Here is a 57,506-nt window from a genome sequence, read left to right as displayed (position 1 = left end):
GCTCCAGTCAATCGGTCCGGGAGCGCAAGCTCCCGTCAATGGGTCCGAGGGGGGCTCTGGAGTGCCCTCCCGGATGCCTCCATTCGACCGCCCGCTCCCCCGGATCTCCTAGACCAATCCACGCAGACCCTTGCACGATCCGATCAAATCTGATCGGAATATGAGTTCCCGGTGTAAGTGTGTCCGTGGTTCAGTGACGGTATGGACTCCCTGAACGAGCTGCGCCGCCGTATCGCGCGACTGGCGCACGGCACCCAGGGCCCGTCATGGACCGAAGGCATCGTCGCGCTCTCCGCAGACGGGCCCACCATCGAGCTCGGCACGGTCACCGAACCCGTCTTCGCCCTCGTCGCCCAGGGCACGAAACATTCCGTACTCGGCGACCGCGTCTTCGACTACCGGGCCGGCCAGTACCTGGTCGTGACCATCGACCTGCCCCTGATCTCACAGATCACCCAGGCCAGCCCCGACGAACCCTTCCTTGCCTTCGGACTCCCCCTCAACCCCCACACCATCGCCGAACTCCTCCTCGAAGCAAGCCCCCCGCCAAAACGACCGGAAGCCGACGTAGCCATCGCCACCAGCGACGCCGACACCGACCTGATCGACGCCGTCGTCCGACTGCTGCGTCTACTGGAAAAGCCCGACGACTTCCGAGTCCTTGCGCCAGCGGTCATGCGGGAAATCCACTGGCGGCTGCTGACCGGCCTCCAGGGCGGCCTCGTCCGCCAGGCCGGGCTCGCCGACAGCCGGCTCACCACGGTGGCGCGCGCGGCCCGGTGGCTGCAGACGCACTACGACCAGGCCATCCGTATGGACGACCTGGCCAGCCACGTCGGGCTCAGCGTGCCCTCCTTGAACCGCCACTTCCGCGCCGTAACAGCACTGAGCCCCCTGCAGTACCAAAAGCAGATCCGGCTCCAAAAGGCGCGCATGCTCCTGATGGCCGCACCCCACGACGTGGCCGCGGCCGGACACGCCGTCGGCTACGACAGCCCCTCCCAATTCAGCCGCGAATACCGGCGCATGTTCGGAACCCCACCAAGCCAGGACGCGGAACACCTGCAGACCACGGCCACCATCAAAGCCTAGAAGAAGAACCCCACACACATCGAATGTGGATCGCAGTTCATTCCGCCGTTCCCCATCAACCGCATAACCCGCCCACACGGAAGGCCCTCGAACCCGTCGTCTTACGGGCTCGAGGGCCTTCCTCATGTCAGCACAGCGCCTGACCGCGTCTCCCCAGCGCGCCGATGCGGGATCGGGGCGCGTCAGTCGGCGTCGGTGCCGTTGCGATTGACGAGCTGCAGCAGCAGCGCCCTCAGCTCGTCCTGCCCCTTCTTGAGCTCCTCCTGGCCCTTCTCCAGCCGGTCCAACGACGCGGTGTGGTTGGCCAACGCGATCGTGTGCTCGGTCTGCCTGTCGATCACCCGCTGCAGCTTCTCATTGAGGATGCGGGCCATCTCCTGGCTGATCGGGTCTTCAGGCATCCGAGGTTCCTCGCTCGCGTCTCGTTCCGGATCATGTGTCTGCGGATAGCTCCGGCCTTGATTATCTCAGGGGAGGCAAGGTGGCCGGTACACCCTGCCGCCCCTCACATTGCCGCCCGCGGCCTGGCCACCGAGCGGAGCCCAGCCCTTCGCACCCGTCGGGGCCCGGCAGCGTCTCGGTTTCTCCCCGCGCGGTCCAGGTCCTCATCTCATGGCGACGACCGTCGACTTCCTCGATCATGCGGATGACCACGGTCGGGCTGCCACCGTACAGCCCGACCCACGCCCGGTAGGTACGCAGGGCGGTAACACCAGAAGCCCAATCCCCGGTGACGGCCGGGCCGTCTGCCTCGAACTGGAGCATGACGCGGTACGTCACTGCGCGCTGCCCGAGTCCTGGGCCCGAGCCGCCGAGCCTTGGCCGGTTGAGGTCAGGCGGAAAACGATCATACGTTCGATTATAGGCGAGCTCGTGCAGCAGCTGATCCCGGTTTCACGGGTGTTCGACGCCGCAAAGGTCGGCGAGACACTCATGGACATCAGGCCGGGGCTGCCCGGGACGGACAACTTCCAGCACTGGCCGCCGTGGCGGCCGCTCGTCGTCGAGACCGCCCGCCGCGTACTCGACTACACCGGCGGCACTCTGGTGATCCCCATGACTGTCCTGGTCGAGCAGTACTGGCGCGAGATCAGCACGGGCCTCGCCCGACATGCCATCCCGGTTCGGCACTTCGTTCTCCATGCCGACCAAGACACCCTGCGTGGGCGCATCGAGGGGGACACTGTTCTTGGCCCCTCCCCTTTCCGCCTCAAATACCTCAAGCCATACGCCGAGGCGGCCCGCACGTGGCTACACGCCGAGGCCGAGGTCGTCGACACCACACACCTCACGCCCACCCAGGCCGCCCTACAGATCGCAGAGGCCGTCAAGAGTTGAGGTCCGCCCGCCAGCGAAAACTGCCGCAGGTGGCAACAGGGAGTGACCTTCGGCCAGGTAGAGCGCGCGACTCTCGCAGATCGTCGAGCTGCGCAGCCCGCCCGGACTGGGGTGAACCTGGCACCAACAGACGTGATCACGCACCTTCGCAATGACGTCGAAGCCGCAGTGGTTTCCCGATGGAGAAATCAAGCTCCGCGGCGTCTTCATCTGGGCGCGCAGAGGCTGGAGGGGGCAGAACTAGATCTGGTCGGCCGTCATGGCACGGCGGACGCTCTCCCGGAGCAGGGTTCGACGCTGCTCGTGCAGTTCGGGAGGCTCCTGGGCGGTCGCCGCGTAGACATTGCTGACCGGTGACCACGCCATGGACATGGCGATCACCATGGCCATCACGTCGAAGGGGTCCCCTTGGCGCACCAGACCGGCGGCCTGGGCCTTGGCGATGGCGCGCAGCTTGCGGTCGTCAAGGCGATCGGGGTCGTCGACCAGGTGGCCGGCCGGGCGTCGCTCCAGACGTGCCCAGGTGGCCAGTCGGATGAGGTCGGGGCGGCGGAGGTACTCGTCGTAGAGGCGTACGGCCCAGTCCGCGAGGTCGGTGGCGTCGATCGGGACGACGTTCACGATCCGCTCCAGCGAGCCGAAGAAGATGGCGTCGAAGAGCCCTTCCTTGCTGCCGAAGTAGGCGTAGAGCTGCGCCTTGTTCGTGCGTGCCGCGGCCACGATCCGCTCGACGCGCGCACCGGCGATCCCATGCTCGGCGAACTCCTGGGTCGCCACATCGAGGATGCGTTGGTACGTCGCGGCTCCGCGCGAGGTCAGGGGCTGATCAGCCATGCTCCGACGCTACCAGACAGAACAGTTGGTTTGCCTACACGGGCTGGATGTGCTTACGGTAAATAGACCGAACAGTCTGTCTACGAGGAGGCGCCATGAGGAACACCATCGGCTGGCAGGTGGAAGGCTCGTCGTCGACACTGCGGCGGATGCCATTGCAACGGCGCGACCTGCGCCCCGACGACATCGCGGTCCGGGTCGACTACTGCGGGGTCTGCCACACCGATGTCCACGCCGTCAGCGCCCGGAGTGGCGAAGGAGACCGGCCCCTGGTGCCGGGGCACGAGTTCACTGGCGTGGTGACCGAGGCCGGACCTGCGGTCACCCGCTTCACCGTCGGCGACCCGGTCGCGGTGGGTAACATCGTCGATTCGTGCGACGAGTGCGCCATGTGCCGGGCCGGCCAGGAGAACTTCTGCCACGCCTTCCCGACCCTGACCTACGACGGCATCGACCGGCATGACGGCTCGACCACCCTGGGCGGCTACTCCCGCGAGTACGTCGTCCGTGACCGCTTCGCCTACCCCCTTCCCGCCGGTCTGGATCCGGCCGCCGCCGCTCCGCTGCTCTGTGCCGGGATCACGGTCTGGGAACCGCTGCACGCCCTCGGTGTGGGGCCGGGGACCCGCGTCGCGGTGGCGGGACTGGGCGGTCTGGGCCATCTCGCGGTCAAGATCGCCGTGGCGCTCGGCGCCGACACCTCGGTGGTCAGCCGCTCACCGGACAAGGCCACCGACGCCCGCCGTCTCGGCGCCCACGGTCTCATCGTCTCCACGGACCCGGAACAGATGGCTGACGCCCGCGACCGGTTCGACGTTGTCATCGACACCATCTCCGCCCCGCACGACCTCGGCCCTTACCTGCGCCTGGTCGCCATGGACGGAACGCTCAGCCACCTCGGGCACCTCGGAGCCATCACCGTGGAGACCACCGACCTGCTCGTGGGACGCAAGAAACTCAGCTCCGCAGGCAGCGGCGGCAGGCTTGCGACCGCCGCCATGCTCGACTTTTGCGCCAAACACGGCATCACCGCCGACATCGAGCTGCTCCCTTCGACGCATGTGAACGAGGCCCTCGACCGTCTCCGGCGCAACGAGGTCCGCTACCGCTTCGTACTCGACATGTCCGACCTGGAGTGAACGGCGAGGGCTACGAAACGCGGCCCGTCCGGGGTCTCCATCCACCCCTGACGCACACCGTCGCGCGGCCATCCGCAACGGCCAGCGCGACAGGCGGGTCGCCAAGGCCCAGAACCTAGCCGGTGAGCCGGAGCGGGACGACTTCGTAAGAGCCTCTTGCTTCTCGCTGGCTTCGGCGACCGCGAGCTGCCAAGAGGCCCTTCCTTCAGGTAAGGACCGCCGCAGGCTCACCCGATCCAGGAACCTGTTCGATCAAGAACGACCGCGTGATCGGAAGGTCGGCTGCTTGTCAGCTCGAACGAGCGACGACCTGTCCGACAACGGAGAAACGCCTTTCGCACTGTGGGCAGGTTGCCTCGCCGAAGGCATAGGTCAGGGTGTGCGCCACCGGGCGGGTGTCGGCATCGTCACAGAGGGCGTCGTACTCCGACGCGCTGAAGAAGCCCCGCTCACCGATGATCACCATACCGCCGCACAGCCGTCTGCATCAGGGCACTCGAGCTCGTACTCCTCGCTGACGATGCCCCAGATCAGATCCTCTGCCCAGTGAATGTCGCCCTCCAGGTTCAGGACCGCCTCGAGTAGATGGCAATAGTCGTTCCGGCCGGCGGTGGCCTGCCGCCATCGGTTCGAAGCGGCCAGCAAGCGTCCGAGTTCGGGCGCGCGCCGGTGGCGTGGTTTCCGGGTCTCGTATCGCTGATCGGCCCGGACAAGGAGGGCGCCGGCCAGGTGGAGGGCCGCAGCCGCCGTGCAGACTCCGGAGCCCCTGCCTTCATCCCCGCCACGGCCGGAAACCCCCCGACCGGGTCCCCGCACTCGAACCGATGCTCACCGTGATCAGTAGAGCAACGGCGTCTGAACTACGACGCGGCTTCAGGTCCCTGGCCGTGCGACAGTGGCAGAAAGCCATCAGTTGGGGACACTGCGAGGGCTCGGCCCATCATCTGCCGGTGCGTCGCTGCAGTGCGCCGAGCAGTGTGCGCCCGGACAGTGCGCGATCGGCGGCCAGCAGGTAGGCCACCGGTGAATCACCCACCTGTTGGCGTCGAGCCTCGACCCTGCTGGCGATGTACGGCACCAGCGTCACGGCAACTGCGGCGCCGGCCACCGCGAGTTGTCCGCCTGCCGCGGCGACACTGCCCAGAAGGGTCCCGGCAGCGGCGTTGAGGTTTACCTTCTGGACCAATGTTCCCGCTGACGACTCGATGCCCTGTGCTCGCAACGCTTTGCGCAGTTCGTTGAGCTGCGGTCTTGTCTGGCTCTCATACAACGACTTGAGGTGGGCCGACGCCACCGCCAAGTTCTCCACTTCGGCGATGGCCTGCAGATCTGCGGTGAGACCAGCGACGTGCTCGTGGAAGGCAGCCAATTCATCCCTGTGGGCTTCGCGGAATCTGATGAGCTTGGCTACGGGCACCTCGGCCAACTTGTCTGGCTCGATCACAGTCCGCAGGGCCACGTGCATGTACGCGCTCTCGGCATGCTCAATCGCCGGGACACGGGCGTGATCCTCGAAAAGCAGGTTGGTCAGCTGGCTGAGTGCGCCTACGGCTTTATGCATGCGCAGGTCATCGGTGGTCGGGGAGAGCATCTCGCCGCGTGCCATGACGTCGGTGAGCACGGCAAGGTAGATCGAGCCCAGTTTGGGGTGCATTCCCACCCACGGGCCACCAGACGGTTCCGCAAGGCCCATACCGACGAGCTTTTCGCTCAGGCCGGTCCCCATCTTCGAGTCGCTGGCGCCGGTGTGCATCCGCAGCATGTAGGAGCTGCGTACCATGTCCCACGTTCCCTGCGGGACGGGAGGTTCGTAGCCAAGCCAATCGGTTGATTGCCGCAGGTCATGCGGGCTCGGATGAAACTCTTCGCGAAAAGAATGCCTCAGTCCGTATCGCTCGACGATACGATGCGGGTCGGCATCGATGATCTCGGAGAAGGTCTCCGCAACCGTCCTCAACACTGTCGGGCTCGGCGCCGCCTCCACAATGAAGTCAGTCTCGGCACGGAGCTGTCGGACGAGGTCTCGATCCCGGTCTTCCACCATCTCTGGCCGCATCCGGACGATTCGGTCCCAGGTCAATAAGGCGAGCTTCAACCAGTTGTCGTTCTGAAAGTGCATCCACGGGTAGTACAGGGCGATCGATGGCATCGTCCCTCCCTCTGGGTGAGGCAAACAGTGTGTCAGGGGAGGGCGTCGACCTTCTACCGGCGGTCCAGGAACTCACTCCACCGAATGCGCGGACGGATGCGGATGCCTCGTATGCCCCCTGCCCGCTGCCCCCTGCCCCTTGCCCCTTGCCCTCGCGGGGCATATCGCCAGTGACCGGCAGTAAAGGAAGCGGCAGTAGCTGGGACCACCCTGGCCCTGTGCGAGGGGAGCTCAAGGCCATGCACCGCCCGACTCCGGTGGACCGACATCCAACGTGGCGACATCAAGCATCAATTCGCCGACGTCAGAGACGTCAGTACAGCTGGGCGGGTGAGGACGATGTGCGGCGGGTCGGCGTCCGCGTACATACGCCGCCCCCTCGGCGTCCTCGGCCACCTGCCGAACCCGCTCCACGAACGTCGCCGAGCGGAACCCTCTTGTAGCTCCGGCGGGTACCACGGCAGGTGCACCGAAGCTGCGCCGAGTCGCTGACCTGCGCATTCGCGATTCCATCCACGCCGCGACACCACCAGTGACACAAGTGGCGCCATATCTGGCTCGCGATGGCGCCATTCATGTGCCATTATGGCAACGCGGGCGGCGCACCCCTCGGCCTCGCAGGCCGAGGGGTGCGCGTTTCACGCAGTGAGCCATCAAAGGGGTCGGATCATGGAGACAGCACAGAGCCAGGAGCAGGCGTCGCCCGGGGCCTTCACTGCCTTCGCCCGCTTCGTGGTCTGCGGCGGCGGGGTGGGGATCGCCTCCAGCTTCGCCGTGGCGGCCCTCGCCTCCTGGATTCCCTGGGTCCTGGCCAACGCCCTCATCACCGCGGTTTCCACGCTCCTCGCCACCGAGTTGCACGCCCGCTTCACCTTTGGCGCGGGTGGGCGCGCGACTCGGCGCCAGCATGCCCAGTCGGCCGGATCCGCAGCGGCCGCATACGGGGTGACCTGCATGGCGATGCTTGCCCTGCAGCAACTGGTGGCGGCACCTGGTGCGATACTCGAGCAGATCGTCTACCTGTCCGCCTCCGCACTCACCGGTGCCGCACGGTTCGCGGTACTGCGCCTCCTCGTCTTCACACGGAACCGCTCGCAGGCCACGGCCACCATCCGCGCCGCCCGCCCCGTGCACGCGACCGTGGCCCACGCCCAGGCACTGGCCGACCCGGCAATGCTCCGTTACGCCGCCTGACCGAACCACCGGCGCCTGTCCTCGATCCCTGAAGCAAGAGTCGTGCGGTCTATGTCGAGGTCACACTCCGATGCACCAATGTGCGCGGCGCTCCGCCGGTGAACAGGGGCGTCCCGGCGCCCAGCACGACGGGCGCGAGGTGCAGCGTCAGCGCGTCGAGCACCGAGCACCGAGCACCGAGCACCGAGCACCGAGCACCGAGCACCGAGCACCGAGCACCGAGCACCGAGCACCGAGCCGATCGTGGCGCCGCCGCCCATCAGGACGACATCGGGGTCCTTGCCGCTGTCCGACGACGCTGCCTCGGCGCGCTCGCGCGCGGCAGCGACGGCTCGGGTAGACCGGTGGTGACGAACGTCCAGTCGAGGTCGGTGAGCCGCACCGTCAGACTCGCGACGAGTTGATCAGCAGGGGCACGCGGCCGACGTCTCCGAACTCGCCGCACGCTGGCATTTCGCCGACTCGGGCCACTTCATCAGGCATTTCAGATCGTTGTACGGAACCAGTCGGGCTGCTTTACCTGAAGAATCATGACGGCGCCGGGGAAAATGCGCTAGCGCCGCCGTGAGCAGGGAGCGGCTCCGAGCGGGGTAAGTACCTGACGATGCCATGCAGCAGGACCAGCTGCGGGCACGCTGCGGAGCGGCCCCACTGCATGCTCTGTGCCGATGGAGCCGCTGCGCCGAAAGCCTCATCGCTACGTGTACTGCTCCGGTCACCCGCGTCCCGTCTCGGGTACAGACGGCGGGCGTACGCTCGATCCCAGTCCGGAAAATCGATACGCGAGGCACGCGTGCTTCACCGACCCCTCGAAAAGCGCTCGGCTTGACCGGAATCGATTCAGGGCTACGCTGATCAAGTGCCTCACGCCGGCTCTCCGCTTTCCGTGCCGGAGGCTCCCGCCCGGATTCACGTCGGCGACCGGATACAGCAATCACGGCGGCTATGGCCGGCGTCTTCCGCACGATCCTCACTGTCCTCAGCCGCCAAAAGGACGAGTTCAGCTTGTACGCCGAGGAAGTGGAAGCACATGACTGTCTCTGGGATCTTGACATCAGGCAAGGGCGGACTGGCCCTGGGAGTGGCGGTGCTCTCCGCTCTGACCGTGGTGCCGGCTCATGCCGCAGACGATCTCGGTAGGGCTCCGGGAAGCCAGAAGCCGACCGTGGTGCTCGTACACGGAGCATTCGCCGACGGGTCCAGCTGGAACGCAGTGGTGCAGCGCCTGCAGCGGGACGGCTACAAGGTCTTCGCCCCTCCCAACACACTGCGCGGCATCCCTCAGGATTCGACGTACCTGAACAGCTTTCTGAAGACCATCAAGGGGCCGATTGTCCTCGTCGGACACTCCTACGGCGGCGAGGTGATCTCGCAGGCGGCCGCCGGCGTCGACAACGTCAAGGCGCTGGTGTACGTCAATGCGATCATGCCGGACAAGGGTGAGTCATCCGCGAGCCTCTCCGGCAAGTTTCCGCCAGCCCCGCTTACCAAAGCGTTCAAGAAGGTGCCGTTCCGCAACGGCGACGGCAGCACGGGCACCGACCTGTACATCCAGACCGCCAAGCTCCACGCGACCTTCGCCCAGGACCTCTCACAGCAGCAGGCGTCCGTCATGGCATCGACGCAGCGTCCGATCGCGCAATCGGCGTTCACCGACAAGCTCACCCAAGCGGCCTGGCGGGACAAGCCCGTCTACGTGCTCGTCGGCAGGCAGGACCGGGCCATAGACCCCAGCCTCGAACGTTACGAGGCCAAGCGCGCACATGCGCGCAAGACAGTGGAGATCAACTCCTCGCACGTGTCCCTGGTCTCCCACCCCCAAGCGGTCACGGATCTCATCGTGAGCGCGGCTCGCGACTCCGGTCACCGGTAGGCGAAAATCACACGCCCAGCGGTGCGGGGCTCACCGGAGGTGCGGGTCTCAACTGACCCGCGTGCTTCACCTCGCCGAGGTCGCCGCGAGCGGCACGTCGGCCTGGGGACCATGTGTGCCGCTCACGAACGGTGCGGATGTCAGTCGAAGACGGTGACGCGGCGCCCGACCATGTCGCTGCGGGCCAGCGCGTCCAGATCATCGCGGGCATCGCCATGGATGCCTCCCAAGAGGCCGTACGAGCCGAACCGGCTCCCTGGCTTCGTTCACTTTTAACGGCTCTGGCTCAACTTCCGTGATGCCGTCACTGTCTGTGGTCATGCAATTCGAGTCTGACGCTGATCTTGTGAGGCGGTTCTCAATGATCGCTGGCGTTCAAGGAGGCGGTATTGGTATTGGCTGTGGGGGCGGACCCGGTAGATTAGCGATCTTCGGGTGGCTGCAGTCTCCTGGAGTCCCAAAAGGCAAACGCCATGACGAACCGCGACCGGACACCCGCACGACTTCGCCTCGACAGCGCGCTGGACGGCCTGAGCGCTGTCTTTCGCGGGATGACCGCCCACCCCGATGAAGACAACTGTGAATGTCACTGGGGAAGCGCGGAAGACCTCGCGCTGCTGAAGACGCCGGATACGGAGCTTGACCCCGACCTTCTGCGTCGCACCTGGCAAGCAACCGACTGGACCTACAAGGCTTCCGTGCTGCGTCGGATCCTGCCCCAGTTCGCCACGGCTCTCACCCGCGGCCTGATCGCGCCTCTTTTCGGTATGGAGGAAGTTGGACGCACCTTCCACCGCGCCAATTGGCAGCAGTGGCCCACCGAGCAGGCCGCAGCAGTGGAAGAATTCCTGCAAGCATGGTGGGCCCATGCCCTCACCGATCCCGACCCCGCCGTGCCGCCGTACGAAGTCCTCGCCCTGAACGCCGAGGCCTCCGCCACGCTCAGTCCGTGGCTCCACACCTGGGAATCCCAGACTCACTCCACGGCCGACCAGCACCTGGCGGAAGCGGTGAACCACTGGGAGTACAAACTTCTGGGGGACTACCTCCCCTGGGACACCTGGCACGACGAGGACGACATGCGCGCCGGGCTGACAGCCTGGCTGACGCTCCATGCCCCCGCCCGGCTGCGGGCCCACGACGCCTCTGAGGAGCTGCTCCACCAGATACGGCTGCTTGGCCTCACCGGCCTCGACCGCTGGGAGGACCCACACTGGCCGGGGTACCGCTACTGAACCCCCAGCCGTGTGCCGCCGCAAGCCCAAGCAACGGGGATGTCCGCCTGAACAGATCGCGTTGCAAAAGCAGCGAGAGGCCCGAATTATGCGACAGTCCACACTTACGAAAGCAGGACTCGCTTCCGAAGGAGTCGGAAGCCGGCCCGGCCGAACATTTGGCGCTTGAGCATCTTGATCCGGTTTACGTGCCCCTCGACCACGCCTGAGTTCCAGGACAGGGTCAGACCGGCGATCACAGCGTCACGGTCGCGGTCGATGCCCGTAGCGAGGGTGTGGAGGCTTGGCAGGTCGTCCTGACGGACGGCGTCGAGCCAGTCGGCAGACGCTCGCCCTGGCGGCCGGTGAGCATGGCCGCGAAGGACCGGACGTGGCAGGTGAGCGCGTCGACTTCAGGGCAGTGCGTCCGGATGGCCTTGAGTTGGAGCTGCTCGGATTCGGTGAGGGTGTCCGGGTGCCGGAGGATCCATCCGGCGACGGCCCGGGGCGAGGGTGGCCGGGCGGTCACCGGTCGTGGCGAGGTGCGTTTGTCGTGCAGGTAGGCGCGAACGCGCTGGTAGCTGCCCTTGTAGCCCAGCGGCACGATCTCTTCCCAGAGTTTCCACGCATTGGTGCAGCCCTCGTTCCAACGGTCGTCCAGGTAGGACTTGTAGTCGTCGAGGACCGACGACCGGTTCTGCCATTGGCCGGTGAACAGTTCCTCCGGTTTCGCGGCGTCGGCGAACCGTTTGACGGTGTGCCAGCTCACCCCGAGCTGCCGCTGGACCGAGCGCAGGCTGTGTCCTGCCTCCAGCAAGGCATGGACGGCTGCGTGCCGGGCCCGAGTCCGGTCGGCAAAACGGTGGCCTGTCGGCCATGGCGACGCGGACGGGTCTGGGGCCGCAACGGTCTCGGGTTCAGGTTCGGGCTGAGATGCTGCGGGCGTCAGGACACTCAGGCAGCGGCGGTGCTGAGCGACACTCCGCTCGGCGGCTTCGCTCAGGTTGTTGGGTCGGACCGGGGCGCCCTGCCGAGATTGCTCCCGGTGGGTTTCCCCGGCCCGCCCGCCGAACCCGGCGTGCCCGTCTCCGGGCACCGGGCTCTCCACGAGATCATGCCGTCGAGATCGGGCCAGTCAGGGTGTCCGGCCAAGGGCTGGGAATGCTGTTCCCACGGTAGCGATACCGAGTGATCGGCACCTTGCCGAGGTGGAACAGTGTGATCCCGTCCAGCTCGATGTCTTTCCATCGTCCTTGCGGAGTTCGGAGCCATCGCCGGACGGCCTTCCACTTCATGCGGTGCCGGTGCATCACCCAGTGGATCACCCGCCACCAGACGAAGGTGTGCAGGCGGGCCATGGTGTGTTTGGCGACCGCGTGTTTGAAGTAGTTGGCCCAGCCGCGCAGAATCCGGTTGATCCGGATCAGCGCGATCTTGTAGTCGAGATGCGACAACCTCTGGGTCAGTGCTTTGATCTTCCGTTTCAACGCCTGGACTGGCTTGTCGGCGATGAACGTGTAGACGTGCCACTTGTCTGTTCCCCGCTTGCGCATCCAGACGATGCGAAAACCGAGGAAGTCGAACCCGTCCGCACGATGGACGATCCGGGTCTTGGCCGGGGAGTGTCGGCGGTCATGGAATTCCCCACCTCACGTGGGTGCGGCGTCAGGTAATTCCCCACCCTCGCGGTCACGTTTCCCCATGGGAGCGGCGGTCGCGAGCGACGGCTTGGGTCGCTCTGAAGCCGATCTACGTTTGCGGTTTGCCGGTTGCTTGAAGCCCTCGGGCCAGGCGCGCGAGCGTCTCAGGGATTCTGCGCACGGTCATGCTCTGTTGCAGGAGTTCGAGGTCGGCGCCGTTGGCGCCGAGGTGGGCCAGGAGCGGCTGGTAGCGGTCGGGGCGATCGCGGAGGAACTCGGTGGTCAGCCGGAGCTCCAGCCGCACGCATTCGATGCGGTGCCCGCCGCAGTCCACGGTGACGTGGTGCCGCCAGGGGCCGGGGCCCTGGCACTCCCATCCATCCTCGTCGCACGGTACTTCCACGGTGCTGACGCCGAAGCCGACGCCGTCGAGGCTGTACTCGGCGAAGTACTGCGGGGCTGATGCGAGCCATTGCGGAGCGGTCACGCACGGCCAGTCCGCCAGTGCTTCGGCAACGGCGTCGACGTCCTGGCGGCGCTCGACGAGGATGTCGACGTCGCCCACGGGCAGGTCGACGCCCTGCAGGCAGGCCGCTGCCGTGCCGACGAGCCGGTACCGCAGTCCCGGAGCGACAGCTCTGATCAGGTCAAAGCCGGTGCGCAGCACAGCGCCCAGTTCGTGGCGGTCGCGCGGCGGCCGAGTTTCGATTCCATCCATGGTCGACAGGATGCCCGCCGGGTCTGACAGTGCCCGCTCCTGTCGACGGGGCAGGCGGCCGGTTCCAGGCGCATCATGTGATCGTCCAGCACTGTCGACGATCAAGTTTCCCCATCCCGGGCGGTTTGAGTGATATGTGATCTCTAGTCAGAATCCTCCTGATTGGCCATGGGTAGCGCGGAGTCCGGGATCGAGGGACCTGGTCGTCGCGGAGCTGCTCATGTTCCTCGTCCTGCGGTTCGCAAGGCCGATGGGCAGCCTGGATGGCGAGGAGAACGTTCGTCGTGGTCGACATTACCGAGATCTACATTCACTGGTACGCGGGCCGCTCGAAGAGCGCGCTGGCCGCGTCGCTGGGGGTGGACCGCAAGACGGTCAGGAAGTACCTGGCCCCGGCGGAGGCATCCGGGATCACCCCGGGCGGGCCACCGATGAGCGAGGCCGACTGGTCGAAACTGATCAAGGAGTGGTTCCCGGGGCTGGCCGACAGACGGCTGCGGCAGGTGACCTGGCCGGAGATCGACAAGCACCGCGACTACATCAAGAACCTGCTGGGGACAGTCACCGTCTCGACCATCCACCAGCGGCTGCGCGACGAGCACAAGCTCCAGGTGTCGATCTCCTCCTTCCGCCGCTGGGTGCACGCCACGCTGCCGGACGAGGCGGCAAGGTCGCAGGTCACCGTCCTGCGGGACGAGGTCGAGCCAGGTTCGGAGGCCCAAATCGACTACGGCTTCCTCGGGCAGTGGATCAACCCGCGCACCGGCAGGCGGCACCGGGTCTGGGCATTCGTGATGGTGCTGCCCTGCTCGCGGCACATGTTCGTGCGTCCGGTGCTGCATCTGGACCAGCAGGCCTGGACGGAAGCACACGTCGCCGCCTTCCGCTTCTTCGGCGGTGTCCCGCGCCGGCTGGTGCCGGACAACCTCAAGACCGGGGTGGACAAGCCCGACCTCTACGACCCGAAAATCAACAAGGCGTATGCCGAACTAGCCACCCACTACGGCGCGTTGGTGGATCCCGCACGGGCCTCGAAGCCGAAGGACAAGCCCCGGGTGGAGCGGCCCATGCCCTATGTCCGCGACTCGTTCTGGCGGGGACGGGAGTTCACCTCGATCGAGCACATGCAGGCCGAGGCGGTGACCTGGAGCCAGCAGGTCGCCGGGCGCCGGCAGTGCCGGCCTCTGGACGGGGCCGCCCCACTGGCGGTGTTCGAGGCGCTGGAGGCGGCCGAGCTGCTGCCGCTGCCGCCTACCCCGTTCGTGCTGGCCCGCTGGTCGACGGCCACGGTCGGCCCGGACATCCACATCAAGGTGGGTCGCACCCTCTACTCGGTGCCCTGGAAGCTGATCGGCCGCAAGGTCGACGTCCGCTCCACCGCCACCATGGTGCAAGTCTTCCTCGACGGCGAACTCGTCAAGACTCACGCGGCACTTGAGCAGGGCAAACGCACCGACCGCCACGACTACCCGCCCGAGAAGATCGCCTTCCAGATGCGCACCCCGGTCTGGTGCCGCAGCCAGGCATCCGAGATCGGCGACGCCTGCCGCGAGGTCATCGACCAGCTCCTCGAAGTCAACGCCCTCTACCGACTCCGCGCCGCCCAAGGGGTTCTCGGTCTGCGGAAGAAGTACGGCGAGACGCGGCTGGAAGCCGCCTGCGCCAGGGCCCTCGCGGCCGGCGATCCCTCCTACCGCACCGTCAAAGGCATCCTCCTCGCAGGCACCGAGACCGATCCCGAGCCCGAGACCAGCGGAGACGCCGGGGCCGCAGCCTTCCTCCACGGACCGGCCCAGCTCTTCGCCCCGACCGTCACGACCCCCGACACGGCGAACGACGCCCACGACGACCAGGTGCACGACGAAGCCGAGGTGGAAGCCCGATGACCGTGATGGACACTGCCCTGCGCGAGTCACTCAAAGCCCTCCGGCTGTCCGGCATGCTGGAGACCCTCGACGCCCGCCTGGCCCAGGCCCACGGTGGCGAGCTCGGGCACCTCGACTTCCTCCAGGTCCTCTGCCAGGACGAGATCACCCGCCGCGAGACCGTCGCCTTCCAACGGCGCCTTCAGCGGGCGAAGTTCGAGCAGCAGGTCACCCTGGAGGAATTCGACTTCACTGCCTCCTCGAAACTGCCCGCGGCCCAGATCCGTGACCTGGGCGCCCTGCGCTGGCTGCACGCCGGCGAGTCCGTGATCCTCTTCGGCCCGGTCGGGGTCGGCAAAACCCACATCGCCCAGGCCCTCGGCCACCTCGCCGTCCGCCAGGGCGCCCACGTCCGCTTCGCCAAGACCAGCCGGATCCTGGCGGACCTCGCGGGCGGCCACGCGGACCGCACCTGGGAGAAACGGATCCGCGAACTGGTACGGCCCGACGTCCTCATCCTTGACGACTTCGCCATGCGCCAGCTCAACGCAAGCCAGGCCGACGACCTCTACGAACTCGTCTCCGAGCGGCAGGGCCGGTCCCTGATCATCACCAGCAACCGGGCGCCCAGCGACTGGTATCCCCTCTTCCCCAACCCCGTCGTCGCCGAGTCCCTCCTCGACCGGCTCATCAACACCAGCCACCAAGTCATCATGAACGGCCCCAGCTACCGGCCGAACAAACGCCCCAAGAACCGCACCGACAAGCCGAACAGCCCCAAGATCAAGTAACCGCCGCCTGCTCCGGGGCTGGGGAATTACGTGAACTCAGCCCCGGGGAATTACGCGATCGTTCACAGGGAGAGCATCAGGCCCATCCCGGCCAGGACCTCGCCCACCTGTCCGCGAAGATCTTCGACGTGTTCCCGGGTGCCGTGGACCATGATGACAAAGTCGTCCGCATAGCGGACCAGTCGCCAGGTCGGCAGGCCCCGGTGCCGTCGTCGTTCGCGGTCCCGCCGACTCGACATTACGGCTGCCCATTCCTCGGCGGCGAAGCCATCGAGCACGGACAGGGCGATGTTGGCCAGCAGGGGCGAGAGGATCCCTCCTTGCGGTGTTCCGGAGGTGGTCTCGTCCCGTTCGCCGAGCTCGGTCATGATCCCGGCTTTCAGGAACGCCTTCACCAGCGTCAGCACCCGCTTGTCCTTCACCCGCGCTCTCACACGGCCCATCAGGGCCGCGTGATCGATGCGGTCGAAACACGCCTCGATATCCGCGTCCAGCACCCAGCGGTAGCCCTGGGAACCGAACAGATGGATCTCGGCGATGGCGTCGTGCGCACGCCGGTTGGGCCTGAACCCGTACGAGCACGGACGGAAGTCCGACTCGAAGATCGGTTCCAGGACCAGCTTCAGCGCGGCCTGCACCACCCGGTCCGCGATGGTCGGGATCCCCAGCCGGCGCAGTTTCCCGCCCGTCTTGGGGATCATCCGCTCACGCACCGGCATTGGCCGAAAGGCCCCTGCCCTCAGCTGAGAGCGGATGTGGTCCAGGTACGCTTCCGCCCCGGCCGCACGCACGTGGTCGGCGCGAACGCCGTCCACGCCCGCCGTCCGGGCTCCGGTGTTTCCTGCGACCCGCTTGAAAGCCATCACTAAGGTGGCCGGGTCACAGACGAAGTTGAACACATCGTCGAACCGGAAGCCGTGATCGGCTGCCGCCCAACGGTGCAGTTTGATCTGCATCCTCCGTACCCGCAGCTCAGCGACATCGGCCACTGGCCACACGACCGGGGCATCCACCCCGGATTCTCCGGACATTGCAGTACCTCCCTTGCGATCTCGCTGCCGCCCTTCCCCATGTGCGGGGCTCTCCCCGGCTCGGAGTACTACGGCGGCTCCGCCCCTCCCACAGCCTGATCGGCAGACGGTGTGCCCGGCCCGGCCCGCCCGCGCTGGAGGCGCGGGCGAGGGGCGAGGCTGGGGAGGTTCCCGTGTTCACTGATTGATCGCTCGTCGGAGTAGGCACCCGGCTATACCCCCGCGGCATCGCCACGGCTACCCCGCAGCACTTCACCGTGGCCTCCCGAACCGTCTGGAACATCCGCCCGGGAGTTGCCCGCCATGGCACAAGGCGAGCATGCACCGCTACCAGCCCAGATCCGCCAGGTTCGAGCTGATGGCACCTTAGGAGGCTTCAAACACCGGTTCCTCTCGTATACCTCTCCGTCTCGCTCGCCGGACCCGCACCATCTGGCAGTGCTGATACGTCCCGGCTTCGTCGGGGCCGCTTGCCACCCTCCCCGGCACCTCCCGGGTCGGGCTGCCCCCGGCTTCACCGCCCTGCTGCGACAGGACGGCGGCGAAGGTCTCTCACCTCCACACGATCAATCAGCGCTTCACGGCGCACGCGCCAGAGATGCCACCGATCCGCGACCTGCACCGCCTGCGGTGCTCCGGCAGCGGCGCCTTCAGCGAAGAACGGCGCGCGGTCCCGACATACGACCTCGACACCGGGGCGCTGTCCGAGCCAGGCGGCCAGGCTGGATGCCTCTCGGTCCGGGAGCAGATCGATCGGACGACGGGTTTCGACGTCCACCAGCACCGTGCCGTAGTGGCGGCCCTTGCGGGTGGCGTACTCGTCGACGCCGACCACCCGCGGCGCTGGCACCTCCGGCTCAGGAAGAGCGTCGACCAAGCGCAAGACCGTGCTCCGGCTGACGGACACGCCGAGGACGGAAGCCAGCCGGGCCCCAGCCCGTCCGGCCAGGGCAAGGCCGACTGCGGCCAGAGCGGAGCGCAGCCGCTCAGTACGCTGGCCGTACCTGCGAGTGAGGCCGGGTATCTGTTCCACGAAGGTCCGGCGGGCGCACATGGTGTTGCGGCATCGGAACCGCCGAACTCGTAACTGGCGCACAACTCTTCGTCCGGCGCTCGGTGCGTCAGCGGGAAACCGCAGGTAGGAGCTATGCACCCGGGTCGACCAGGCGCCGCACCCCGGGCAGGCGGCTCCGACCGTCGTGCACTGCGCGTCAACACGCACTATCTCGATATTCACGTCTACCGACAGCACCGCAAAGTCCGCGATCGACGGGAACAACAGCTCCTTCAGCCGGAGCGCGACCTCTTCCACGGCCCGGACTTTCAGCCCAACCACTGCGGCAACGGCTGATTTTCGGGCGACTTCCGAAGCTGTCCCGAGACGTTCAGCTGTCACTCACAGTGGCCGCTGCACGGAAGCTGTGCCAGAGCCACGACTCGTGAAGAAAGCCAGGCTCCCCCTGTACCACGCCTTGTGATGGTGGCGGACGACAACCCGAGTTCAAACTCAGTAATATCCGAACAGTGCGCAGGCAGGCGCATGACTGGTACACCAACGACTTTTGCCACGCCTGTCATCGGATTCATCGGACGGGTGGCCCTGCCGGACCGTGGTCGGATCGTGCGTCGGCGGGGTGTGTAGCACCATGGCATTGAGATCGGGGCACAGTCTCAATTTGATCGAGTTCAGCGGTCGGGTCCGCAGCCGTGAAGGGAACATATTTCCGTGAGGACAGCGCGTCGGCGCGCCTCGGCCGGCGAATCGTGCGCTGAAGAAAGTGCTCATCACGGGAGCCGCAACCGGATTCGGGTACGAGGCTGCGATGCGTTTGGCGGAAGGGGCTTTGGCGTGATCGCCGCGGTGGAGATCTACGCTCAGGTCCAGACGCGGAAGCGGCAAGCGGCCGAGCAAGGGGTGAGCCTGCAGGTCGAGAAGCGTGATGTCACCAACGATGGTGATCGCCGCAAGGCTCTCAACTGGGGTGTGGAAATCCTGGTGAACAACGCAGGAGTCGGCGAAGGCGGCTCAACAGTCGACATTCCCGCATCGAATATCCGGCACCAGTTCGAAGTCAACGTCACCGGACCGTTGCTCCTCACTTCCCCCGAGGGCCTGAACGTCAACCCCTTCACTGGTATCTACTCCGCTTCCAAACATGCGATCGAGGCGATCGCCGAAACCATGGCCTACGAGCTGCAGGAGTACAACGTCGAGGTCGCCACGATCAACCCGGGACCTTTCTTGACCGGCTTCAACGACCGCATGTTCCAGACCTGGGAGAGCTGGGAGGACGACCCGTCTCCTCGAGCACAGTTCGCCCCTGAAGCGGTCTATACGGCGTTGACCGCTGTCGCTGCCCGAGAGGTCGACAGTTTCCGCAATCTGGAGCCCGCGTCGATGCTCGTAGAGACCAAGCAACTCCAGCAGGTTCTCTGGGAGCGCAAGGTCACGGATGGCCTCGGGGCCCTGCATCAAGCCATTCAGCACTCCTACGAGATGCAGCCTGACACTCCCGTCTCGGGCTGAACGCATGTCAGGGAGGGGTGTCCTGGGCCCCGCCTGGAAGGTTGCGGTACACGCGCTGGAGATGAGGTCTTCGCGTGGAGGTTCCGGCATCCCCGACGGACCCGGGCCGGGGTGAGCTCGACCTCGCGCAGTTGGACGGCGGTTACGGCTGCGTGGTCGGCCGCGGGCTGGAGACGGATCGCATCCTGGGCGGCCGCGGCCCAGGAGGTGCGACCCGGCCTCCGACGCGGCCTACGCTGGACCAAGTACGGCCAGCCCAGGCCCGTCCGTGCGCAGTGGGGCGTCGGTGAGCTCGAACAGTTCGTCAGCCCGTCCATTCAGGCAGTCGCAGATTTCGCCCCCGAACGCTCCCCCGCAAGGACTGGTTGCGCTGCGAGACGTCGTTCACCGTCGCTGAGGCCGTCTGTGTTCGCTCCGGCCGCGTCCGCCGATGCGCACTGCCCCCTCAAACCGATCTTCTAGACTCGCCGCGTCGGGAGGGAGCGTCGATGAAGCCATTGGCGGCGGACCAGGTCACCGGAGTGTGAGGAACGCTCCTACTCCCCGTCGAGGGGCGAGGCGACATCATCTGGGACCGGCTGGCGGGCCAACTCGACGTGCTGCTGACCAGCGGCATCGACGGCATCTACGCTCACGGCACCGCAGGCGAGTTCCACACCCTCGACGAAGCCGAGTTCGACCGGGTGAACGCGGTGCTGGCACAGCGGTACGAGGCGGCGGGGCTGCCGTACCAGATCGGTGCCTCGCATCCGGCCACGCCGACGATGCTCGATCGCATCGGGCGCGCGGCCGCGCTCCGGCCGGGCGCCATCCAGGTGATCCTCCCGGACTGGGTCCCGCTGAGCGACGCCGAGGCCGTGCGATTCCTGGTCGGTGCAGCCGAGACCGCCGGCGACGTGCCGCTGGTGCTCTACAACCCGCCGCACGCCAAGACCCAGGTGCCGCCGCCGCTTCTCAAACGGGTGACTTCCCAGGTCCCCCAACTCGTCGGGGTCAAGATGGCCGGGGGCGGCGACGCCTGGCACGCGGCCATGGCGGAGGCCGTGCCCCAGCTGTCGATCTTCGTGCCAGGCCACCTGCTGGCGTCCGGGCTGGCCCGTGGCGCGCACGGCAGCTACTCCAACATCGCAGCCATGACGCCTCGCGGCGCGGTCGCGTGGTATCGGCTGATGATGACGGATCCTGCCGCGGCGGCTGACGTGGAGCGGCGCATCGGCGAGTTCTTCGTCCGGCACCTCGCGCCGTTGCAGGCCCGCGGGCTGTCCAACCCGGCCCTGGACAAGTTCCTGGCCACCGTCGGTGGCTGGGCAGACATCGGCGTAACGCTGCGCTGGCCGGCGTCGTCGGCGCCCGTCGACGCTGTCGCACCGGCCCGCGCCGACGCCCACCGACTGCTGCCCGACCTCTTCCCGGCGTAGCGTCCGCCTGCTTGTCACTGGTCGCTCCTCGGTGCGGGCGATGCCGTTCTGGCCCGGTCGATGCTCTCTCCGGGGGTGCTGCCGGCGCTGTACGACGGCACGGAGGTCATCCTCAAACCGGTGTTCCGCACCTTCGCCGACCGCGCCGGAGCCCGAGCGGTCCTGCTGGGTGGGCTGGTCGCCCTTCCGCCGCCTCCTGCTGCCCGCAGCGCGACACGAGGCGGTGAGGCGGCGACGAGCGATCGTGGTCGCCGCCGGTTACTCGACCACTGCTTCGTGGCGAAGCAGTGGCGTGCGTTCTTCGTCAGCCGAAGGGGATGGGGCGTGGCATTGATGGGCGGCGACGCCGCCTTGGTCGACAAGGTCCTCGTACACCCCGACCTTGAACCTGATCAGGTCCAGGGACTGAGTGAGCCTGCCGATCTGGGCGGTGACGTGCTCATGGTGCTCGCGCATGAGCGTGAGCCGTTCTTCCTCGTTACCGGCGCCCTCTCTGACGAGGTCGGCATATCGGCGTAGCGCGGGCAGGGGCATGCCTGAAGCGCGGAGAATGATGCAGACGGTCAGCCAGTCCACGTCATCCTCGCTGTAGACGCGGCGTCCGCCAGGTCCGCGTCGCACATCGTTGACGAAGAGGCCCTCGCGCTCGTAGAAGCGCAGCGCGTGAACGCTCAAACCGGTGCGTTCGGCGACCTGTCCGATGCTCAGACTTGTCGTGATCTCTGCCATGGCGGTCAGAGTAACGGGGTTGATCTAGAGCCGAGTCTAGTTCCTAGGGTGACTCGTGCGTTCGACGCTTCTGTCGCTCTGCGTGATCGGTTGAACTGAACAGGGAGCATCACCATGCGCTATCGCACCCTCGGCGGAACCGGTATCGAGGTCAGTGTCCACTGCCTCGGGACCATGATGTTCCAGGATGGCTGCAACCCCGACCACGACGATTGTGTCCGCATCATCCACGCCGCCCTCGACCAGGGGATCAACTTTGTCGACACCGCCGACATGTACGGACAGGGTGAGTCCGAGGAGATCGTGGGAAAGGCGCTCCGGGGGCGCCGTGACGACGTCGTACTCGCCACAAAGGTCCACTTTCAGATGGGCGAGGGCCGCAACCGCAGTGGCAACTCGCGGCGTTGGATCCTCAAGGCGGTCGAGGACAGCCTCAGGCGCCTGAACACTGACTGGATCGACCTCTACCAGATCCATTTCCCCGACCACTCCACGGACATCGAGGAGACGCTCTCGGCGCTCAGCGACCTCGTGCGCCAGGGAAAGATCCGCGCCTTCGGTTGCTCGAACTTCCCGGCCGAGGAGATCGTCGAGGCACACCACGTCTCCGAGCGCCGCAGCCTCGGACGTTTCCGCACCGCCCAGCCGCCCTACTCGATTCTGGCCCGCGGGATCGAGGCCTCGCTCCTGCCCGTCTGCGAGCGCTACGGAATGGGGGTACTGGTCTGGAGCCCCCTCGCCTTCGGATTCCTCACTGGCAAGCACCGCAAGGACCAGCCCATCGACCTGGCAGCCGGCCGCGCCGCGCTCCGCCCGGCGTTCTTCGATCCCGCGATCGCCGAAAACGCCGCCAAGCTCGATGCCGTCGAGCAGCTCATCGAACTCGCGACAAGCATCGGCTGCACCCTCCCGCAGCTCGCCGTAGCCTTCACCGTGGCCCACCCCGCCGTCACCTCGGCGATCATCGGACCGCGGACCATGCAACAGCTGGAGGATCTACTCAAGGGCGCCGCGCTCACCCTGGATGATGCGGCCCTCGACCGGATCGACGAGATCGTGCCGCCCGGGGTGAACCGGTACAACCCCAGCGCCTCCTTCCCTCCGCGATCGCTGACCGACACCGCCTTGCGGCGCCGCTCACTCGCCGAACGCGCCGCGGCCTGAGGCTGCCTGGTCCGGCGGTCCCCGTGGGGGCGGCCGGGCTCAGCCGACCCCCGCCACATTGAGGCGACCCGAGTGGTATGAGGTGCTGTCAGCTGATGCTGACCCGCTCTCGTCCTACCGGGCTTGGAGGAACTCTCGCGCTCCACGCAGCCGTGTGCGCACGCGTCCCTGGGTGGCGCTGCTGTCGAGGCGGACGTCCAGGGCTCCGGGCGTGGGGATATCGGCTCGGCGCCCGGCAGGCAGCCGGGTTGCGTCGAGTCCGTCGCGTCGGGCGATGAGAACGCCGAGTTCGTGACGGCTGAGGGCGTCCGCTCCGGCCAGGTGGAACATCCCGGCCTGGTCGGACATGGCGAGTTCCCGCAAAGCGGAGGCGAGGTCTTCGACGTGCACCGGGCAGCGGATGTCGTCAGTGAACAGGACGCCGTCGCGGGTGCCGGCAACCAGGGCGTGGACCATGCGCTCGTGAACGGATCCGCCGTTCCCGATGATCAACGAGGTGCGTGCGACCGCAGCGGCCGGCGCCAGCAGCCGCGCAGCGGTCTCGGCGGCCGCCTTTGCCGCACCATAAGGGGTGAGAGGATCTGGCAGGCAGGCCTCGTCGTAGTGAATCCGGGAACCGGAGAACACGGCATCGCTGGAGACGTGGACCAGGCGGCAACCGCGCTTCGCCGCGGCTACCGCCACGCGGATCGAGCCGTCGGCGGTGACCGCCCAGTCGCTCCCTCCGCTCGTCGCGTTGATGACGGCACTGGGAGCCACCGCCGCCAGTACCTCATCGACCTGCTCGGGGGCACGAAGGTCGAGCTGGTACCACGAGGCTCCGGGCACGCTGCCCGGGCGGGAACAGTACGTCGCGGCCGTCTCCCAGCCTGCAGCAGTCGCCTGACGCACAAGCTCCGTCCCCAGAAACCCACTGCCGCCGATGATCAAGACCCTCATGGCGCCCCACGATAGGGCAGCCCCGCTACGCCCAGGCAGGTCGCCCGAGCCTCGGCAAACGTGTCACCGGCCTGACCGCCACACCCCGTGAACGTTCCTGGACACACCCTAGCCAGCGCTGTCTGCGGCGGTGTGTTCGAGGATTGCGGGGACGATCGTCGCCCAGTCGGCTCGCTCGACCCCATGGCCGGCGTCCTCCAGAACCAACAGCCTTCCCTCGGAGATCTGTTCCGCCAGTGCCTCACCGTGCCGGAGCGGGAACATCGGATCGGCGGTCCCGTGGATGACCAGCGTGGGCACCGCGATCGAGGACAGGGGCGCCTGTGAGAGCTCGCCGTCCGGAAGTGAGTCGTGGTTGCGGGCCGCGGTGAAATCATGCGCACGCTCGACATCACGACGGACAAGACTGCGGGCGGTGGTCTCATCGAACGGGCGCCGACCCCCCGCGAGCATGCGCGCGTAAGCCACCTTGTGCTCGATCACCGAGTCGGCATCCGACCCATCGACGCGCGCGGCCGAGACGTAGACGAACCGCATGAACTCCTCGGCCGGCGGAGGAAGCTCGCAGTCGGCTGGCATCGCAGAGGATCACGGCCAGGGCGACGGCATAGCGGGGGCCTCCGGAGGCACGGACGAGGGCACGGGGCTGGATCTTGGTGGTGGTTGCCATGGCGTCAAACGGTGCGGTCGGCCGCCGGGCTGGACACGTCGGTTGACGGACACCGTCAACCGACGCCGTAGTCGGCCATCCGATCAGTGATGATGAGGGGTGACATTGAGGATCGACATCAGCGGCCTGCCGTCCGAGCGACTGCGGTTCGCCGCCTCCCCGCTCGCCGAGCTGACCGCGATGCTGCACGTACTGGCCGAACCCGGGCACCATCCGCAGCTCGCCGGCTGGGCCGGGGATGTCTGGGCCGGGCTGCGGCCGGAGCTGGCCGAGCGGTTGCGGGAGGCGGAGTTCCTCTGGCGTTCCTCACAAGCCGACTTTCTGATCCCCGCCCGGCCTCGGCCCACCCTCGCCGAGGAGTTGGACGACGTGGATCGGATCGACGACGAAACGTATGTGACCGCCGCGCTCGTCACCACGTACGGCGGCAACCGGACCCACTTCGCCGCGCCGTCGCCGCTCACCGACGCCGCTGCGCGCGAGCGGGCCCTGGACCTGGCCCAGGCCCGCGGCGCGCGGCAAGATGCCTTCGCGGAACGGCTGCTCGCCGACCCGGCCGCTGTGCGGGCGCGGGTGCGCCACACCTTCGAACAGTGCGCCGAGGCCTTCTTCGACGCCGCCTGGACGGGCGTCGCCGTGCGGCTCGCCACCGACCTGCGCCTGAAGAATGACCTACTGAAGCGCCAGGGCATCGGAGCGGCACTCGCATCGGTCCGCGGTCACCCTGGCACCGGACGGCGACTGCATCATCGTGGACAAGCTGCAGGACAAGGCGACCGCCGCCCACGGCACCGGGGTCACCTTCGTCCCCAGTGTCTTCGGCAGCCCACGCCTGGTGGTGGTCCATGCGCCCGGGTGGCAGCCGGTGGTGCAGTACCCCGTGGCCGAGCCGAGTCCATCAGAGCCGGTATCGCTGGAAACGGTCACACTACGGCTGGAGGCACTCGCACATCCGGTACGGCTGCGACTGCTGCGTACCCTGGCCCGAGGCCCGCACACCAGCGCTGAGCTGGCCCACGTCTGGGAACTTTCACCCCCGGAGGTTTCCCGCCACCTCGCTGTCCTGCGCCGCGCCGGCCTGCTCACGTCCCAGCGGCACGGTCGTTACGTCCGCTACACCCTCAATCTGCCCGATCTGACGGCGCTGGGTACCGACCTGCTGGCGGCCGTACTGCGCTGAGTAGCTTCGGCCTGCCAGAACGCGGGCGACCGCAGGCAGGAATCTGTCCCGCCCGAGCAGGCCAGTCATGACGGTCTCCGGCTTCGTCAGGCGCTCTTGATCGCACGGATCGAGTACATCAATGGGATACGTGGGTGGCCGGCTGGGAAGCGGTACTCCCCGTTCCTGGAGCGCTCCAGCATCGGGTAGCGCTGGAAGAGTGTGGTGGCGTGCTCGTGCAGGAACTCGATCCGGAGCCCGGCCTGCGCCAGTGCGGTCACCACCTCTCCGAGTGGATGCTGCCACTGGACCGAGACCGTCTTGGTGAGCGGAGGGCCGTCGGTGTAGGTGTGCGGGAAGTCGTAGGTCTCCGCCTGGATCTGGAAGTAGTCGTGTTCCAGACTCTTACCGTTCTCGCCCAACAGCTCGGTGAGCGGGTGGAATTCGGCGAGGTAGACGGTTCCGCCGTCCTTCAGCATGGAGGACACCACGTTGGCCCAGCGGAGTAGGTCCGGTAGCCAGACCAGGGCTCCGAGGCCGGTGTAGACGATGTCGAAGCGCTCCCCGTCCAGCGCTGCGGGCGCTTCGTAGACGTCTGAGACGACGAACCGTGCGCGGTCCGTCATGCCGATGTCCTCGGCCAGCGTGCGTGCAATGCGGATGGCGGCACGGGAGAAGTCCAGGCCGGTGACCTCCGCGCCACGGCGTGCCCATGACAGAGTGTCCTGGCCCATGTGGCACTGCAGGTGCACAAGGCGCTTGCCGGACACATCGCCGACCTCGTCAAGTTCGAACGAACGCAGCGTGGACCCGCCGGCTCGGAATCCGGGCAGGTCGTAGAAGTTGCTGACCGCGTGAATACGGACCCTGTCGTCCCAGTTCTCACGGTTGAGCTGGAGCCAGTCCGTCTCCGTGTTGGTCATGCCCGCGACCGTACTGGTCGGCCGAGGTGCGCCGCATGTGAATTGTCACGTCCCGGGAGTTCCACTTGCAGGAAGCGGTGCTCACCATGTCGTAGACACTGTGGCGGCCGACCCCAGTGTGGCCGGGCCAGCCGCCGTCGGTCGCTCGGTGCCAAAGGACGTCTTCTCTGCGCGGATCACCCGCGCAGGCCAGGTCCTGTCTCGCTGTGTTCTCCGGACAACTTGTTCGCGTGACTCAGCCACTCGGTGGCAGGGTGCAGTGATGAATCAAGCAGAGGTGCTGCTCATCGGGGGGCGCGCAGGCGTCGGCAAGACGACGGTGGGGTGGCAGGTTTCAGCACGGCTGCGCGTCGCGATGATTCCTCACTGCGTCATCGAGGGCGACTTCATGGGGCAGGCGCATCCTGCTCCGGAAGGGGACCCCAGTCGCAAAAAGATCGCCGAGCGCAATCTCACGGCAGTGTGGTCGAATTACGCTGAGCTGGGTTACCGCCGACTGATCTACACGAACACCGTGAGCGTGTTGACTGACAGCGAGGGCATGTTTCAACGCGCCATGGGTGCAGGTGTGAGGATCGTGCGAGTACTGCTCACCGCCTCCGATGCCACCGCCCATGAGCGGCTGACATGTCGGGAACTCGGCTCCGAGTTGGAGCACGAGCTCAAGAGCAGCGCCCGTAAGGCGCGGATGCTGAACGAGCAGGCGCCTGCGGACACGGTGCGAGTGGCGACCGATGGGCGTTCTGTTGTCGAGATAGCAAGCGATGTGGTGGGCGCTACCGGCTGGCTGACGGGGGCCGGTGGTTCGGCGCATCGCTGGTCAGCGTCGGGTCCAGATGAGGATGGCGGCGAGATGTAGAGCGGCCCGGTAGGCAATGGCCAGTTTGTCTGTTCGCATGGTCCGTCCACGCCACTGCTTGAGCCGGTTGACGCATCGCTCGACCGCGCTGCGCTGCTTGTATGGGCGGCCTCCGGGCGAGTTCTCGGTCTCCCACGTCGGCTCCGCGGAACACGAAGGCTTGCCATCACGGCCTCAAAGGCCGGTGCGTCTCCCGCCTGGCCGGCAGTGATGATGAAGGACAGAGGCCGCGCATGGCTGGCGCTGGCCAGATGGATTTTCGTGCTGAGGCCGCCGCGGGAGCGGCCGAGGCCGTGATCGCCTGGTTCACAGCGATCCGAAGCCCCCTTTCCCTGGCTCCGGCGGCGTGTTGATGGATGCGGCAGACGGTTGAGTCCACCGACACGGTCGAGCCGATGTCGTCACCGGCGTCGGCCGCTGCCGGGAACGCAGTGAGAATACGCTCCCAGGTGCCATCCACGGCCCACCTGACCAGCCGTTTGTGAGCGGTCTGGAACGAGCCGAGTTCGTCCGGAAGATCGCGCCAGGGCGAGCAGGTGCGGTACTTCCACCCGATGGCCTCCAGAGTGCGGCGGTGGTCAGCCCACCGCCGACCACGGAAATGTCGCCCGGCCAGGCCAAAAACCAGAGGTCAGGCGGCGGTGTGGTCATTACGATCCGGATCATGCGTACTCACCATGTCGGCCCTACGTTCGTGCTGGTCCACGGCTCTGGCTCCAGTTCGTTCATGTGGGCGCCCGTCCAGCGGGAACTTGCGTTGCTCGGCCATCGCAGCTTCGCCGTCGATCTACCGGGCCATGGCTTTGACGCGCAGTACCCGGTGGCCTATCAAACCCCGCAGGACCTGGACGCCTGGGCGGTCGAGCCTTCGAATCGTCGACAACCTGTTGGCCCCGCTGGCCGCGTTGAACGTGGGCGACCCGGCCGGACTCGGCGTCGGGCGGGCGAACTACCGCACGGCCGATCCCGACCTGCTGGCCGCGCTCAAGGCAGCGGTCATGGCGGATGCCACCGACGAGCAGTTCCGTGCCTTTATCAACATTCTGCAGCCTGATGAGTCGCTTGCCGTGATGACAGCGGATGCTCGCGGTCAGGCTGACACCTGGGGAACGATCGCCCGTACGTACATTCGACTCACCGGCGACCGCTCACTTCCGGTGGCGATGCAGGATCGTCTGATCGCCGAGGCCGACGCGCTGACGCCCGATAACCCGTATGACGTGCACACCCTTGACACAAGTCATGTCGGCTTCCTCCTGCGCCCGGCGGAGGTGGCGGGAATTCTGGATCGGCTGACCGCCTGGAAGCGGTCAGTCCGGCCCCGGGCACTCATCTCCGATGGAGCCAAAATCCGATCACAGCGACGGTGACAGTGCCGTGAAAGACAGGCGCGCTCGTCGAAGCCTCGGAATCATCGGCAGAGCCGTGTGTCGGCACCGGGTCTCCGGCTCAGATCACTGGGTGGAGACCTTGTGGACGATGGTGTCGTCGGGGTCAAGCCGTCGCCCGTCCGCAGACAGCACTTCCAGTGCGCGGAGGCGATGCCCCTGTCGGCGGTCGACCAACTCCGAGTGCGGTTCGCCCGAGGCGAAGAAGTGCTGTTCGCCCCACTGCCGCAGCGCCACGATGACGGGGAAGAGCGCCTTACCCTTCGGAGTCAGTACGTACTCGCGGTAGGCGCTGCCGTCCGCGGCGGGGACGGATTCGAGGACACCGCCGGCGGCCAGGGTGCGCAGACGCGCGCTGAGGATGTTCTTCGCCACGCCGAGGCTGCGCTGGAACTCCCCGAAGCGCCGACTGCCGTCGAAGGCGTCCCGCACGATCAGCAGGGACCACCAGTCGCCGATCGCGTCCACCGACCGGGCGACGGGACATTCGCTGTCGTCGAAGCGCGTCCTGGTCACCATGGCATCCCTCACTCTCACGACGGTTGCAACATGCTACCAAGAAAGTTACCGTCGCCATTGGTAGCAAGATAAAACCAGATACGCGGAGGAGCGCCGATGCCCGGCAGCGGTGAGGCTGTGACACGACAGACCGAGGCCCGAAGCGGAGAAGGTTCCGCGTTCGTCCTGTCCCGGGGTGTCGTCATACTGTTCGCCGTCGCCTGCGGGGCAGCGGTGGCCAACGTCTACTTCTCCCAGCCACTCCTGGTGACCATGGGCCACGACCTCGCCATGAGCCCGGCACTTGTCGGCAGCGTGGTCACCGTCACACATGTCGGATACGGGCTGGGACTCTTCTTCCTCGTGCCGCTGGGCGATGTGGCCGACCGCAGACGGCTCATCGTGACCCAGCTGCTGCTCCTGGTGGTGGCGCTGGCCGTGACAGCCACCGCCCACACGGCGGCGATCCTGCTCGCGGGCATGGCCGCGACGGGGCTTCTCGCGGTCGTGACGCAGACGCTGGTGGCCTTCGCGGCATCACTGGCCCCTCCCGCCGGGCGCGGGCGGGTCGTCGGTCTGGTCACCAGCGGGGTGGTCATCGGAATCCTGCTCGCTCGCACCGCATCCGGCCTCATGGCCGATCTCGCGGGTTGGCGCTCCGTATACGTCGCCTCGGCGTCGCTCACCGCCCTGCTCGCCCTGGTCCTGTACCGAGTGCTGCCGCGCCACAGTGACGCTCCGCCGACACCCCTGCGCTACGGACAGCTCCTGCGCTCCACGGTCACCCTGTTCGCACGGGAACGGCTGCTGCGGCTCCGAGCCCTGTTCGGTCTGCTGATCTTCGCCGCCTTCAGCACCCTGTGGAGCAGCGTCGCGCTGCCGCTCAGCGAGGCCCCGTACTTCCTGCCCCACAGCGCGATCGGGGCGCTGGGGCTGATCGGCGTCGCCGGCGCCCTGGCCGCGACCGTGGCGGGCCGCCTGAACGACCGCGGACTCTCCCGGCGGACCACCGGCATCGCCCTGGCACTGCTCGCCGCCTCGTGGTTGCCCCTGGCCTTCACTCGCAACTCGCTCTGGGCCCTGGTCGTCGGGGTGATCCTTCTCGACCTCGCCGTGCAGGCGGTCCATGTCACCAACCAGACCCTGATCTACGCGCTGCACCCGGACGCGGGCAGCCGGCTGATCGGCGGATACATGGTCTTTTACTCGATCGGCAGCGCCACCGGTGCCATCGCCGCGACCTCCCTCTACACGGTGGCCGGCTGGGGCGCCGTATGCGCACTGGGTGCCGCGTTCAGCTGCCTCGGGCTCGTGCTGTGGGCGTTCACGGCCAAGTAAGCGGCGCGGTCGGTCTCGTGCAGGTGTGCCGGGCAAGCCGTGTGACCGTGGCCCGGCCGTCGCGCGGGTGGGTGCCGGGTTCCACGGCCCCGGTCATGGTGGTGTTGCTCGCTGCTCTCAGGCGGCGTGGCGGACCCGGTCACGATGGCTGCGGATGATCTCCGCGTAGCGGTGGCCGGTTCCCTTGATGGTGCGGGCCTGGGTGCGGTAGTCGACGTGGACGAGCCCGAAGCGCTTGTCGTATCCGTAGGCCCACTCGAAGTTGTCGAGCAGCGACCAGGCGAAGTAGCCGGCCAGCGGGGCGCCCTTGCGGGCTGCCGAGGCGCAGGCCGCGAGGTGTTGGATGAGGTAGTCCTGGCGCTCGGGGTCGTCGACGGTGCCGTCCGGGCGTATGGCGTCGGGGTAGGAGGAGCCGTTCTCGGTGACGTACAGCTTGCGGGCGCCGTATTCGTCGGTCAGGCGCAGCAGCAGGGTTTCGATGCCGGTGGGGTCGATCTCCCAGTCCATACCCGTGCGGGGCACGTCCGGGCGGCGGACGGAGTGGGCGTGGGGGGCCGGGGCGGTGGGGGCGTCGGTGATGGTGACCGGGAAGTAGTAGTTCAGGCCCAGCCAGTCCAGAGGCGCGGCGATGGTTTCCAGGTCGCCGGGGTGCTCCGGCAGTTCGACTTCGTATACCTCGCGCATGTCCGCGGGGAATCCGCGGCCGTGGACGGGGTCCAGCCACCAGCGGTTGGTGTGGCCGTCCATGCGCCGCGCGGCCGCCAGGTCCCCGGGCCGGTCGGTGGCGGCGTGGACGGTGGAGAGGTTGTTGACGATGCCGACCTCGGCGCCCGGTGCTGCGGCCCGGATCGCCTGGGTGGCGAGGCCGTGGCCGAGCAGCAGATGGTACGAGGCGCGGACGGCCGCGGTCAGATCCGTGAGGCCGGGCGCCATCACGCCCTCGAGGTGGCCGATCCAGGCGGAGCACAGCGGCTCGTTGAGGGTGGTCCAGTGGTGGACCCGGTCGCCGAGGCGGTCGGCCGTCACCGAGGCGTACGCGGCGAAGTGCTCCGCGGTGTCGCGCACGGGCCAGCCGCCCCGGTCCTGGAGCGCCTGGGGAAGGTCCCAGTGGTACAGGGTGACGGAGGGGATGATGCCCGCTTCCAGCAGACCGTCGATCAGCTCGTCGTAGAAGGCCAGGCCCTTGGCGTTGACCGGCCCGTCACCGCCCGGCATCACCCGTGGCCAGGCGATGGACAGCCGGTAGGCGTTGGTGCCCAGCCGCTTCATCAGGCCGATGTCCTCGCGCCAGCGGTGGTAGTGGTCGCAGGCCACGTCGCCGTGGTCGTCGCCCGCGATCTTGCCGGGGGTGTGCGAGAAGGTGTCCCAGATCGAGGGCGACCGTCCGTCCTCGGCGACGGCTCCCTCGATCTGGTAGGCCGAGGTGGCCGTGCCCCAGAGGAAGTCGTGCGGGAGGGCTGTGAGATCCAGGAGTTCGGACACGTACGTCCTTTCGGAGAGGGGATGGCCGGTCACTTGACGGCTCCGGCGGTGAGTCCGGCGACGAGATAGCGCTGCAGCAGGAGGAATCCGGCGACCACGGGGACGCTCACCACGAGGGAGGCGGCCATGATCTGGTTCCAGTAGACGTCGTTCTGGCTGGCGTAGCCCTGGAGGCCGATGGCGAGGGTGCGGGTGGTGTCGTTCGTCATCACGGATGCGAAGAGCACCTCGCCCCAGGCGGTCATGAAGGCGTAGACGGCCACGGCGACGATGCCGGGGGTCGCGGCCGGGACGACGACCCGCAGCAGCGCGCCGAGCGGGCCGCATCCGTCCACCAGCGCCGCCTCGTCCAGGTCGCGCGGGACCGAGTCGAAGTACCCGATGAGCATCCAGATCGAGAACGGCAGCGAGAAGGTGAGATAGGTGAGGATGAGGCCGCCGCGGGAGCCGAAGAGGGCGATGCCGGTGGTGTTGCCGATTTGTACGTAGATGAGGAACAGGGGCAGCAGGAAGAGGATGCCGGGGAGCATCTGGGTGGAGAGCACGGTGACGGTGAACACGCGCCTGCCCCGGAAGCGGTAGCGGCTGACCGCGTAGGCGGCGAAGACCGCGATCACCACCGAGCAGACCGTGGCCGCGCTCGCCACGATGGCCGAGTTCACGAAGTAGTCGGCAAGCGGGACGGTCGACCAGATGTCGATGTAGGGGCGGATGGTCAGCCCGCTGGGCAGCCAGCGGAAGCTCCCCGACACGTCCTGCAGCGGCTTCAGAGAACTGGAGATCATCACGTACACCGGCACCAGGACGAAGCCGGTGAGCAGGGTGAGGAAGATCCGGCGGGCCCAGAGGAAGGACCTCGAGGCGGCCATCGGTGAGCGGGGCTTGGATGTGCCGCTAGACATCGGCTGTCTTCCTTCGTCGGGAGGTCAGCAGGAGGTAGACGCCCGTCACCACGAGGAGGAAGAGCAGCAGGAGGACGGACATGGCGGAGCCGGTGCCGAAGTTCCAGGTGACGAACGACGACTGGTAGATGTGGATCGAGATGAGGTCCGCGGCCTCCGGCGCCGCCTTGCCGAACAGCGCGAACGGCGTGTTGAAGTCGTTGAACGTCCACAGGAACAGGACCAGCACCAACACCTGGTTGACCGGGCGCAGCGAGGGCAGGGTGACGTGGCGGATCTGCTGCCACATACCCGAACCGTCGAGGGCTGCCGCCTCGTAGAGCTCCCGGGGGATGTTCTGCAGGCCGGCCATGACGATGAGAAACGCGAACGGCCAGCCCTTCCACACCGACACGGTGAGCAGCGCGATGAAGCTGTTGTCGCCGATGAGCCAGAAGGAGGGCTTGTCGGTGAGGCCGAGCTGGTCGTGCAGGACGTGGTTCACCAGGCCGTTGTCGTGCTGGAACATGAACGCCCAGGTGATGACGGCGGTGTACACGGGGAGCGCGTACGGGATGAGGAACAGGGTGCGCAGCAGGCCGCGGCCGCGGAAGGTGTCCTGCAGGAAGATGGCGGTCGCGGTGCCGAGCAGCCAGCACAGGCCGACCGACAGCAGGGTGAATCCGCAGGTGACCAGGAAGGAGTGGAGCAGCGCCTCGCCGACCGGCGCGTCGAAGTCCACCGAGAGCTCGTAGTTGTCGAAGCCGGACCAGGGGGCGGTGGTCCAGTCGCGGATGAAGAACTGGGTGAGCTCCTTGAAGCTCATCAGGATGCCGATCGCCATCGGCACCAGATGGACCAGGAGTTCCAGCAGCAGGGCCGGCAGGAGCAGCAGGTACGGCAGTGCGATGCGGCGGATCCGCCCGGTGCGGCGCGGGCCTCGCGCCGCACCGGGGGATTTCCCCGGCGCCGCCTGCTTGTCGACCTGTGCGGTGGCGGTCGTGGTGGTCATGGGACTGTCCGCGGTCACTTCGCCGGCATCTGCTGCTGGGCCTTGTGGAGCCGGGCTTTCACCGACTCCGTGGTCACGGCGCGTCCGGCGGCGGCGTCGGCGAACAGTTCCTTGACGGCTGTGCCCACCGCCGTCTCGAACTGGGACTCCTGGGGGACCTGCGGCAGCGCCTCCGCGCTCTTGGCGAGGGTGTTGCGCAGAACGGCCGTGGCCTGGCTGTTGAACGCGGGGTCGGACTGGGCGGCCTTGACGGGCGGGATGGAGCCGTACGCCGTGTTGAGGATCTTCTGCTCGGCGTCGCTGGTCATGAACTTCACAAACTTCAGGGCGCCGTCGTGGTTGTCGGTGTTCTTGAAGACGGCCATGTTGATGCCGGCGACCATCGAGTTGACGGAGGTGCCGGTGCCGGGGGTGCCGGAGGGGGTGGGCGCCGGGGCCACGCCCCACTCGTCGTCCTTCATGCCCAGCGACTTGAAGGTGGCGGAGGCCGTCTGCCACAGCACCATCGCGGTCTTGCCCTTGGCGAAGTCGCTGAGGGACTGGTTCTGGGCGTATTCGGCGTTGCCCGGCGGGATGGCCTTGTCCTTGGCCATCAGGTCGACGTACTGCTTGACCGCGGCGACCGCGCCGTCGGAGGTGAAGTCCGGCTTGCCGTCGGCGGTGAAGAAGTCCGCGCCGTGCTGCTTGGCGAAGACGAAGGCGTGGTGGATGTTCTCCGACAGGTTCGACCCCTCGGCGCCCAGCGCCGCCGCGCCGTGCTGCTTGATCTTCTTGGCGTCCGCGACCAGTTCGTCCCAGGTGGCGGGCGGCTCGGCGATGCCCGCGTCGGCGAAGATCTTCTTGTTGTAGTAGAGCGCGTACGCCATCGAGTACAGCGGTACGGCGGCCGGGTCCTTGCCCTGCGCTCCCGTTGAGCCGAGGGCAGAGTCCACGAAGCGGTCCTTGCCACCGATCGTGCGGAAGTTCTCGGCGTCCCACGGCAGCAGGGCCCCGGATGCCTGCAGCGAGGCGCTCCAGGTGTTGCCGATGTTCAGCACGTCGGGGCCCTGGCCGGAGGTGGTCGCGGTGAGGATCCGGTTCAGCAGCTCCGACCAGGGCACCACCTCCAGCTTGACCGTGATCCCGGTCTGGTCTTTGAACTTGTCGAGTTCGGGCTGAAGGACCTTCTTGTCCACGTTGATGCTCGCGCCCTGGTTGGAGGCCCAGTACGTGAGCGTCTTGGGCGAGTCGTTGGACCCGTTTCCGGCCGTGGACGAACCACCTCCGCAGGCGGTGGCGGCAAAGGCGAGTGACAAGGTGACGGCGCCGATGGCCGCGGCTCGGATGCTGCGCATGGCTCCAGGTGTCCCTTTCCGGGAGTCGAGTACGCCGAAGAGGGTCCGGGCACGTCGATGTGCGTTCAACTCCCGAAGCCTCTCAGGGCTTAATTTACGACGTGAGTTAAACCTCAAGAGAAAGGCGCGTCAAGAGATCCGGCAGTAGGTATCTTGTTACGCGGAGCCGGGACTTGAGGAGGTCAGGTGGCTGCACACAACAGCCGCACGGTGCGTGACCTGCGGCGGGAGAACCGCACCGCCGTGCTGCGCCGGTTGTTCTTCGACGGGCCGATGAGCCGCTTCTCGCTTGCCCCCGCGACCGGGCTGAGTTCAGGCTCCATCAGCAATGTGGTCACCGAACTGCTCGCGGAGGGGCTGGTGGAGGAGGCCGGAAGCGTCGACTCCGACGGCGGCCGCCCTCGCACGCTGCTGCGCATCGCCCCGCGCAGCGGCCACATGATCGGGGTGGACGTCGGCGAGACCCGGGTCCGCGTCGAGCTGTTCGATCTGTCGCTGGCCGAGCAGGGCCGCGCGGAGCGGCCACTGCCCACGCGCGGGACCGCCCGCCCGGACCGGTACGACAGCGAACTGATCGCGGGCCACATCCGAGACGGCATCGCCGAGGTCGTGGAGGTGGCCGGGCTCAGCCCCGCCCAGATCCTCGGCGTCGGCATCGGCACCCCCGGGATCATCGAACACTCCGAGGAGGACGGTGCGGTGGTGCACTGCACCCCGATCGGCTGGGAGGCGGTCCCGCTGGAACGGATGCTGCGTCGGCCGGGCCATCTCCCCCAGCAGGTGCCCTACTTCATCGAGAACGGCGCCAAGACGCTGGGTCAGGCCGAGATGTGGTTCGGCGCCGGGCGCGGTGCCCGCAGCGCGGTGGTCGTACTCTTCGGCTCGGGCGTCGGCGCCTGCGTCGTCACCGATGACGTGGAGCACGGCCGGGCGGTGGAGTGGGGCCATCTCACCGTACGGGTGCGGGGCCGCCGGTGCCGCTGCGGGGCGCTGGGCTGTCTGGAAGCCTACGCGGGCGCGGAAGCACTGCTGGAACGCTGGCAGGAGGCGGGCGGGCAGCCGCCGCCCGACACCGACGAGGAGACCGCCCTGACGGCGATGCTGGCCGGCGCCTACCCCCCGGACGCCGCCAATCCCACGGACCGCGCCAATCCCACGGCCGGAGCTGACGGTGGCGCCCCGGACCCGGTGGCGGCCGCCGTCCTCGCCGAGACCGCGGAGTACCTGGGCGCGGGGCTGTCCGACCTGATCAATCTCTTCCAGCCCGAGCGCATCCTCGTAGGCGGCTGGGCCGGCCTCCAGCTCGGCTCGCGCTTCCTGGAGTCGGTGCGCCGCCACGCGCTGTCCTACGCGCTGCCGTACCCCTCCGGACGTGTCGGCATCGACCTGGGCGCGCTGGGGCCTGACGCGGTGACCGTGGGCGCCGCGACCCTGCCGCTCGCCGACTTCTTCGCACGCGGCGGGCGCCGCCTGCCCACGCCCCCCGCGCCGGAGCCGTCCCCCGGGTGGCGCACCAGCCTTGGCACGCGACTGGTGTAAGGGCTACGCCGACTCCCGTACCACCAGCTCCGGTTCGAAGAGGACTGAGGTCGGCTCGGTGCGCATGCCCCGGACGTGTTCGTCGAGCAGCCGGGCCATCGTCGCCGCCATGTCCTCCACCGGCTGGCGCACCGAGGTCAGCGGCGGCCGGCAGGTGGTGGCCACGATGGAGTCGTCGAAGCCGACGACCGCGACGTCGTCCGGCACCCGTCGGCCGCGTTCCCTCAGCACCTGGCAGACTCCCTGGGCCATCAGGTCATTGGCCGCGAACACCCCTTCCACATCGGGATGTTCGGCGAGCAGCGCCGTCATCGCCGTCACCCCGCTGTCCAGGGTGAAGCCCCCCTCGGCCACCGGAACATACGGATGGCCCCCGCGGCCCATGGTGTCGCGGAATCCGGCGAGCCGCTCCTGACTGGCGGACACCGTCGACGGCCCCGACACGGTGGCCACTCTCCGGCACCCCCGGGCCAGCAGACGCTCGGCCGCGAGGCGGCCGCCATCCCAGTGCGCCAGATCGACATGGCTGAGTGCGACCGGCCGCACGGGCCGGGCGAACAGCACGGCGGGCAGTCCGGCGTCGGCCAGCAGCGTGGGCAGCGGATCGCCGGAATGGGTGGACACCACGAGGGCGCCGTCCGCGTTCCCCTGCCGCAGATACCTCAGCACCTCCTGCCTGGCCTCGGAGGACTCGGCGAACATCAGCACCGGGTGCATCGAACGAGGCCGCAGGAATCCGACCACCCCACCGACGACCCGGCCGAAGAACGGGTCGGTGAACACCCGCGCGGCGAAGGCGTTCCGCTCCTCCTCCGAGGACTCACCGACCCCGGAGACCACGAGCGCAACGGTCCCGGTACGCCGGGTCACCAGCGATCTGGCCGCCCGGTTGGGCGTGTAGCCGGTCCTCTCGATCGCGAGGCGCACCAGGTCCTGGATGGCCGGATCGACATTGCGGACGCCATTGACGACCCGGGAGACGGTCGCCCGGGAGACACCGGCCTCCCGGGCGACATCCTCCAGGGTCGGGGCCTGTCGGTTCATGCCCCGCACCCTAATGGCAGCGCGCCCCGGCGTCATAGAGCGCTCTCCCACCCCGCCACGGGTCAGCGGTAGACGCCGAACTCGTAGAGCGAGTAGCCATAGCCGGTGCCGCGAGCCGTGCCATGGACACGGACGTAGCGGCCAGTGCCCGCGATGTCGAAGTCGTCCACGCCACCGTTGCCGTCGGTCACCTCACGGACGGTGCGCCAACTCTGCGCGTCGTCGGAGGTCTGGATGGTGTACGTCCTGGCGTAGGCGGCCTCCCAGGCCAACTGGACGTGGGTGAAGGCGGTGGACGCCCCGAGGTCCACCTGGACCCACTGCGGATCGCTCCAGTCGCCGGCCCAGCGGGTGTCCGTCTTGCCGTCCACGGCGTTGGCGGCGGTGCAGGGGCAGTCGCCGCCGCCCGTCTGGTAAGAGGAGGCGGTGGCCGACTTGCCGAGGGCCACATTGGTGCCGTTCACGGCGGGTGGGACGACCCGTACGGAACGGGTCTCGATCCCGACGTTGCCCTTGCCGTCGGTGGCCTTGACGTAGACCTTCCACACGCCGAGCCGGTCCGGCGCGGTGACCCTCAGCCGACCGCCGCCGAGGTCGGTGGTGGGCAGCGGGGTGAGCTTCTTGTCCTTGTCGATGTACATGGTGCTGCCCAGCACCTGGTAGGAGATGGCGTCGCCATCGGGGTCGGTGGCCTTGACCGTAAGCGTCAGGGGGCGGCCCACCTCCACCTTGGTGGCATCGCCGTCCACGGCCAGTCCGGAGACGACCGGTGGTGTGTTGTCGCGCGAAATGTCCGCGCCGTACGCCTTCTTCACCGCGTAGTACGACAGCCGCTTCTGGCCGGCGGGCAGCAGATTGAACCAGACGCCGCCGAAGTCGTCCTCGGTGCCGTAGTGGAACATCGTGGCGCCGAGCGCGACGCCCTTGTGACCGGTGACGCAGTTCCACGCCTTGGTGTAGCCCTCGGCCTTGGCCTGGTCGGCGGGCTCCTGTGGTACGCCGTTGGGGTCGTCGGGGACCTCCCACTCCCCCGCGGGGCCGGTCTCGGTCACGATGTAGGGCTTGGTGTAGCCGCCCTGTTCCCAGGTGGCCTTGATGTCGCAGACGGCGTCGTAGGAGTTGACGGCGTACAGGTCGAGGTCGGGGGCGTTCTTCTGGTAGTACGGCCAGGCGCCGGTCCACGCGTCGGTGGAGGTGACCGGGTGGTCGGGGTCGACGCCATGGATCTTCTTGGCGATGTCGTTGACGAACGTGGTGTAGGCGTCACGCTGTCGTTCCAGCTCATCGCCGCCGTAGCAGTTCTGCAGACCGAGTACCGACTCGTTGCCGACGTTCCACATCAGCACGCCCGGGTGGTCCTTGTAGGCGGAGACCCACTTGGGGAACTCGCCGAGCATCTGGTCCTTGTAGGCGGTGTCCGTCCGGTAGTTCACACAGCCGCCGCTGCCCGGCCCGCCGCCGGGCTGCAGCCAGAAGCCGGCGATCACCTTGATGCCGTGGGCGGCCGCGGAGTCGAAAAGGGGTTTGCTGGTGGCGTCGGTGCCCCAGGTGCGGATGGTGTTGACGCCCATCGACCGCAGGTCGGGCAGGTAACGGTCGGCGTCCGCTATGGCGGGGCCCCAGGTCAGGCCCTTGATCTGATACGGCTGGCCGTCCACGGTCAGCCGCCAGTCGCCGGGGGCGCCGGCGACCTTGACGACGCTTCCGGCGGCGTGTGCCTGCTGGCCGGGCAGCGCGAGGGCGCCGGCGGTCAGCAGGCCGGCGGTGAGGGGCGCCGCGATGCGGCGTGGAACGGTACGGTTCCGGGTCATGGTGGGGTGTCTTTCGGAGTGGGGGAAGCGGAAAGCGGCCCGGCCGCGCCGGTGTTCACCCGGGCGGCCGGACCACGGTTCAGGGCAGTTCGTAGTGGTCGTCGAGGGCCGCTCCGGCCTCGGGGTGGGTCTGGTCGTACCCGCGGGCGTCGCACTGCAGCGCCCCGACGACGCAGTGGTCGACGAGCGCCTTGAGCGTGGGCGCGTCCCAGGCGTTGAAGAAGTCGTAGTGGAACGACCAGCTCGGGCCGGAGGCCAGCCTCACCTGGGAGAGGTCACCGTTGACCGGGAAGGCCATTTTGAACTCGATCATCGGCAGCGCGACCGGGTGGTCGGCCGGGCACACATTGTTGTTCGTCCCGGGGTTGACCACGGGGTAGGCCATATGGCTGCGGTGGTCGGGCGTGTCCAGGTACTTGCCGTCCCAGCAACTGGGCGCCTGAAAGCGAATGTTGACCTGGACTTCCGGCCGGCTCGGGCAGTCCTTGGGGAACTCGACGTTGAAGAAGCTGTCGCCGCACTCCCAGCCCTCGACGAAGCCGGGGTGGCGGCGGAACTCCTCGGCGCTCTGCATCGGGTTGCCCACCACGAAGCGCAGCCCCTTCGGGAACGGCCGCACGCTGGTGTAGTCGGTCACGCCCGCCTTGTAGTAGATGGTCTGCGGGCCGACCGGCAGCACCGGCCGGTCGCCCTGGAAGAGCGTGGGCATCCAATAGCCCGACTTGTCCCCCGGCGCCTTGCACGTGGTGCGGCCGGCAGCGAGGGAGGCCGTGGTGCTGGCCGCGTCGGTGGTGGTGTTGCCCATGAAGGTGTGGTCATGCGACGCGCCCGGCTGCTGCGGATACACGATGGGGTCGTCCGCCTTGGTGTGGCTCACCGAGCAGTTGGCCTGGAACTCGTGGAAGTAGCGGTGGGGCGGCTCCTTCGTGGACGGGGTGACGCCGGTGACCGGCGGGTCCGCGGGAATGTAACCGTCGCCGTCCGGGTCCTCGGGCGAGGAGGCGGACGGCGCCGCCATGACATGCCCCGCGTGGGCGGCCGTGACGCCGCCCACGGGCTGCGCCGGGGGCGCTTCGGCGCTCATCGCGATACCACCGAGCCCGAGCGAGGTCAGCAGCATCGCGCCTGCGATCAGGGTTCCTGAGACGATCTTCGATCTCCGTGCCATGGAGACTCCTGCCACATGGAGAGAAGGCGAAAGTGGTCAGGCGGCCGGGCACGGCGAGGTTCCGCGGCGCCGTGGGTGCGGGCCGGGCCGCCCGTATGACGGGCCGTCACAGGCCCGCGACAACGAGTGGGAGAGCGCTCTCCGAGATGCGAGTGTCACGGCGGTGACGCGAAAGTGTCAAGGCGTCCAGCGGAGAGGATCACCGCCAGCCTCTATTACTTCTTGAAGATAGCGACCGCAGACGCCGACGGCTGCATCCCACCCAAGCGCTCCCAAACTGTCCCAATTACCAGGCGAGTTTGGGATCGAAAAGCAACAACGGGTAAGGAGTGCGGTCACAACTCTTGACGTCTCGTTCACATGGATGAAGCATGCGACGGCAAGAGAGCGCTCCCTCACCCCCCATCTCGTTCATTTACTGAACCAGGAGAGTCGCCCCCATGACGCCTTCCCCCAGGCACTCCTCTCCCGACCGCCCCGCCGACCGCCCCGCCGTCGGCCGTAGAGCGGTCCTCGGCGCCGCGGCCGCCGCCGCATCGGCCCCCGCCCTCCTCGGCCTGTCCGCTCCCGCCTCCGCCGCCCCCGCGGGCCGGAGCAGGAGCCCGCGCGCCCTGCCGGGTGGCGGCGACCTCGGTCCCAACGTCATCGTCTTCGACCCGTCCACGCCCGGCATCCAGGCCAAACTGGACGAGGTGTTCAAGAAGCAGGAGTCGGCACAGTTCGGCACCGGGCGCTACGCCCTGCTGTTCAAACCCGGCACCTACCACGGGCTCAACGCCCAGCTCGGCTTCTACACCTCGATCGCCGGGCTGGGGCTGTCTCCCGACGACACGACCATCAACGGCGATGTCACGGTCGACGCCGGGTGGTTCAACGGCAATGCCACGCAAAACTTCTGGCGCTCCGCGGAGAACCTCGCGCTCATACCGGTCAACGGCACCAACCGCTGGGCCGTGGCGCAGGCGGCGCCCTTCCGGCGTATGCATGTCCGCGGCGGCCTCAACCTCTCCCCCGACGGCTACGGCTGGGCGAGCGGCGGTTACATCGCGGACAGCCGCATCGACGGCCAGGTGGGGCCGTACTCCCAGCAGCAGTGGTACACCCGCGACAGCGCCGTCGGCGGCTGGCTCAACGCCGTGTGGAACATGGTGTTCTCCGGTGTGGAGGGCGCGCCCGGGCAGAGCTTCCCCAATCCGCCGTACACCACGATCGACACCACCCCCATCTCCCGGGAGAAGCCCTTCCTCTACCTCAATGGCAGCGAGTACCGGGTCTTCCTGCCCGAGAAGCGGACCAACGCCCGCGGGGTCACCTGGGGCAACGGCACCCCCAGAGGCACCTCGCTGCCCCTGTCGCAGTTCTATGTGGCCAAGCCCGGCGTCACCGCGGCCACCCTGAACGAAGCACTCGCCCAGGGGCTCCAGCTGCTGCTCACCCCGGGGATCTACCACCTCGACCAGCCGATCCAGGTGAACCGGGCGAACACTGTCGTCCTCGGGCTCGGCTACGCCACCCTCATTCCCGACAACGGCGTCACCGCGCTGAAGGTCGCCGATGTCGATGGGGTCCGGCTGGCCGGTTTCCTCATCGACGCCGGACCGGTCAACTCCGCCACCCTGCTGGAAGTCGGCCCGCAAGGGGCCTCGGCCGACCACTCGGCCAACCCCACCACCGTGCAGGACGTGTTCATACGCATCGGCGGCGCGGGCCCCGGCAAGGCCACCACCAGCATGGTGATCAACAGCCGTCACACCATCGTCGACCATACCTGGGTCTGGCGCGCCGACCACGGAGACGGCGTCGGCTGGGAGACCAATCGGGCCGACTACGGAGTCCGGGTCAACGGTGACGACGTCCTCGCCACGGGGCTGTTCGTGGAGCACTTCAACAAGTACGACGTGCAGTGGTTCGGTCAGCGGGGCCGCACCATCTTCTTCCAGAACGAGAAGGCATACGACGCCCCGAACCAGGCGGCCGTCCAGAACGGCTCCATCAAGGGCTACGCGGCCTACAAGGTGGCCGACTCGGTGACCACGCACGAAGGATGGGGGCTCGGCAGCTACTGCTACTACAACGTGGACCCGAGCATCGTGCAGCACCACGGCTTCGCCGCCCCGAACGCGCCGGGGGTGAAGTTCCACAACCTGCTGGTCGTCTCTCTCGGCGGCAACGGCCAGTACGAACGCGTCATCAATGACACCGGATCCCCCACCTCGGGCACCTCCACCGTGCCCTCCACCGTGGTGTCATATCCCTGATCCGCGATTCCTCACGAGCCGGTGCCCTGACGGACCGCCTCGCAGGTGGTCATGGGGTCCGGGTGGACCGTCTGGCCGAACGAGGCATGGCATCCGCCCGGCCCCCAGCGACGACGGTGCGGGTTCAGCCCAGCAGCAGGGACCTTGGCTGCGCGGACAGTGCCCGGTCGAGGACGAGGGACGCCGCCCCCACCGCGGCCACATTCTCACCCAGGGTGGTGGAAAGGACCGTCGTCGGGTGGGTCGCCCTGACGAACGGGGACCGAGCGACCATCGGTTCGATGGTCGTGAGCAGACGGTTCGCGAGCAGTTGCCAGGTGGGTCCGCCGAAGACGATGGTGCCGACGTCAAGGAGCGTCGCCGCCGCACACACACCTCGGCCGATGCGGATGCCCAGGCGCTCGATGATGCCGTCCGCCTGCTCCTCCCCTTCCCCGGCGAGCTCCGCGAGCCGCTTCAGACCGCGCTGGGCATCGGCCGGGTCGAGGACCGTGAACTCGGCTCCGAGCGCGCCCAGGGCGATGGCCTCGTCGACGAGCGTCCGGGTCGAAAAGGCCGCGCCGAGTCCGCCGACCTCGCCGGCGTTCGCTGACGCGCCGCGCAGCACGGTGTCCTCCACCACGAGCCCCATTCCGGAACCGGTGCCGAGGTAGAAGAAGAGCAGGTTGCGGCTGTCGGTGGCCGCCCCGGCCCAACGCTCCGCGACGACGGCGGCCGTGACGTCCTTGTCGAGCAGGGCCGGGAATCCGGTTGCCGCACTGAGCCGGTCACGCAGCGGATAGCGGCCCCAGCCACGCAGTTCCGGCGGATCGACGACCCATCCGGCAGCCGCGTCGATCGGCCCCGGCGCCGCGATGCCCAGCCCCAGGATCGCTGCCGTTTCCACTCCCGCTTCCGCCACGAGCCCACCTACCGAGGCAGCCATGTCAGCCACGGTCCCGTCGGTGTCACCGCCGCTCGGGGTCCGCCGGCTGCGCTGGGCCACGACCGTGCCGAGCAGGTCCACCAGGACGCAGTTGATGACGGCCGGGTCGAGGTGGACTCCCACGGCATAGCGGGACGTGGGGACGATTTCGAGAAGCGTGCGAGGTTTTCCGCTGCCTGTGTTGTGCTTGCCCGATTCGCGGGCCACGCCTTGGTCGAGCAGCCGCCGCGTGATGTTCGAGACGGTCTGCGCGGACAGGCCGGTGGCCTGAGCGAGTTCCACGCGGCTCAGGCCGGTGGGGTGGCGGCGGATGGCGTCGAGAATCACGGATTCGTTGAAGTCGCCCATGCGCGGCAGGTTGGTGCCGCGCCGAATGGTGGCCTTCTCGCTTCTCGCCGTCCCGGTCATCGATGCGCCTCCCCGGCCACGGCAGGGCGCAGGCGCAGGGTACGGATCTGGAAGGGCCGGAACCGGAGATCGACGTCCCGCTCGTCGTCGGGGCGAGCCGTCAGCCGCTGAGCCGGCACTTCCAGCAGGTCGCAGTCGAACGCCGCGGCGAGCGGGAAGCCCACGCGCAGGCGCGCGGCGACCACTCCACCGCACGCCTCGTACAGGCGGACCACGACGTCCCCACTGCGATCGTCCGCGAGCTTCACCGACTCCACCACGACGTCCATGGTGTCGAGTCCGACCAGGGAACGGGCAGAGGCCGGGGCCGGACGCAGCGGCAGATTCAGCGCGTAGCCCCCGGCGATCGCCCCCTCGATCCCGGTGCCCGCGAGGAGGGCGTAGCTGAAGCTGTGCCGCCCGCGATCGGCCTGCGGGTCGGGGCTGTGCGGGGAACGCAGCAGCGAGAGCCGGACCGTGGTGGTGGTTCCGCCGTCCTCGCGGGTGTCGCGGCCCACGTCGTGGCCGTATGTCGAGTCGCCCAGCAGGGCCGCGCCCCAGTGCCGTTCGCCGACGTGCACCCAACGGTGCGCCCACAGTTCGAAGCGGGCCGCGTCCCAACTGGTGTTCTCGTGTGTGGGGCGCTGCACATGGCCGAACTGGATCTCGGCGCTCTCCCGGTCCGCGTGCACATCCAGCGGCCAGGCCGCCTTGAGGACGGTGTCCCGCTCCTGCCAGTCGACGTGGTTGCGGACGATCACCTGGCGGGACTCGGCGGCGACCTCGATGTGCTGGACGAACCGGGAGGCTCCGTGGGCGCGCTCGACCCGGACCGACGCGAGCAGCGGTCCCTCGTCCACGAGGGTCACCGACTCGGCCTCGTCCAGGTCGCGCACGGTGTCGCGGTAGTACGGGTCGATGTTCCACGCCGACCACAGGTTGGGGTCGTCGGGGTGGAGCTGGAGGAGGTTGCCCGCGGTGCCGGGGGCGATGGCCTCGCGCTGTGCCGGGTGGTCGTACACCGACGTGATCAGGCCGCGGCGGTCCACGACGACCGTCAGCACCCCGTTGTCGAGGATGAAGCCCGCGTCCTGTGCCGTGGCGGTGACGGAACCCCGGTGCGTGTCCACCGTGCCGCCGGTGGCGAGCGGCGGGACGTCGGCGAGGACGGCGCTGCGTCCGTCCGAGAGACGCTGCGCTCCCGCGAACTGGCCGCCGGTGACGATGACGACCTCGCGACGGGCGTAGGGACCGGCGTTGAGCAGCGCGGGCGCACCGGGCAGGTGGCCGACCGCGTCGGCGATCAGCATCTCGAGCTCGGCGTGGGTCTCGGCGTACTCACGCTCGGCCTGCTGGTGCACCCAGGCGATGGACGAGCCCGGCAGGATGTCGTGGAACTGGTTGAGCAGGACCCGCCGCCACAGCGATTCCAGGCGCTCATACGGATACGGCGCCCCGGCCCGGATGGCGGCGGTCGCGGCCCAGAGTTCGGCCTCGCGCAGCAGGGCCTCGCTGCGCCGGTTGCCGCGCTTGGTGCGCGCCTGGCTGGTGTACGTGCCGCGATGGTTCTCCAGGTACAGCTCGCCACGCCATACGGGGAGTTGGTCGCGTTCGGAGCGTGCCGCCGCGAAGAAGTCGTCCGGCGCCTCGATGACGACCTTGGGCGAGCCTTCGAGGTCGCGCAGGCGGCGGGCCTTCTCCATCATCGAGCGGCTGGGGCCACCGGCTCCGTCGCCGTAGCCGAACGGGACGAGCGAGCGCGTCGCCACGCCCTTGTCCGCGAAGTTGTTTTCGGCGTGTGCGAGTTCGGCCGCGGTGAGGGAAGCGGCGTAGCTGTCGACGGGCGGGAAGTGGGTGAAGACACGTGAACCGTCGATGCCCTCCCACGCGAAGGTGTGGTGCGGCAGCTTGTTGGTCTCGTTCCAGGACAGCTTCTGGGTGAGGAACCACTCGGCTCCCGCGAGCTTCGCGAGTTGCGGGTAGGCGGCGGTGTACCCGAACGAATCGGGCAGCCATACGCCCTTCTGCGGGGCGCCGAACTCCTCCGCGAAGAAGCGCCGCCCGTATACGAGTTGGCGTGCGAGGGCTTCGCCGCCGGGGAGGTTGCCGTCGGCCTCGACCCACATGCCACCAACGGGCACCCAGTTGCCGTCGGCGACCGCTCGCTTCATCCGGGCGAAGATGTCCGGGTGGTGTTCCTTCATCCATGCGTACTGCTGTGCCGAGGAGCAGGCGAAGATCAGCTCGGGGTACTCCTGGGCGAGGGTCGTCATGTTGGTGAAGGTGCGCGCGCATTTGCGCACGGTCTCCCGGACCGGCCACAGCCAGGCCGAGTCGATATGGGCGTGGCCGACCGCGGCGATGGTGTGCGCGGAGGCGTGTGCGGGCCGGGCCAGCACATCGGCCAGCCGGCCGCGGGCCTGCGCCGCCGTGCCCGCCACGTCGCCCGGGTCGACGGCGTCGGCGGCGCGGCGCAGCGCGTAGCGGATCTCGTGACGCCGCGATGAGCCGAGCGGCAGCTCATGCATCAGCTCGTCGAGCACCTCGATGTCGTGGATGAGGTGCCATACGTCGTCCTCGCGCACCGCGATCTCGGCCTGCTTGAGGCGGTAGATGTGTTCGGTGCCCGCGGTCTCGCGCGAACCGTGGTGGATGTGCAAACCCGCGCTGGCCACGATGGGCGGGTTGGCCGCGAGCTCGATCAGCAGGTCCACGCGGGCGGCACCGGTGGCGGAGTCGCTGAGCAGCGCGCTTCGGTGGTAAGGGTGCAGGCCCTGGATCGGCGCACCGTGGGCATCGTGTACCAGGCCCTCGGCCTGGCCGCCGGGCCCCTTGGTGAGATCGAAGCCGAGGTCGAAGACGGCCTCGACGCGACGCCCCGTCCACTGCTCGGGTATCTCCGCACTCGCCCGCAGCCACGTTGTCGCCCACGGGCCGCCCCAGGTGGAGCCGAGCGTGAAGGGCTCGTAGTCGGCGTGCAGGGCGTCGGCCACGGGGACCGGTTCGCCTTCGACGAGCCAGGCGCTCAGCGTGAGCGGGCGTACGGAACTGTAGAGAGCGGGGCGGATCACACGGTCCAGCAGTTTCCGGATCCGTGTCTCGACGATCCGGCGGTCGTCATGCACGGTGCTGGTCCTTCCATGCCTCTTTTTCAGCGGCGGGCAGTCGAATGGTGTCCTGTGCGCCGTCGGCCCACGTCACGTCCGCGACCAGGGTGGTCCCCTCGGCACGGGTGGTGACCCGCGGCAGGGAGGCGGGGTCCGAACCGCCAAGGTGAACGAGGGCGACGTGGAGGGTGCCGCAGGCGACCGGGCCGTCGGTCCGCACGACGGGGGTGGCGGATACGGCGCCCAGCGCATTGCTGTCGGCTCCCGGCACCACGGACGCGGCGGGCAACCCGATTGCGCCGATGAGAGAGGAGATCAGCCCGCTGACACCTGCCACGCGGGCGGTGGCGCCTTGCGCAGCGCACGGCGCGCCCCGCGGATCGACAGCAAGGGGCCATCCGCCGATCCGCAGCACATGGCCGGTCGGCTCATCACCGGCGGCGGGGTCGACGCGCACGGCCCGTACCTCGATCGACCCGCGCAACGCGGAACCGACGGTGACCCAAGGGCCAAGCACATAAGGGGTATCGGGCCCACCGAACGGGTCCCACGTCGCGTCCTGTGGCCAGTGTGCGCGCGAGCGCGAGACGGCGGTGGCACCGTCCATGGAGATTCTGGTCGCCGGGCGGCGGTGCGAGGCACGGCCCGCGGCGTCGAGGAGCACGACCGCGTTGTCGAGCGGGCCGGCGTCCGCACAGGCGCTCGGACCGGCCGTGGGGTCGCCGGGGGTCTCGGGCGCCGTGTGTGTCGAGTAGGCGAATCGGGCGTAGCAGGGGTCGTCGGCGTGGGGCCGAGCCGGGTCGGCGTGGTCGCCGCCGTGGTTGACGACTCGTACCACACCGTCAGCGGCGGTACCGGAGACGAGCCAGCCGGGCGCGGGCAGGGGGCGCTTGAAGTCGCCTTTTTCTACGGCGAGTTGGACCTCGTCCTCGGTCCACACCGGGTGGTCCGGCGGCAAGGCGAGACCGATGAAGCCCTTGCTCGCCCAGTACGGGGACGCGGGTCCCGAGTACACCTGGAGGATGCCGCGGTAGGGCCGGTGCCAGCCGAGCGTGAGCAGTCCCCGCTCGTCCATGGCGCCGTGGTCGGTGAAGTGCCGGAGCATACGGTTCGCGAGTGCCCGGGTCTCCCCCGGTGCCAGTGGCGTCGCGTCGAACAGGGCGCCGGTCCACAGCGAGGCGAGCGCGGCGTGGCGGTACGTAAGGGAGCGGCCTTGGACGAGCGGTGAGCCGTTGGCGCCGATGAGGAGGCGCTGGTCCGCCAGGAAGCGGTGCAGCCGGGCCCGGTAGCGGTCGAGGAGTCCGCCGGGTGCCGCATGGTCGAGGATGCGGCAGAACCACAACGGGTACAGGTGCATGGCCCAGCCGTTGTAGTGGTCGAAGTTGCGGTGAGCACCGCCGGTGAGGCCGTCGGAGTACCAGCCGTCGCCCGCGTACCAGCCGTCGGTCAGTGCGATGATCCGGTCGAGGTCCTGTTGCCGCCAGTGACCGCCGGCCGTGCGGGCGAATGCCTCGGTGATGCCCTGGAACCAGATCCAGTTGTTGCCCGGCATCGGGTCGCCGACCATCAGGGCGAACCAGTCGAGGACCCGCTGCCGCACCTGGTCGTCGAGCCGGTCCCAGATCAACGGCCTCGTCTCGTGCAACGCGAGCGCGATGGACGCGGCCTCGACCTTGGCCTGGTTGCACTCGGCGAACGTGGGCCAGCGCTCCGGGTGCTTCGGGTCGGTGCCGGCGACCAGGCCCTGCGCGTACCACCCGGCGACGTCATGCGGATCGTTTCCGCCCGCTCCCGCGAGCCGGAAGCCGGCCAGCAGGAAGGTGCGGGCGAAACCTTCGAGTCCGTCGCTGTGCGCACCGTTCGCGCTGGGCACACCGGGCAGGTCGATCAGGGCGTGCTCGTCGGTGGCGTAGGGCCGGACGGCGAGCAGCAGCTGGTCTGCGGTCCGCTCCCAGCGGGCACGGTCCTCGCCTGGGGTGCGATTCATGACCGCGGCAGGCGCAGGGTCACCATCTGGAACGGACGCAGCGCGAGCACGATGCCGCCGTCGGCGCCTGTCGGTGGCTCGGCGTCCGGGAGCGGCCGCTCCAGCAGATCCGTCGGAGCGACCCGTTCGATGGCGAAGCCGTCGATGCGGACGATGGCACGGGCGCGGCCGCCGTGCGCCTCGTAGAGGCGGACAACGAGGTCGCCACTGCGGTCGTCGGCCAGCTTCACCGCGCTGACCACCACGGCATCGTTGTCCACGGCGACCAGAGGCGCGATCGCTTCGGCGGTTCCGGTGATCCGGCGCTCGGGCAGGTTGGCCCGGTGGCCCTCGCGGACGGCGTCACCGATCGTCGCGCCCGGCGCGAGCGCGTGATGGAATCGGTGCACACCCTGATCGGTCTCCGGGTCCGGGTAGCGAGGCGCACGCAGCAGCGAGGCCCGCACCGTGGTCGTGGCACCCGCGTCGGCACCCGTACGGACAGCGCGGGTCACGTCGTGGCCGTACGTCGCGTCGTTGACGAGCGCGACGCCCCAGCCCGGCTCCTCAAGATGGACGAAGCGGTGGTTGCAGGCCTCGAATTTGGCCCACTCCCAGCTCGTGTTCTGGTGGGTGGGACGGTGCACATGGCCGAACTGCGTCTCGGAGGCGTACCGGTCGGCCTTCACATCCAGCGGGAACGCCAGCTTCAGGAACTTCTCCGTCTCGTGCCAGTCGACCTCGGTGTCGATGTCGAGCCGCTTGGCGTCGGCAGGAACGGACAGCAGCTGAACCGCCTTGGAGCGCCCGAAGACCCGCTCAACCCGCACCGCTCCGCCGTCGACACGGACGTCGGCCGCCTCGGTGAGATCGCTTCCGACATTGCGGTAGAAGGCGTCCACGTCCCAGGCGTCCCACTGGTTGGGAAAGTCGGGGTGCAGCTGCAGCAGGTTGGCGGCCTGCCCCGGAGCGATCGCCTCCCGGTCGCCGGCCCGGTCGTAGGCGGAGACCACCAGGCCCCGCCCGTCGATCTCGACCCGGAGCAAGCCGTTGTCCAGGACGTAGCCGCCCCCGTCACGCGGGACAGGAGTAACACCGTCCCCGTCCGTGGCCTGTGAGGTGGCTCCCCGGGCCGGGACCGAACTGCGGGTGTGGGGCGTCGAGTTGAAAACGAGGCCGATGCCACCCGATGGGGCACCGGCCAGCGCGCGCTGCGCATCCGCGATGATGCCCTCGAGTTCCGCAGCGAGGCGCGCGTAGGTCTCGCGTGCCTCTCGGTGCACCCATGCGATCGACGAACCGGGCAGGATGTCGTGGAACTGGTGCAGCAGCACCGTCTTCCAGATCCGGTCCAACTCTTCGTACGGATACGGGAAACCGACGCGCACCGCCGCCGTCGCGGCCCACAGCTCCGCCTCGTACAGGAGGGACTCGCTGCGCCGGTTGCCGCGCTTCGTCTGCGCCTGGCTGGTGAGGGTGGCGCGATGCAGTTCGAGGTAGAGCTCGCCGACCCAGACGGGCGGGTTCGGGTATTCGGCCTCGGCCTTGGCGAAGAAGGCGGCGGGGGTCTCCCACACGACGGCCGCGGCGCCCTCCAGGCTTCGCATCCGGGCCGCCTTGGCGACCATCTCGCGCGTGGTGCCGCCTCCGCCGTCGCCATAGCCGGTCGGCGCGAGGGAGTGCGTGGCGACCCCCTTCTCCTTGAAATTCCTTGCGGCGTGGGCCAGTTGGCCGCCCGTCATTTCACAGTTGTACGAGTCGACGGGCGGGAAGTGCGTGAAGATACGGGTGCCGTCGACGCCCTCCCAGAAGAACGTGTGATGCGGGAAGGTGTTGGTGCGGCTCCACGAGATCTTCTGGGTGAGCAGGCGTGTCGAGCCCGCGGCCTTGATGATCTGCGGCAGGCCGGCCGCGAAGCCGAACGTGTCGGGCAGCCATGCCTCGTCGCTCTCGATGCCGAACTCTTCGAGGAAGAAGCGCTTGCCGTGGACGAACTGGCGGGCCATCGCCTCCGACCCTGGCATGTTGGTGTCGGACTCGACCCACATCCCGCCGACGGGTACGAACCGTCCGTCGGCGACGGCCTTCTTGACCCTGGCGTACACCTCGGGCCGGTGCTCCTTGATCCAGGCGAACTGCTGCGCCTGGGACATGGCGAAGATGAACTCGGACTCCTCCTCGATGAGTTGCGTCATGTTCGACGCCGTGCGGGCGACCTTGCGGACCGTCTCCCGCAGCGGCCACAGCCACGCGGAGTCGATGTGGGCGTGGCCGACGGCACTGATGCGGTGGGCCGCGGGTGCGGCGGGCGCGGCGAGCACACCGGCCAGTTCGTCCCGTGCGGCGTGCGCCGTGCCGTTGACGTCCTGGAGGTCGACGGTGTCCAGGGCGCGGCCGACCGCGCGCAGGATCTCCCAGCGGCGGGCCCCGTCGACCGGCAGTTCCGCCATCAGTTCGCCGAGGACCTCAAGGTCCATGACCAGGTTCCAGACCGTCTCGTCGAATACGGCCAGCCGCATCTCGCCGAGCACGTACTGGGGTGCGTCACCGGCGGTGGCCTTGTCCCCCATCGGTGTCGGCTGGAACGGAACGCCGCTCGCGTCGAGGTCCGGGTTGGAGGCCGCCTCGATGCGCCAGTGGATCCGCTCGCCGCCGGACACGGGCGCGCCGACGCCGACGTGGTTGTTCCGCGGGTGGAGTCCCTTGACCGGGGTTCCGTCGGGGGCGTGGACCAGGCCCTCGCACTGGAAGCCCGGGGTGCGCGGGGTGAATCCGAGGTCGAGGATGGCCTCGACGGTGCGGCCCGCCCACTCGGCAGGGACCGTCCCGGTGACCTTGAACCAGCTGGTCCCCCACGGCGTTCCCCACGGGGCGCCGGGGGCGATGGGGCGGGTGGGTGCCGCAAGACCCTCGGCCACCGGCACGGGTTCACCGGGGGTGGACCAGATCTCCACGGCGAGGGGTGTCATGAGGGGGTGGACGGCCGGCCGGATGCGCTCTGTGAGGACGCGTTCCAGGCGTGCTTCGACCAGCTTCCGGTCGTCGTGCATGAAAGGGGTCTCCTGTCGCTGCGAGCGGGCGGGAGGCAGTGAGGGTGTCGTTCAGCGACCGTCCACCGGGGCGGGGCGCTCGCAGGAGCTGGTCACCTGGAGGGCTCGGCCCTGAGCCGCCGCGTCCATGAGGGTGAGCATGATGTCCAGGACGTGTGCGGCGAGTTCGGCCGATGCCCGGTGCGGTCGTCCGGCCGACAGGGCAACGGCCAGGTCGGCAAGGCCCACGCCGCGTCCCGCGTCCGGGTAGCCGGCAGAGACGGGCAGCGTCGTCCAGCCGTCTCCGCGGTGGATCTCAACGGCGCCGTCGAAGCCGTTCGGGTCGGGCAGGGACAGCGAGGCGTCGGTGCCGTGGACCTCGATGCGCGGCAGCCGCGCGGCGTGGATGTCGAAGCTCATCACGAGCGTGGACAGGGCTCCACCCGCGTGCTCCAGGACGCCGGTGATGTGGGTGTCCACCTCCACCGGGAAGGCGTGCCCGGCGCGCGGGCCGCTGCCGATCGTACGCTGTGCGCGCGGTCGGGAGGACGCGCCGGTCACTCTGACCACCGGGCCGAGCAGGTGGACCAGGGCCGACAGATAGTAGGGCCCCATGTCGAGCAGTGGGCCACCGCCCGGCTGGTAGTAGAACTCCGGGTCCGGATGCCACGTCTCATGGCCCGCGGTGGTCATGAACGCGGTGGCCGCGACCGGCCTGCCGATCAGGCCGTCGTCCACCGCCTTGCGCGCGGTCTGGGTTCCGGTGCCGAGGACCGTGTCGGGCGCGCAGCCGACCCGCAGGCCTGCCGTGCGCGCCGTCTCCAGCACGGCGTCGGCCTCCTTGCGGTTGGCCGCCAGCGGCTTCTCGCCGTACACATGCTTGCCCGCGCCGAGCGCCGCAAGGGCGACCTCGGCGTGCGCGGCCGGGATCGTCAGGTTGAGCACGGCGTCCACGTCGTCCCGGGCCACCAGGTCGGCCACGGACTCCGCGACGGCCGGCTCTCCCCCGCCCGGGGCCTGCTCCGCAATGGCACGGGCGCGGCTGCGGTCGAGGTCGGTGACGGCGGTCAGGCGCAGCGAAGTCAGGCGCTCCAGCGTCGCGAGATAAGCGCCGCTGATCTTTCCGGCGCCCACGATGCCGATGTTCCAAGGCTTCAGCGGCTCGCCCACAGCAGTCCCCTTTCGGTCAGCGTGCGCACCTCGGGCACGTCGAAGTCGTCGGGCTTGTGCCCGATGGTCGAGACGAAGACCCGCCCAGCGCCCCAGGTCCTGGTCCACACGGCGGGGATCACCGCGGGCCGGTCCCGCAGTTCGTCGGCCGCGAAGGTGGTGGTGGCGAGGACGTCGATATGCGGGTCGGTGAGCACCCAGTACTGCTCGGTGTGCACGGTGAAGTCGTTGAGGCCCTCGATGACGGGATGGTCGGCTCGCTCGGGCAGCAGGCGCACGGTGTGGTCGTGGAAGCCCGGCGGGTGCATCACGAACTTGCCGCCGGTCAGCAGGTGGTAGCCGTGGTCGTGGAAGCAGTCGACGATGCCGCCGTGCCAGCCGGCGAGGCCGGTGCCCGCGCGCACCGCCGCGGCGAGGTTTTCGCTCTGCTCGCGGGTGATGGTCCCCATCGTCCAGCACTGCACGATCAGGTCGGTCGCGGCCAAGCGCTCCGCGTCCTCGTACACGGCAAGGTCCTCGGAGGTTTCCACGGTGAATCCGCGGTCCTTGAGGAACGGTACGAAGCTGTCGCTGATCGTCACGGGCTGATGCCCGTCCCAGCCGCCACGGACGACGAGCGCCCGCCGGATGTCGCTGGTCAAGGTGATGACACGCTCCCATCGGCGCCGCAGGGTGGAGTGCGGCGGTCGGAGTCGGATGAAGTCGCTCAACGGTGGTCGCGACCCAGCAGAAGTTGGCGCTGAGCAGACGCGACGGGCTCAGCATGTTGAGAAGCTACGAACCTCCGTCGCATTTTGTCAATACGTTGGATGAAGCATGGGAGGAGCCCGCGCACCCCGAGTCGACGAAGGTCTTGTTCACGCCTACCGACTCAGGTGTCAGGCCACTTATTTTCCACTCCCACTCAATTCCCGCCGGCAACCAGAATTCGCTTTGACCAGTTGCCGATTCGCGGGAGAAATGCCCGCGCCGGCCATTGACTCCGGGCAGCACCATGGTTTTGCTGGCACGCGGAGAAATGCCATGCCCCCACTCCCCCAACCCCACTGGAGGAACTCCATGGCCGTCACCAGACGCAGCGTGATCGGCGGCGCGATCGCCGCGAGCGCGGGCCTGGGCACCGTGGCCGGACTGACGAGGGCCGACGCGGCCGAGAGCGCGGGTGCCCAGCCCGCCGCCAGCGGGCCGGGCGATGTCGTCGGAAAGATATCCGTCGGCTATCAGGGCTGGTTCGCCTGCACCGGCGACGGCTCCCCCATCAACACCTGGTGGCACTGGAGCAGGGACCGGTTCCAACCTCCGTCACTGTCGAACACAACCATCAAATCCTGGCCGGATATGGCCGATTACCAGCGCGGGTTCACCACCGCGTACCCGAATCTCAACAGCGGCAGGCCCGCTCAGCTCTTCTCGTCGTGGGACCAGCAGACCGTCGACACGCACTTTCGCTGGATGCGGGAGAACAACATCGACACGGCCGCTCTTCAGCGCTTCAACCCCTTCGGGGACGAGGGTCCGACGCGCGACGGTATGGCACAGAAGGTGCGTCAGGCGGCCGAGGCGAACGGGCGCAAGTTCTACATCATGTACGACGTCAGCGGCTGGACGTCCATGCAGTCCCAGATCAAGCAGGACTGGACGGAAAAGATGAAGGCGCACACCGCGTCCGGTGCTTATGCGCGGCAGAACGGCAAGCCGGTGGTGTGTATTTGGGGGTTCGGATTCAATGACTCGGGGAGACCATTCGATCCGGCGCCGTGCAAGGACGTCGTCGACTGGTTCAAGGCACAGGGCTGTTATGTGATCGGAGGTGTGCCTACGCATTGGCGTACCGGTACCGAGGATTCACGGCCCGGATTCTCCGCCGTGTACCACTCGTTCAACATGATCTCCCCATGGATGGTGGGGCGTATCTCCAGCCCTTCCCAGTCCGATGACTTCTTCACCAACATCAATACGCCGGACAAAGCGGATTGTGACGCGAACGGCATCGACTATCAGCCGTGTGTGATGCCGGGCGATCTCCAGGAACGTCACCGCAGGCATGGTGATTTCATGTGGCGGCAGTTCTACAACATGGTGCGGCTGGGTGTGGGCGGCATCTACATCTCCATGTTCGACGAGTTCAACGAGGGCAATCAGATCGCCAAGACGGCGGCGACCGGGGCCGATGTGCCGTCGGGTTCGGGGATCTGGGCGCTCGACGAGGACGGTACGGCGTGCTCGTCCGACTACTACCTGCGGCTGACCGGTGACGGCGGCCGCATGCTCAAGGGGCAGATCGCTCTCACCCCCAACCGGCCGACACCGACCACGTGAGGTCCGCCGGGGCCGAGGCGGGGCCCTCCCCTGCCTCAGCCCCGCTCGCGTCCCTTCAGGCGCGGGGTGAACGTGGCATGGAAAAGTGTCGACGCGGCGCCCACCGCGGCGGCTTCCGCGCTCAGCACCGAGCGCTCCACGTGGACGCGCCGCAACCGGCGGGCGGTGGGGAACTCATTGACGGCGCGCCCGATCTCCTCCAGGTAGCAGTCGGCGACGTCGTCGGTGAAGAAGGGGCCGCCCAGAACGATCAGGTCGATGTCGAGAAGATCGACCAGCCCCAGGGCTCCTCTTCCGACGGCACGTGCCACTTCGCGCAGGGCGGCGGTGGCGGCCGGGTGTCCGGCCGTGGCCGCGCGCCCGACGGCGCGGTATGCCTCGGTGCTGCTGTGCTCCGTGCCGGCGGTGCGCAGGCCGAGCCGCTCGGCGAACCTCGGCACGGACACGGGCGGGTTGCACTCGGGCAGGATCTCGGGCCGTCCGTCCGCGGCGACGCGGTCAAGGGCGAGCGCGCACAGCTGCCCGAACTCCCCCGCGTTCGCGCTGACTCCACGGTAGAGGTCGCCGTTGAGGTAGAGGCCGGAGCCGACGCCGGTGCCGAGATAGAGGTAGGCGAAGTCCCGGGCCCTGCGGTCGCGCCCGATCCAGCGCTCGCCCGCGGCAGCGGCGAGCGAGTCCTTCTCGATGAGGACCGGGCAGGGGAAGTGCTCCTTCAGCAGGTACAGCAGGGGCAGGTCCTGCCAGGCCCGCATCAGGGGCGGCCCGAGGACGGTGCCGGAGGCGATGTCGACCGGTCCCGGCACGGCCACGCCGACGCCGAGGAAGCCGTTGGGCTGAACGGCGCCACGCGCCTTGCCGAGCGCTTCATGGCCCACCTCGACGGCTTGCGCGACGAATTCGGCAGGATCGATGTCGGCACTGACGGTGCGTGTGCACGTACACACGAGGGCTCCGTCGAGGTCGATCACGACGGCGGTGAGCACCTCCGGGTCGATGTGCAGGCCGAGGGCGTGCGCGGCGGAGCCGCACAGCCGTACCGGTGTGCGCGGCTTGCCGGAAGTGGCACGGCGCTGGGCGTCCTCAACGAGAAAGCCACGGTCCAGCAGCGACCGGGCGATGCGGGACACGGACTGCTGGGTGAGGCCGGTCCGGTGGGCGATCTCGCCGCGGGTGACGGTACCGACGAGGCGCACGGTCTCGATGACCACGCACTCGTTGAAGGATCCGAGGTCGAGTTGGTTGACTCCGCTGAACGACGGTGCGTCCGGGGCGTGCCAACCGCCATCCGGACGGCTCTGGTGCTCGGCGACGCGCTCGCGCAGCCAGCGGACCGAGCGGCCGGCCGGCTGTACGGGGCGCTCGAGCGCCGCCACCAGGTCAAGGAAGACCCGGCGTGACGACTCGGGGTGGCTCGTGCTGTCCAGGGCGATCAGGGCATTGAGGAAGCCGCGCCAGCTCGCGCGCACAGGCAGGTCGTGGTGGCTGACGAGCGATCCGGCGGGCCGCCGCTCATCGGTCGACCACAGCGTGACGGCGTGCAGGGTGATGTCCGCGTGCACGGCCGCCGCGTCGGCGAGGAATGCC

At 68.3% G+C, this 57,506-nt stretch carries 42 protein-coding genes and 6 pseudogenes (1 of these 48 running past the window's edge); 18 read left to right on the top strand and 30 right to left on the bottom strand.

All coding sequences use genetic code 11. The annotated features are described in order from the left end of the window. Positions 1-201: 201 nt before the first annotated feature. Positions 202-1,092, top strand: a complete 891-nt coding sequence (locus ACFV2X_RS06690; RefSeq protein ID WP_385612280.1) for an AraC family transcriptional regulator N-terminal domain-containing protein — start codon at positions 202-204, stop codon at positions 1,090-1,092. A 182-nt stretch (positions 1,093-1,274) separates the two neighbouring features. Here ACFV2X_RS06690 and ACFV2X_RS06685 read toward each other — a convergent pair whose 3' ends face one another. Then, a complete protein-coding gene (locus ACFV2X_RS06685) occupies positions 1,275-1,493 on the bottom strand; it encodes a hypothetical protein (RefSeq protein WP_385612278.1) in 219 nt (72 codons plus the stop codon). 445 nt (positions 1,494-1,938) lie between these two features. Between ACFV2X_RS06685 and ACFV2X_RS06680 the strand changes: the two genes are divergently transcribed. After that, the gene (locus ACFV2X_RS06680; RefSeq protein WP_385612367.1) at positions 1,939-2,430 is read left to right on the top strand and encodes an ATP-binding protein; all 492 of its coding nucleotides are present in this window, start codon (positions 1,939-1,941) and stop codon (positions 2,428-2,430) included. Positions 2,431-2,670: 240 nt separating this feature from the next. On the opposite strand, the gene ACFV2X_RS06675 is transcribed toward ACFV2X_RS06680, so the two are convergent. After that, positions 2,671-3,264, bottom strand: a complete 594-nt coding sequence (locus ACFV2X_RS06675; RefSeq protein ID WP_014181909.1) for a TetR family transcriptional regulator — start codon at positions 3,262-3,264, stop codon at positions 2,671-2,673. 95 nt (positions 3,265-3,359) lie between these two features. On the opposite strand from ACFV2X_RS06675, the gene ACFV2X_RS06670 reads away from it, so the two are divergent. Then, positions 3,360-4,403 (top strand): NAD(P)-dependent alcohol dehydrogenase, encoded by a 1,044-nt coding sequence (locus ACFV2X_RS06670; protein ID WP_385612275.1) that lies wholly within the window; start codon positions 3,360-3,362, stop codon positions 4,401-4,403. Positions 4,404-4,692: 289 nt separating this feature from the next. On the opposite strand, the gene ACFV2X_RS06665 is transcribed toward ACFV2X_RS06670, so the two are convergent. Together ACFV2X_RS06665 and ACFV2X_RS06660 are read right to left on the bottom strand one after the other, a co-directional pair. Continuing rightward, a complete protein-coding gene (locus tag ACFV2X_RS06665; protein WP_385612272.1) occupies positions 4,693-4,869 on the bottom strand; it encodes a hypothetical protein in 177 nt (58 codons plus the stop codon). 474 nt (positions 4,870-5,343) lie between these two features. Then, positions 5,344-6,552 (bottom strand): DUF6236 family protein, encoded by a 1,209-nt coding sequence (locus ACFV2X_RS06660; protein WP_385612270.1) that lies wholly within the window; start codon positions 6,550-6,552, stop codon positions 5,344-5,346. Between the two features lie 669 nt (positions 6,553-7,221). Here ACFV2X_RS06660 and ACFV2X_RS06655 point away from each other — a divergent pair. Further along, a complete protein-coding gene (locus ACFV2X_RS06655; RefSeq protein WP_385612268.1) occupies positions 7,222-7,746 on the top strand; it encodes a hypothetical protein in 525 nt (174 codons plus the stop codon). 49 nt (positions 7,747-7,795) lie between these two features. On the opposite strand, the pseudogene ACFV2X_RS06650 reads toward ACFV2X_RS06655, so the two are convergent. After that, positions 7,796-8,131 (bottom strand): annotated as a pseudogene (locus ACFV2X_RS06650) (hypothetical protein); the annotation flags it as partial. A gap of 645 nt (positions 8,132-8,776) precedes the next feature. On the opposite strand from ACFV2X_RS06650, the gene ACFV2X_RS06645 reads away from it, so the two are divergent. Together ACFV2X_RS06645 and ACFV2X_RS06640 are read left to right on the top strand one after the other, a co-directional pair. Beyond that, the gene (locus tag ACFV2X_RS06645; protein WP_385612266.1) at positions 8,777-9,619 is read left to right on the top strand and encodes an alpha/beta fold hydrolase; all 843 of its coding nucleotides are present in this window, start codon (positions 8,777-8,779) and stop codon (positions 9,617-9,619) included. Between the two features lie 473 nt (positions 9,620-10,092). Then, positions 10,093-10,854 (top strand): hypothetical protein, encoded by a 762-nt coding sequence (locus ACFV2X_RS06640; protein WP_385612264.1) that lies wholly within the window; start codon positions 10,093-10,095, stop codon positions 10,852-10,854. A gap of 104 nt (positions 10,855-10,958) precedes the next feature. Here ACFV2X_RS06640 and ACFV2X_RS06635 read toward each other — a convergent pair. The 3 genes and pseudogenes from ACFV2X_RS06635 to ACFV2X_RS06625 all read right to left on the bottom strand — a co-directional run. Next, positions 10,959-11,842, bottom strand: a pseudogene (locus ACFV2X_RS06635) (transposase); the annotation flags it as partial. A 103-nt stretch (positions 11,843-11,945) separates the two neighbouring features. After that, positions 11,946-12,386 (bottom strand): group II intron maturase-specific domain-containing protein, encoded by a 441-nt coding sequence (locus tag ACFV2X_RS06630; RefSeq protein WP_385612261.1) that lies wholly within the window; start codon positions 12,384-12,386, stop codon positions 11,946-11,948. A gap of 196 nt (positions 12,387-12,582) precedes the next feature. Continuing rightward, on the bottom strand, positions 12,583-13,191 hold the full coding sequence (locus ACFV2X_RS06625) for a hypothetical protein (protein ID WP_385612258.1): 609 nt from the start codon (positions 13,189-13,191) through the stop codon (positions 12,583-12,585). 284 nt (positions 13,192-13,475) lie between these two features. Between ACFV2X_RS06625 and istA the strand changes: the two genes are divergently transcribed. Both istA and istB read left to right on the top strand, forming a co-directional pair. Next, positions 13,476-15,077 carry an IS21 family transposase gene (gene istA, locus ACFV2X_RS06620; protein WP_385612255.1) on the top strand — a complete coding sequence of 534 codons (1,602 nt, stop codon included), beginning with the start codon at positions 13,476-13,478 and terminating at the stop codon, positions 15,075-15,077. Then, complete coding sequence (gene istB / locus ACFV2X_RS06615) at positions 15,074-15,847, top strand: IS21-like element helper ATPase IstB (RefSeq protein WP_385612252.1); 774 nt, start codon at positions 15,074-15,076, stop codon at positions 15,845-15,847. Before istA ends, istB begins: the two co-directional genes overlap by 4 nt. A 62-nt stretch (positions 15,848-15,909) precedes the next feature. Here istB and ACFV2X_RS06610 read toward each other — a convergent pair whose 3' ends face one another. After that, positions 15,910-16,878 (bottom strand): reverse transcriptase domain-containing protein, encoded by a 969-nt coding sequence (locus tag ACFV2X_RS06610; protein WP_385612250.1) that lies wholly within the window; start codon positions 16,876-16,878, stop codon positions 15,910-15,912. Between the two features lie 514 nt (positions 16,879-17,392). Continuing rightward, complete coding sequence (locus tag ACFV2X_RS06605; protein ID WP_385612247.1) at positions 17,393-18,190, bottom strand: ISL3 family transposase; 798 nt, start codon at positions 18,188-18,190, stop codon at positions 17,393-17,395. Positions 18,191-18,727: 537 nt separating this feature from the next. Here ACFV2X_RS06605 and ACFV2X_RS06600 point away from each other — a divergent pair. Both ACFV2X_RS06600 and ACFV2X_RS06595 read left to right on the top strand, forming a co-directional pair. Further along, on the top strand, positions 18,728-19,405 hold the full coding sequence (locus ACFV2X_RS06600; protein ID WP_385612244.1) for an SDR family NAD(P)-dependent oxidoreductase: 678 nt from the start codon (positions 18,728-18,730) through the stop codon (positions 19,403-19,405). A 551-nt stretch (positions 19,406-19,956) separates the two neighbouring features. Continuing rightward, a pseudogene (locus ACFV2X_RS06595) lies at positions 19,957-20,823 on the top strand (dihydrodipicolinate synthase family protein); the annotation flags it as partial. Positions 20,824-21,081: 258 nt separating this feature from the next. Here ACFV2X_RS06595 and ACFV2X_RS06590 read toward each other — a convergent pair. Further along, a complete protein-coding gene (locus tag ACFV2X_RS06590; protein ID WP_385612241.1) occupies positions 21,082-21,552 on the bottom strand; it encodes a MerR family transcriptional regulator in 471 nt (156 codons plus the stop codon). A 114-nt stretch (positions 21,553-21,666) separates the two neighbouring features. On the opposite strand from ACFV2X_RS06590, the gene ACFV2X_RS06585 reads away from it, so the two are divergent. After that, the gene (locus ACFV2X_RS06585; RefSeq protein WP_385612238.1) at positions 21,667-22,716 is read left to right on the top strand and encodes an aldo/keto reductase; all 1,050 of its coding nucleotides are present in this window, start codon (positions 21,667-21,669) and stop codon (positions 22,714-22,716) included. A gap of 114 nt (positions 22,717-22,830) precedes the next feature. Here ACFV2X_RS06585 and ACFV2X_RS06580 read toward each other — a convergent pair whose 3' ends face one another. Both ACFV2X_RS06580 and ACFV2X_RS06575 read right to left on the bottom strand, forming a co-directional pair. After that, positions 22,831-23,655, bottom strand: a complete 825-nt coding sequence (locus ACFV2X_RS06580) for an SDR family oxidoreductase (protein ID WP_385612235.1) — start codon at positions 23,653-23,655, stop codon at positions 22,831-22,833. A 108-nt stretch (positions 23,656-23,763) separates the two neighbouring features. Then, complete coding sequence (locus tag ACFV2X_RS06575) at positions 23,764-24,192, bottom strand: alpha/beta fold hydrolase (RefSeq protein WP_385612232.1); 429 nt, start codon at positions 24,190-24,192, stop codon at positions 23,764-23,766. A 232-nt stretch (positions 24,193-24,424) separates the two neighbouring features. Between ACFV2X_RS06575 and ACFV2X_RS06570 the strand changes: the two are divergent. After that, a pseudogene (locus ACFV2X_RS06570) lies at positions 24,425-25,505 on the top strand (DUF5937 family protein). Between the two features lie 86 nt (positions 25,506-25,591). On the opposite strand, the gene ACFV2X_RS06565 reads toward ACFV2X_RS06570, so the two are convergent. Beyond that, on the bottom strand, positions 25,592-26,407 hold the full coding sequence (locus ACFV2X_RS06565) for a class I SAM-dependent methyltransferase (protein WP_385612229.1): 816 nt from the start codon (positions 26,405-26,407) through the stop codon (positions 25,592-25,594). Positions 26,408-26,669: 262 nt separating this feature from the next. Here ACFV2X_RS06565 and ACFV2X_RS06560 point away from each other — a divergent pair, with 262 nt between their 5' ends. Further along, on the top strand, positions 26,670-27,266 hold the full coding sequence (locus ACFV2X_RS06560) for a hypothetical protein (RefSeq protein WP_385612226.1): 597 nt from the start codon (positions 26,670-26,672) through the stop codon (positions 27,264-27,266). Here ACFV2X_RS06560 and ACFV2X_RS06555 read toward each other — a convergent pair. Then, positions 27,228-27,894, bottom strand: a pseudogene (locus ACFV2X_RS06555) (IS5 family transposase). The gene ACFV2X_RS06560 and the pseudogene ACFV2X_RS06555 sit on opposite strands and share 39 nt — an antisense overlap. A 36-nt stretch (positions 27,895-27,930) precedes the next feature. Here ACFV2X_RS06555 and ACFV2X_RS06550 point away from each other — a divergent pair. Continuing rightward, a pseudogene (locus ACFV2X_RS06550) lies at positions 27,931-28,636 on the top strand (alpha/beta fold hydrolase). Between the two features lie 84 nt (positions 28,637-28,720). On the opposite strand, the gene ACFV2X_RS06545 reads toward ACFV2X_RS06550, so the two are convergent. Continuing rightward, on the bottom strand, positions 28,721-29,173 hold the full coding sequence (locus ACFV2X_RS06545) for a winged helix-turn-helix transcriptional regulator (protein ID WP_385612223.1): 453 nt from the start codon (positions 29,171-29,173) through the stop codon (positions 28,721-28,723). A 96-nt stretch (positions 29,174-29,269) separates the two neighbouring features. On the opposite strand from ACFV2X_RS06545, the gene ACFV2X_RS06540 reads away from it, so the two are divergent. After that, positions 29,270-30,490: an MFS transporter gene (locus ACFV2X_RS06540; protein WP_385612222.1), complete on the top strand. Its 1,221-nt coding sequence runs from the start codon at positions 29,270-29,272 to the stop codon at positions 30,488-30,490. A 117-nt stretch (positions 30,491-30,607) separates the two neighbouring features. Here the strand turns inward: ACFV2X_RS06540 and ACFV2X_RS06535 are convergent, their stop codons facing one another. The 4 genes from ACFV2X_RS06535 to ACFV2X_RS06520 are packed head-to-tail and all read right to left on the bottom strand — an operon-like array spanning position 30,608 to position 35,199. Continuing rightward, the gene (locus tag ACFV2X_RS06535; RefSeq protein WP_385612220.1) at positions 30,608-31,972 is read right to left on the bottom strand and encodes a GH1 family beta-glucosidase; all 1,365 of its coding nucleotides are present in this window, start codon (positions 31,970-31,972) and stop codon (positions 30,608-30,610) included. Between the two features lie 29 nt (positions 31,973-32,001). Continuing rightward, a complete protein-coding gene (locus tag ACFV2X_RS06530) occupies positions 32,002-32,874 on the bottom strand; it encodes a carbohydrate ABC transporter permease (RefSeq protein ID WP_385612217.1) in 873 nt (290 codons plus the stop codon). Then, positions 32,867-33,865: a carbohydrate ABC transporter permease gene (locus tag ACFV2X_RS06525; protein WP_385612214.1), complete on the bottom strand. Its 999-nt coding sequence runs from the start codon at positions 33,863-33,865 to the stop codon at positions 32,867-32,869. The genes ACFV2X_RS06530 and ACFV2X_RS06525 overlap by 8 nt, the downstream gene beginning before the upstream one ends. A 14-nt stretch (positions 33,866-33,879) precedes the next feature. Next, a complete protein-coding gene (locus ACFV2X_RS06520) occupies positions 33,880-35,199 on the bottom strand; it encodes an ABC transporter substrate-binding protein (protein ID WP_385612212.1) in 1,320 nt (439 codons plus the stop codon). Between the two features lie 186 nt (positions 35,200-35,385). Between ACFV2X_RS06520 and ACFV2X_RS06515 the strand changes: the two genes are divergently transcribed. After that, positions 35,386-36,738: an ROK family protein gene (locus ACFV2X_RS06515; RefSeq protein WP_385612209.1), complete on the top strand. Its 1,353-nt coding sequence runs from the start codon at positions 35,386-35,388 to the stop codon at positions 36,736-36,738. Positions 36,739-36,741: 3 nt separating this feature from the next. On the opposite strand, the gene ACFV2X_RS06510 is transcribed toward ACFV2X_RS06515, so the two are convergent. The 3 genes from ACFV2X_RS06510 to ACFV2X_RS06500 form a co-directional block, all read right to left on the bottom strand. Beyond that, positions 36,742-37,782, bottom strand: coding sequence for a LacI family DNA-binding transcriptional regulator (locus ACFV2X_RS06510; protein WP_385612206.1), 1,041 nt, complete (start codon positions 37,780-37,782; stop codon positions 36,742-36,744). Positions 37,783-37,844: 62 nt separating this feature from the next. Then, positions 37,845-39,593, bottom strand: a complete 1,749-nt coding sequence (locus ACFV2X_RS06505; protein WP_385612204.1) for a discoidin domain-containing protein — start codon at positions 39,591-39,593, stop codon at positions 37,845-37,847. Positions 39,594-39,672: 79 nt separating this feature from the next. Beyond that, on the bottom strand, positions 39,673-40,761 hold the full coding sequence (locus ACFV2X_RS06500; RefSeq protein WP_385612201.1) for a DUF1996 domain-containing protein: 1,089 nt from the start codon (positions 40,759-40,761) through the stop codon (positions 39,673-39,675). A 440-nt stretch (positions 40,762-41,201) separates the two neighbouring features. On the opposite strand from ACFV2X_RS06500, the gene ACFV2X_RS06495 reads away from it, so the two are divergent. After that, on the top strand, positions 41,202-43,019 hold the full coding sequence (locus ACFV2X_RS06495) for a coagulation factor 5/8 type domain-containing protein (RefSeq protein WP_385612198.1): 1,818 nt from the start codon (positions 41,202-41,204) through the stop codon (positions 43,017-43,019). 124 nt (positions 43,020-43,143) lie between these two features. Here ACFV2X_RS06495 and ACFV2X_RS06490 read toward each other — a convergent pair whose 3' ends face one another. From ACFV2X_RS06490 to ACFV2X_RS06465, 6 genes are read right to left on the bottom strand one after another with little or no spacing between them, the layout of a single operon-like run. Beyond that, entirely contained in the window at positions 43,144-44,352 is a 1,209-nt protein-coding gene (locus ACFV2X_RS06490; protein ID WP_385612195.1) for an ROK family transcriptional regulator, read from the bottom strand. Next, positions 44,349-47,456, bottom strand: coding sequence for an alpha-mannosidase (locus ACFV2X_RS06485; RefSeq protein ID WP_385612192.1), 3,108 nt, complete (start codon positions 47,454-47,456; stop codon positions 44,349-44,351). Before ACFV2X_RS06485 ends, ACFV2X_RS06490 begins: the two co-directional genes overlap by 4 nt. Next, positions 47,449-49,425: a DUF2264 domain-containing protein gene (locus ACFV2X_RS06480; protein ID WP_385612189.1), complete on the bottom strand. Its 1,977-nt coding sequence runs from the start codon at positions 49,423-49,425 to the stop codon at positions 47,449-47,451. Before ACFV2X_RS06480 ends, ACFV2X_RS06485 begins: the two co-directional genes overlap by 8 nt. Continuing rightward, positions 49,422-52,454 carry an alpha-mannosidase gene (locus tag ACFV2X_RS06475; protein ID WP_385612186.1) on the bottom strand — a complete coding sequence of 1,011 codons (3,033 nt, stop codon included), beginning with the start codon at positions 52,452-52,454 and terminating at the stop codon, positions 49,422-49,424. The genes ACFV2X_RS06480 and ACFV2X_RS06475 overlap by 4 nt, the downstream gene beginning before the upstream one ends. Positions 52,455-52,505: 51 nt before the next feature. After that, positions 52,506-53,603, bottom strand: a complete 1,098-nt coding sequence (locus tag ACFV2X_RS06470; RefSeq protein ID WP_385612184.1) for a Gfo/Idh/MocA family protein — start codon at positions 53,601-53,603, stop codon at positions 52,506-52,508. Continuing rightward, positions 53,588-54,244 (bottom strand): ThuA domain-containing protein, encoded by a 657-nt coding sequence (locus ACFV2X_RS06465; RefSeq protein WP_385612181.1) that lies wholly within the window; start codon positions 54,242-54,244, stop codon positions 53,588-53,590. Before ACFV2X_RS06465 ends, ACFV2X_RS06470 begins: the two co-directional genes overlap by 16 nt. Before the next feature lie 418 nt (positions 54,245-54,662). Here ACFV2X_RS06465 and ACFV2X_RS06460 point away from each other — a divergent pair, with 418 nt between their 5' ends. Continuing rightward, positions 54,663-55,922, top strand: coding sequence for a glycoside hydrolase family 71/99-like protein (locus tag ACFV2X_RS06460; protein WP_385612365.1), 1,260 nt, complete (start codon positions 54,663-54,665; stop codon positions 55,920-55,922). Positions 55,923-55,957: 35 nt separating this feature from the next. Here ACFV2X_RS06460 and ACFV2X_RS06455 read toward each other — a convergent pair whose 3' ends face one another. Continuing rightward, positions 55,958-57,506, bottom strand: partial view of an ROK family protein gene (locus ACFV2X_RS06455; protein WP_385612178.1) — the 3' portion only. Its footprint extends 620 nt past the window's final position; only the last 1,549 of its 2,169 coding nucleotides appear in the window; its start codon lies beyond the right edge, outside the window — the gene reads right to left on this strand; it ends in the stop codon at positions 55,958-55,960.

It is taken from the genome of Streptomyces sp. NPDC059679 (assembly GCF_042734105.1).
In the GTDB taxonomy this organism is placed as follows: domain Bacteria; phylum Actinomycetota; class Actinomycetes; order Streptomycetales; family Streptomycetaceae; genus Streptomyces.
This window is presented reverse-complemented; position numbering and strand designations above follow the sequence as displayed.

Excerpts from the sequence above, each read along its gene's own strand:
- ACFV2X_RS06525 (WP_385612214.1), bottom strand. The coding sequence starts at position 33,865 with ATGACCACCACGACCGCCACCGCACAGGTCGACAAGCAGGCGGCGCCG.
- ACFV2X_RS06540 (WP_385612222.1), top strand. The coding sequence starts at position 29,270 with ATGCCCGGCAGCGGTGAGGCTGTGACACGACAGACCGAGGCCCGAAGC.
- ACFV2X_RS06610 (WP_385612250.1), bottom strand. The coding sequence starts at position 16,878 with ATGTCCGGAGAATCCGGGGTGGATGCCCCGGTCGTGTGGCCAGTGGCC.
- ACFV2X_RS06505 (WP_385612204.1), bottom strand. The coding sequence starts at position 39,593 with ATGACCCGGAACCGTACCGTTCCACGCCGCATCGCGGCGCCCCTCACC.
- ACFV2X_RS06475 (WP_385612186.1), bottom strand. The coding sequence starts at position 52,454 with ATGCACGACGACCGGAAGCTGGTCGAAGCACGCCTGGAACGCGTCCTC.
- ACFV2X_RS06565 (WP_385612229.1), bottom strand. The coding sequence starts at position 26,407 with ATGACCAACACGGAGACGGACTGGCTCCAGCTCAACCGTGAGAACTGG.
- ACFV2X_RS06495 (WP_385612198.1), top strand. The coding sequence starts at position 41,202 with ATGACGCCTTCCCCCAGGCACTCCTCTCCCGACCGCCCCGCCGACCGC.
- ACFV2X_RS06670 (WP_385612275.1), top strand. The coding sequence starts at position 3,360 with ATGAGGAACACCATCGGCTGGCAGGTGGAAGGCTCGTCGTCGACACTG.
- ACFV2X_RS06665 (WP_385612272.1), bottom strand. The coding sequence starts at position 4,869 with ATGGTGATCATCGGTGAGCGGGGCTTCTTCAGCGCGTCGGAGTACGAC.
- ACFV2X_RS06645 (WP_385612266.1), top strand. The coding sequence starts at position 8,777 with ATGACTGTCTCTGGGATCTTGACATCAGGCAAGGGCGGACTGGCCCTG.
- ACFV2X_RS06625 (WP_385612258.1), bottom strand. The coding sequence starts at position 13,191 with ATGGATGGAATCGAAACTCGGCCGCCGCGCGACCGCCACGAACTGGGC.
- ACFV2X_RS06585 (WP_385612238.1), top strand. The coding sequence starts at position 21,667 with ATGCGCTATCGCACCCTCGGCGGAACCGGTATCGAGGTCAGTGTCCAC.
- ACFV2X_RS06690 (WP_385612280.1), top strand. The coding sequence starts at position 202 with ATGGACTCCCTGAACGAGCTGCGCCGCCGTATCGCGCGACTGGCGCAC.
- ACFV2X_RS06630 (WP_385612261.1), bottom strand. The coding sequence starts at position 12,386 with ATGCGCAAGCGGGGAACAGACAAGTGGCACGTCTACACGTTCATCGCC.
- istB (WP_385612252.1), top strand. The coding sequence starts at position 15,074 with ATGACCGTGATGGACACTGCCCTGCGCGAGTCACTCAAAGCCCTCCGG.
- ACFV2X_RS06655 (WP_385612268.1), top strand. The coding sequence starts at position 7,222 with ATGGAGACAGCACAGAGCCAGGAGCAGGCGTCGCCCGGGGCCTTCACT.
- ACFV2X_RS06575 (WP_385612232.1), bottom strand. The coding sequence starts at position 24,192 with ATGCGGTTCGTCTACGTCTCGGCCGCGCGCGTCGATGGGTCGGATGCC.
- ACFV2X_RS06590 (WP_385612241.1), bottom strand. The coding sequence starts at position 21,552 with ATGGCAGAGATCACGACAAGTCTGAGCATCGGACAGGTCGCCGAACGC.
- ACFV2X_RS06480 (WP_385612189.1), bottom strand. The coding sequence starts at position 49,425 with ATGAATCGCACCCCAGGCGAGGACCGTGCCCGCTGGGAGCGGACCGCA.
- ACFV2X_RS06510 (WP_385612206.1), bottom strand. The coding sequence starts at position 37,782 with ATGAACCGACAGGCCCCGACCCTGGAGGATGTCGCCCGGGAGGCCGGT.
- ACFV2X_RS06500 (WP_385612201.1), bottom strand. The coding sequence starts at position 40,761 with ATGGCACGGAGATCGAAGATCGTCTCAGGAACCCTGATCGCAGGCGCG.
- ACFV2X_RS06685 (WP_385612278.1), bottom strand. The coding sequence starts at position 1,493 with ATGCCTGAAGACCCGATCAGCCAGGAGATGGCCCGCATCCTCAATGAG.
- ACFV2X_RS06530 (WP_385612217.1), bottom strand. The coding sequence starts at position 32,874 with ATGTCTAGCGGCACATCCAAGCCCCGCTCACCGATGGCCGCCTCGAGG.
- ACFV2X_RS06490 (WP_385612195.1), bottom strand. The coding sequence starts at position 44,352 with ATGACCGGGACGGCGAGAAGCGAGAAGGCCACCATTCGGCGCGGCACC.
- ACFV2X_RS06545 (WP_385612223.1), bottom strand. The coding sequence starts at position 29,173 with ATGGTGACCAGGACGCGCTTCGACGACAGCGAATGTCCCGTCGCCCGG.
- ACFV2X_RS06580 (WP_385612235.1), bottom strand. The coding sequence starts at position 23,655 with ATGAGGGTCTTGATCATCGGCGGCAGTGGGTTTCTGGGGACGGAGCTT.
- ACFV2X_RS06520 (WP_385612212.1), bottom strand. The coding sequence starts at position 35,199 with ATGCGCAGCATCCGAGCCGCGGCCATCGGCGCCGTCACCTTGTCACTC.
- ACFV2X_RS06660 (WP_385612270.1), bottom strand. The coding sequence starts at position 6,552 with ATGCCATCGATCGCCCTGTACTACCCGTGGATGCACTTTCAGAACGAC.
- ACFV2X_RS06460 (WP_385612365.1), top strand. The coding sequence starts at position 54,663 with ATGGCCGTCACCAGACGCAGCGTGATCGGCGGCGCGATCGCCGCGAGC.
- ACFV2X_RS06640 (WP_385612264.1), top strand. The coding sequence starts at position 10,093 with ATGACGAACCGCGACCGGACACCCGCACGACTTCGCCTCGACAGCGCG.
- ACFV2X_RS06675 (WP_014181909.1), bottom strand. The coding sequence starts at position 3,264 with ATGGCTGATCAGCCCCTGACCTCGCGCGGAGCCGCGACGTACCAACGC.
- ACFV2X_RS06560 (WP_385612226.1), top strand. The coding sequence starts at position 26,670 with ATGAATCAAGCAGAGGTGCTGCTCATCGGGGGGCGCGCAGGCGTCGGC.